The 57,671-nt window shown below is 39.8% G+C and carries 35 protein-coding genes (1 of these 35 running past the window's edge); 21 read left to right on the top strand and 14 right to left on the bottom strand.

Annotated elements, in window-relative coordinates:
• Positions 1–304 precede the first annotated feature (304 nt).
• The 6 genes from HMPREF9455_RS21340 (at position 305) to HMPREF9455_RS21945 (ending at position 3,712) form a co-directional block, all read left to right on the top strand.
• Positions 305–469, top strand: coding sequence for a hypothetical protein (locus HMPREF9455_RS21340; RefSeq protein WP_157256594.1), 165 nt, complete (start codon positions 305–307; stop codon positions 467–469).
• A 205-nt stretch (positions 470–674) separates the two neighbouring features.
• A complete protein-coding gene (locus tag HMPREF9455_RS08210) occupies positions 675–1,031 on the top strand; it encodes a MobC family plasmid mobilization relaxosome protein (protein ID WP_006799182.1) in 357 nt (118 codons plus the stop codon).
• Positions 1,021–2,304: a relaxase/mobilization nuclease domain-containing protein gene (locus HMPREF9455_RS20685; RefSeq protein ID WP_006799183.1), complete on the top strand. Its 1,284-nt coding sequence runs from the start codon at positions 1,021–1,023 to the stop codon at positions 2,302–2,304. Before HMPREF9455_RS08210 ends, HMPREF9455_RS20685 begins: the two co-directional genes overlap by 11 nt.
• Positions 2,305–2,722: 418 nt before the next feature.
• Positions 2,723–3,001, top strand: a complete 279-nt coding sequence (locus HMPREF9455_RS21345; protein WP_148401859.1) for a hypothetical protein — start codon at positions 2,723–2,725, stop codon at positions 2,999–3,001.
• A 108-nt stretch (positions 3,002–3,109) separates the two neighbouring features.
• Positions 3,110–3,316, top strand: a complete 207-nt coding sequence (locus HMPREF9455_RS08220; protein WP_006799185.1) for a hypothetical protein — start codon at positions 3,110–3,112, stop codon at positions 3,314–3,316.
• A 117-nt stretch (positions 3,317–3,433) separates the two neighbouring features.
• Positions 3,434–3,712 (top strand): transposase, encoded by a 279-nt coding sequence (locus tag HMPREF9455_RS21945; protein WP_052303070.1) that lies wholly within the window; start codon positions 3,434–3,436, stop codon positions 3,710–3,712.
• A gap of 104 nt (positions 3,713–3,816) precedes the next feature.
• Here the strand turns inward: HMPREF9455_RS21945 and HMPREF9455_RS08230 are convergent, their stop codons facing one another.
• The 13 genes from HMPREF9455_RS08230 to HMPREF9455_RS08290 form a co-directional block, all read right to left on the bottom strand.
• Entirely contained in the window at positions 3,817–5,166 is a 1,350-nt protein-coding gene (locus tag HMPREF9455_RS08230; protein ID WP_006799186.1) for a family 43 glycosylhydrolase, read from the bottom strand.
• Between the two features lie 80 nt (positions 5,167–5,246).
• Positions 5,247–6,830, bottom strand: a complete 1,584-nt coding sequence (locus HMPREF9455_RS08235) for a glycoside hydrolase family 43 protein (RefSeq protein ID WP_006799187.1) — start codon at positions 6,828–6,830, stop codon at positions 5,247–5,249.
• Between the two features lie 71 nt (positions 6,831–6,901).
• A complete protein-coding gene (locus HMPREF9455_RS08240) occupies positions 6,902–8,287 on the bottom strand; it encodes a glycoside hydrolase family 43 protein (protein ID WP_006799188.1) in 1,386 nt (461 codons plus the stop codon).
• A gap of 18 nt (positions 8,288–8,305) precedes the next feature.
• On the bottom strand, positions 8,306–11,449 hold the full coding sequence (locus HMPREF9455_RS08245) for a glycoside hydrolase family 2 TIM barrel-domain containing protein (RefSeq protein WP_006799189.1): 3,144 nt from the start codon (positions 11,447–11,449) through the stop codon (positions 8,306–8,308).
• Between the two features lie 80 nt (positions 11,450–11,529).
• The gene (locus HMPREF9455_RS08250; protein WP_006799190.1) at positions 11,530–13,458 is read right to left on the bottom strand and encodes a glycoside hydrolase family 97 protein; all 1,929 of its coding nucleotides are present in this window, start codon (positions 13,456–13,458) and stop codon (positions 11,530–11,532) included.
• Between the two features lie 166 nt (positions 13,459–13,624).
• On the bottom strand, positions 13,625–14,902 hold the full coding sequence (locus HMPREF9455_RS08255; protein ID WP_006799191.1) for a family 8 glycosyl hydrolase: 1,278 nt from the start codon (positions 14,900–14,902) through the stop codon (positions 13,625–13,627).
• A gap of 139 nt (positions 14,903–15,041) precedes the next feature.
• Positions 15,042–15,959 carry an alpha/beta hydrolase gene (locus HMPREF9455_RS08260; RefSeq protein ID WP_006799192.1) on the bottom strand — a complete coding sequence of 306 codons (918 nt, stop codon included), beginning with the start codon at positions 15,957–15,959 and terminating at the stop codon, positions 15,042–15,044.
• Positions 15,960–16,056: 97 nt separating this feature from the next.
• Positions 16,057–17,163: an alpha/beta hydrolase-fold protein gene (locus HMPREF9455_RS08265; RefSeq protein WP_006799193.1), complete on the bottom strand. Its 1,107-nt coding sequence runs from the start codon at positions 17,161–17,163 to the stop codon at positions 16,057–16,059.
• A gap of 76 nt (positions 17,164–17,239) precedes the next feature.
• A complete protein-coding gene (locus HMPREF9455_RS08270) occupies positions 17,240–19,213 on the bottom strand; it encodes an alpha/beta hydrolase-fold protein (RefSeq protein WP_006799194.1) in 1,974 nt (657 codons plus the stop codon).
• 145 nt (positions 19,214–19,358) lie between these two features.
• The gene (locus HMPREF9455_RS08275) at positions 19,359–21,026 is read right to left on the bottom strand and encodes a glycoside hydrolase family 43 protein (RefSeq protein ID WP_221408043.1); all 1,668 of its coding nucleotides are present in this window, start codon (positions 21,024–21,026) and stop codon (positions 19,359–19,361) included.
• A 390-nt stretch (positions 21,027–21,416) separates the two neighbouring features.
• On the bottom strand, positions 21,417–22,388 hold the full coding sequence (locus HMPREF9455_RS08280; protein WP_006799196.1) for a glycoside hydrolase family 43 protein: 972 nt from the start codon (positions 22,386–22,388) through the stop codon (positions 21,417–21,419).
• A gap of 53 nt (positions 22,389–22,441) precedes the next feature.
• Positions 22,442–23,605 (bottom strand): endo-1,4-beta-xylanase, encoded by a 1,164-nt coding sequence (locus HMPREF9455_RS08285; RefSeq protein ID WP_006799197.1) that lies wholly within the window; start codon positions 23,603–23,605, stop codon positions 22,442–22,444.
• A 24-nt stretch (positions 23,606–23,629) separates the two neighbouring features.
• Positions 23,630–25,042, bottom strand: coding sequence for an MFS transporter (locus tag HMPREF9455_RS08290; RefSeq protein ID WP_006799198.1), 1,413 nt, complete (start codon positions 25,040–25,042; stop codon positions 23,630–23,632).
• Positions 25,043–25,482: 440 nt separating this feature from the next.
• Between HMPREF9455_RS08290 and HMPREF9455_RS08295 the strand changes: the two genes are divergently transcribed.
• The 14 genes from HMPREF9455_RS08295 to HMPREF9455_RS08360 all read left to right on the top strand — a co-directional run bounded on the left by HMPREF9455_RS08295 (position 25,483) and on the right by HMPREF9455_RS08360 (position 56,701).
• Positions 25,483–29,289, top strand: a complete 3,807-nt coding sequence (locus HMPREF9455_RS08295; RefSeq protein ID WP_006799199.1) for a hybrid sensor histidine kinase/response regulator transcription factor — start codon at positions 25,483–25,485, stop codon at positions 29,287–29,289.
• Between the two features lie 554 nt (positions 29,290–29,843).
• Entirely contained in the window at positions 29,844–32,297 is a 2,454-nt protein-coding gene (locus HMPREF9455_RS08300; protein ID WP_006799200.1) for a glycoside hydrolase family 31 protein, read from the top strand.
• A gap of 3 nt (positions 32,298–32,300) precedes the next feature.
• Positions 32,301–33,671 carry a glycoside hydrolase family 43 protein gene (locus HMPREF9455_RS08305; RefSeq protein ID WP_006799201.1) on the top strand — a complete coding sequence of 457 codons (1,371 nt, stop codon included), beginning with the start codon at positions 32,301–32,303 and terminating at the stop codon, positions 33,669–33,671.
• A gap of 15 nt (positions 33,672–33,686) precedes the next feature.
• Positions 33,687–36,272: a xylan 1,4-beta-xylosidase gene (gene xyl3A, locus HMPREF9455_RS08310; RefSeq protein ID WP_006799202.1), complete on the top strand. Its 2,586-nt coding sequence runs from the start codon at positions 33,687–33,689 to the stop codon at positions 36,270–36,272.
• Positions 36,273–36,302: 30 nt separating this feature from the next.
• Positions 36,303–38,246 carry a glycoside hydrolase family 97 protein gene (locus HMPREF9455_RS08315; RefSeq protein WP_006799203.1) on the top strand — a complete coding sequence of 648 codons (1,944 nt, stop codon included), beginning with the start codon at positions 36,303–36,305 and terminating at the stop codon, positions 38,244–38,246.
• Between the two features lie 13 nt (positions 38,247–38,259).
• Positions 38,260–39,594 carry a glycoside hydrolase family 43 protein gene (locus tag HMPREF9455_RS08320; protein ID WP_006799204.1) on the top strand — a complete coding sequence of 445 codons (1,335 nt, stop codon included), beginning with the start codon at positions 38,260–38,262 and terminating at the stop codon, positions 39,592–39,594.
• Positions 39,595–39,819: 225 nt separating this feature from the next.
• Positions 39,820–40,680: a sialate O-acetylesterase gene (locus HMPREF9455_RS08325; protein WP_006799205.1), complete on the top strand. Its 861-nt coding sequence runs from the start codon at positions 39,820–39,822 to the stop codon at positions 40,678–40,680.
• 14 nt (positions 40,681–40,694) lie between these two features.
• Positions 40,695–43,121: a glycoside hydrolase family 95 protein gene (locus HMPREF9455_RS08330; protein ID WP_006799206.1), complete on the top strand. Its 2,427-nt coding sequence runs from the start codon at positions 40,695–40,697 to the stop codon at positions 43,119–43,121.
• A 649-nt stretch (positions 43,122–43,770) separates the two neighbouring features.
• Positions 43,771–46,944 (top strand): SusC/RagA family TonB-linked outer membrane protein, encoded by a 3,174-nt coding sequence (locus tag HMPREF9455_RS08335; RefSeq protein WP_148401860.1) that lies wholly within the window; start codon positions 43,771–43,773, stop codon positions 46,942–46,944.
• Positions 46,945–46,954: 10 nt separating this feature from the next.
• The gene (locus tag HMPREF9455_RS08340) at positions 46,955–48,811 is read left to right on the top strand and encodes a RagB/SusD family nutrient uptake outer membrane protein (RefSeq protein ID WP_006799209.1); all 1,857 of its coding nucleotides are present in this window, start codon (positions 46,955–46,957) and stop codon (positions 48,809–48,811) included.
• Between the two features lie 29 nt (positions 48,812–48,840).
• Positions 48,841–51,678 (top strand): SusC/RagA family TonB-linked outer membrane protein, encoded by a 2,838-nt coding sequence (locus HMPREF9455_RS08345; RefSeq protein WP_006799210.1) that lies wholly within the window; start codon positions 48,841–48,843, stop codon positions 51,676–51,678.
• A gap of 16 nt (positions 51,679–51,694) precedes the next feature.
• Entirely contained in the window at positions 51,695–53,464 is a 1,770-nt protein-coding gene (locus tag HMPREF9455_RS08350) for a RagB/SusD family nutrient uptake outer membrane protein (RefSeq protein WP_006799211.1), read from the top strand.
• Positions 53,465–53,494: 30 nt separating this feature from the next.
• Positions 53,495–54,508, top strand: coding sequence for a DUF5627 domain-containing protein (locus tag HMPREF9455_RS08355; protein ID WP_006799212.1), 1,014 nt, complete (start codon positions 53,495–53,497; stop codon positions 54,506–54,508).
• Between the two features lie 21 nt (positions 54,509–54,529).
• Positions 54,530–56,701 carry an endo-1,4-beta-xylanase gene (locus HMPREF9455_RS08360; RefSeq protein WP_006799213.1) on the top strand — a complete coding sequence of 724 codons (2,172 nt, stop codon included), beginning with the start codon at positions 54,530–54,532 and terminating at the stop codon, positions 56,699–56,701.
• Positions 56,702–57,522: 821 nt separating this feature from the next.
• Here HMPREF9455_RS08360 and HMPREF9455_RS21950 read toward each other — a convergent pair.
• Positions 57,523–57,648, bottom strand: coding sequence for a transposase (locus HMPREF9455_RS21950; protein ID WP_157256595.1), 126 nt, complete (start codon positions 57,646–57,648; stop codon positions 57,523–57,525).
• Positions 57,649–57,664: 16 nt separating this feature from the next.
• Here HMPREF9455_RS21950 and HMPREF9455_RS08365 point away from each other — a divergent pair, with 16 nt between their 5' ends.
• Positions 57,665–57,671: the 5' end (the start) of a hypothetical protein gene (locus HMPREF9455_RS08365; protein ID WP_006799214.1), read on the top strand. 185 nt of this gene lie beyond the right edge of the window; 7 of the gene's 192 nt are visible here — the first part of the coding sequence; its start codon is at positions 57,665–57,667; the stop codon falls past the right edge of the window.

Below are 57,671 nucleotides of genomic sequence, written 5' to 3' on the forward strand. Positions count from 1 at the left end.
GTAGATAAACTACGTCAAGTAGATTGTGGCAGTTGCACCTATTCGCTAAAAGGGGTAATGCGATTAAAATGTGAGATCAATATTATTTGCTCCACATTGGATACGCTAATAGAAGGATGTTGATATAGGATAAAGGTTTTTTTAGCCATATAGACAGTGTCAGCAATGAAGAAAGGGAGGCTAAAGATACCTCCCCTAATTTCTGCATTACTGCATACTGTCAGAGAATCTATTGCTGTCAGGTTGCTCCTCAGCGGAGCCTGAGTCCTCTTCAATTCCCTAACCCTAAAGTAAATAAATTATAATGATGTTGAAACTTTTTGCTAAATTATTTGGATTACAACATAGAAGCAAGGTAATCGCACGGGTTACCCGAAAATTGCTTCGCACATTTTCGGACAACCTTCGTGCATACCTTGCCCTTGCAGGGGGCTGTGACCACGCGGAAGATAAATCCGGAGTACCTTGAATTTATCTTCCGCTTCAAAACCCGCTCCCGCCGGTCGCGGATTTTGAGGTCACTTGGCAGCCTGCGGATTTCGCTCCCGTCGGTCGCAAAAAGTCCGGGCTGCTGGCGGAGACTTCACTTCATCTCCCGATGGTCGCTTCCGTTACGTCCCGCTCAGATGTTAAAAGGCATCTGAGAGTTTTCCATAATCTCAAAAGAAACAGCGATGGAAAATAAAGATAAACAGAAAGACAAAGCTCTTCGTGGACGGCCAAAGAAAAAAAAGGATAAACTGAATTATTCAATTAATCTCAAATTGACCGAAGAGGATTTTAATTCGGTGAAGGATAAAGCAGGGAAATTGGGAATGAAGGCCACCAAATATGCACGGGAGATGGTATTAAAGGGAAGTGTTAAACTCCCCTTTTCATTGGAAGATTTAGACCTGATGCGTAAACTGGCGGGGATGGCTAATAACTTGAACCAAATAGCCAGGCAAGCCAATAAATCAGGCCTTTCCAATACCGCTATGGAGGTAATAAGTATAACTACCAGAATCAAAAAGCTACTGGATGATCGCTAAAAATATAAAAGGGAAGTCATTTAAGGGATGTGTTCAATATGTGATGAATGAAACGGCTGAACTGCTCGAAGCGGAAGGCGTATTTGCTGATAATTCAAAAGATATGATCCGCAGCTTTGCCATGCAACGATCCGGCAGGAAGGAAATAAAACAGCCTGTCGGGCATATACCTATATCGTTTGCTCCCGAAGACAAAGAGCGGATGACAAATAACTTTATGGTACAGTTAGCGAAAGAATATATGTTTGATATGGGGATTAAAAATACGCAGTATATTATTGTCAGGCATCATAATACCGAGAATGAGCATTTGCATATTGTCTATAACCGCATTAACAATGACTTAAAACTGATCTCTGTTAACAATGATTATAAACGAAATGTGAAGACCTGTAAGAAGCTAAAGGACAAATACAGCTTGACTTATGGTAAGGGAAAAGACAGGGTCAAACGCGAGAAACTGAACAATCCCGATAAGGTGAAGTTTTATATATATGATGCAATAAAGTCTGTTTTAGCCGATTGTAGAACTCCTGCTAATCTGAGATTTGCTCTCAAAGAATTCGGGATTGAACTTGATTATAAGCATAAACGGACAACCAATGAGATCGAGGGTGTATCGTTCCGGTATAACAATATCGCATTCAAAGGTTCACAAATTGACCGGAAATTTAGCTTCGGGAATCTTAAAAAGGTATTTGAGGAGAATATTCAATTACTACAGGTACAAGAGAAAGAGGAACAAAACTACGTTTCAAAAGAAAAGAAACAAGCAATAATAGAGCCGCAGATACAGCAAGAACAGCCACCCAAAATACAATCCCAAACTGAAAATAAACCGAAAGGACACACTATTGAGGGAATAGAATTAACACCACAGCAGTGGCAAACCTTGGAAGAGGGAGGCTTTATATATATGGAAGGTCTTAAAAAGAAGGATGGTAGTGGAAATTTCTCTTCCTATGTATTCCTCAATGATGGAAAGGACAAAGCTTTTTCCTGCAAGAAAAATCCTTATACTTTTGTCAAATATGATAAATACGAAATGCGTATTCGCGATAAAATGATGATAGAAGCAGGCTATATAACAAAAGCTAAAGTCAAGTGGTGGGGAGCCCATGATTTTGGATATCTGTATCTCTGGAAAGAGAATGAATCCGATATAGAATATAAGGAATCGTGGAATGACCCGAGGGTGCCGAAAGAGCAAAAGATCGGACAGAAGCCACCCCAACCTGTTATTCAAAAGAAGAACAAGGGGCAAAAAAGGTAAGAGGTAAAATAGAAAGAGCCGGATTATAATTTACAATTCAGTCGAAAGACAAAGACTTCAATCGAGAAAAATGTAAAGACAGAATTAACAATAAATTCATTAACTAAAAAATCCTATAAAACATAACATCCATAAAAGTAAAATTCAGAACTTCCAAAATCAAAGGGCAGACTACCCTACTTATTTTTCAAAAGAGTGGTTCGGAATTCACTCTCCTCTTACCTGTATTAATTCAAGATGTATATTAGACTACGCTTAAAAAGGGATGATATTATCTCTCTTCCGAGAGCTTCGTTCTCGTCCATCATGATTTGGATTCAATTAAGTAAATTAAAATATTTATTTGAACATTACTATACAGCTCGATACTATTTCGTGCATTTATTTCATAATCAAGTATGTATATGTTTGTGTGCGAGTGATAAAATTAACAGAACAAGAAAAGGAAAACTTGGAACATTTATACAAAACCAGTGATAATTCAGTAGTTCGTCGCCGTTGTTTAAGTTTATTGTTATCCAATGATAATCATTCAATGAAAACAATATGTTCAATAACTAAAGTGGGACGTACAAGTCTTTACTATTTCTTTAATTCATGGGAACAATCTCCAGAAGAAGAAAAGTTCAATACTTTATCAATAGCCAAAGGTAGAGGCGCCAAGGTTAAGCTTTTCGGTGTCAAAGACCAATTGTAAGAAATGCTGGTAGAACATAATAGAAATCTTAACCCCATTCTTCATCTGCTGGAAAACCAGTATCAAATCCAAGTCTGTAAACTAACCTACAGAACTTTTTAAAAGACAATGGGCTATAGCTGGAAACGGACGCGTCAATCGTTAAAAATGCTTCGAGACCAGTCTTTGTTCGATAAACAAAAACAAGAAATAGACCAACTCATGACTTTAGATAAAGCAGGATATATTGATTTGTATTTCGGGGATGAATCTCATTTTGGATTAACCCCCAATGTGTCCCGTATGCATGGCAACATAAAGATAGCCCGATATTGATTCCGTCAAAGAAGTCTCAAAAGCTGAGTGTTTTTGGATTGATGAATCTAAAATGTCAACTTTTTTCCAAAATGGTGACAGGAGGATTCAATTCCTCGGATGTGATTGCTTGTATAGATGAATTCGCCTAAACGATACAAAAGAAAACTATTCTTATCTCCAATACACAGAAGCAAGCTTTTCAAAAACAAAATAAAAGAATGGGTAAAAGATGATTTATACATCTGTTTTCTGCCGCCATACTCGCCGGAGCTAAACAAAATTGAGATACTCTGGAGGTTTATCAAATATAGGTGGTTACCTTTTGAGACTTTCGTTAATTTTAAAAATCTCAAAGAGCGCTTGAAATTCGTCCTAGAAAATATAGGAACAAAATGTTCTGTTAATTTTTATTGAATACTTAATAACCCGCTTATTTTTTATTTATTCAAATTTTAATTCCTTTTTTAGCTTTGTCAATATTTTTATTATGGGTTAGTTCCTCCAATATTTCATACAAATCAATCTGCAGATAGCCAATCAATCTCTATCTTATTAGAACTTTTTGTTACTATATATAAGTTGTGTATCCCCCGATTGAATCTTTCAACCGGTACCTTGGTTATTTTCCAATCTTTGCTTGCCGGGACTTTTATCTCGGCAAGAAGTGTACCTCGGATTCCATTTAGGCGAATCTCTATAATGCCACCCTTTTCTGATAAGGTTTTTGCACTCACTGTTTTCAGGTCTTTGTCTGCGAAATCAACACTGTTGTACTGGATCCATGCATCAGTGGAGTTAAATACAGTTTTCCATCCATTGAACTTGTTGAGTGTATCCAGAAATTGAATTTCAACGCCTTTTTCGCTTATCTGACTATAACGATCGATTTGTATCTTGCGGGTTGCATCGGTTAAGCCTACTCCGCGTAAAGTGGGAATTACTTTACGAATAGTACCGTCGGGGTTGAAGAACAAACTATCGATACGGGCCGAACGGTTTTTATCAAACCCGGGAGATAAATCATTATGATGGTAAAAGAGATACCACTGATCCTTGAAATTCAGGAGTGAATGATGGTTTGTCCAGCATCCTGTAGACGATTCATCCATAATTACACCCGTCATTTTGAATGGCCCGAGAGGTTTGTCACTCATTGCATATTCGAGCCTTTCAGTCTTCTTTTCGACATGTGGAAATGTCAGGTAGTATATTCCGTTATTCTCAAAAACAAAAGGCCCTTCCTTTAGTCCTTTTTCGGGTAAATCTTTCAAAACAACGGGCTCCGATTCGAGCTCCGTCATATTTTCTTTCAGTTTGGCTCCGTAAATATTTCCTTGCGACCAATAGAGATACGCCTGGCCATCTTTGTCTATGAATATACAAGGATCAATTCCACTGACATTTTCAATGGGTTCAGGTAGCGGCATATATGGCCCTTCCGGTCTATCGGCAATGGCCACACCTATACCAAACCCTTTTCTCCCATTCAAATCAGTCTGTTTTATATTGGCCGGAAAATAGAAATAATATTTTCCGTTCCGCTCTATACAATCGGGTGCCCACATACTGTAAGACATAGAATCGACCCAGGGTACTTTATTCTGAGTAACGATGATTCCATAGTCTACCCAGTCTGTTAAATTATCCGATGAAAATACATGGTAGTCCTCCATGCAAAACCAGTCTTTCCGGAGATTTTTACCGTCAGGAGCCTGAATGTCATGTGATGGAAAGAGGTACACCTTTTCGTTGAACACCCTGGCTGTAGGATCTGCCGTAAACTGATTAAGGATAATCGGGTTCTGAGCAAATGACAATTTAGATAAAATCACCAGCAATAAAATGGCGAATGTTTTATATTTTTTCATTTGGGAACTATAATTTTTAATGAGTAATAGGCCGTATTAATTCAAAATACGCGAAGTATTACATATCAATTCATACATCTTTACTTACTTTCAGATATCTTATCACTGATATGGAAGTAATCAAAATCAGCATATCCGCCAGCTATTTTCGACGAATAATTGTATAATCCGAAACGGTAGCCCATAAAATGTTCCATTAACGTATATTCCATTTTAAGCGGTTGTCCAATGTTATTCCACGTTTTTCCATCGAGGCTGTAAAAGAAATATGCTATGTCAATTTTATCCCTGAAATCACATTCTATTTTTAGATAAATATTGTTCTGAAAGACAGGGATGCTCTGTAACTCGGTAGGTTTATCCGTTTTGTTACTAACCATATAAATATATTTGTCATTACCTTCTTTCTTTACTCCTACCAAGCCAAACTTTCTTTGCAATGCACACAATCCCGCAAAATCTCCGTCCTTTAAATGCGACACATCCAGCAATGTCGTACCTGAACATACAGGGCCAAAAGTGCGTTGGGTAAGAGTATTGCGTGAATGGAGGAATAGCGAGTCGATACGGTTGGTTTTGAGACGTAAATATCCCGGACGCTCTGTTACTGACCATAAGTTATTATCAGGATTGTGATTCCACTGCCATACTAAAGGTAAAGCAATCTCACCCTTTTTACGGGTAAACTCGTCGTTGTTGACTATACCCGGAATCAAACTTTTATTGGCAGGCAAGTCAAGTGTTTCCGGGACTTTGCCATTGATGCCGAGTATAGGCCAGCCATCTTCCCATCTGACAGGAACCAGGTACGGGATACGTCCGACTGAGCCATAATCGCGGAAAAGGTATGAATACCATGTGCCATCCGGCATATCTATAAGCCCGCCTTGAGCCACTCCCAGATCTTTCAGTCCTACACGGCCTTCATAAGGACCGTCAATCTTATCGGCGCGATGGATTACGACTGTCCGCATAGCACCTTCTCCTCTAGGCCAGGTAATGTTGAAAAGATAATATTTACCATTCACTTTGAAGAGTTGCGACCCTTCTGCACCTAATCCCGGTTGCCCAGAAGGAGCCGTGGCATTTTCTATCAGAGTATGGTCGGTTCCTTCTTTGATGCCTGTAAGCTCATCATTCAACTCTACGATATTAAGTTTGTGATTTCCGTAGATCAGGTAATTTCGTCCATCATCATCAAAGAATAAATTGCAATCGTGGTAAGACGGGCTGAAAGATACCGCTTTCCAAGGGCCTTTTTCTATATCTTTTGTAGTATAGATATATGTTTTATTTGTTGTTTGGGCAAAGGTTGTGACATAGAACAGGCCTTTATGATACCTGATAGTACTGGCCCATGAACCTCTGCCATAAGTACTTTTGCCATTCGTGAGATTCAATGCGGCCACATCGGCGAGGGTATCGTATGCATAGCTTACTATTTTCCAATTGACCAGATCATTCGACTTCATAATGGGCACACCCGGATTCATGTGCATAGTTGTGCTCGACATATAATACGAATCGCCTACACGAACCATTGACATATCGGGTACATCGGCGAATATGATAGGATTATGACCTTTTTGATTTTGTGCTGTGGCTTCAACTAATAATATTGAAGTGGTCAGTACCATAAAATAGGAGAAAAACTTCTTAATCATTTCTATTTGTTTATTTTATTGTTGATAAGCGTAGAGTATTGGTAAATATTATCGTGCACTACGAATTGACATTAATTTTCATCAAAAACCCAATAATCAAAATTAAACAATTCGCGTCCGGCAGTAATATTCTGGCCATTAAAGCAAAAAAAGACATCGTGTTTCCCTGTTACTTCCTGTTTTAGTTCCACTGTAAAAGTTTTAAATATCTCCCATCCACCCGTGCGTGGCAACTGAACGGACGAAATAATCGGCCCGGAAACACTATCGAGGCGAACTTCCAAAATGCCGCCGTCGACTCCGGCAGCCAAAGAGGCTGAAAAAGACTTGGGCGATTTAATTCCGAAGTTCACCTCTCTAACCTTTATATAACCGTTCATACGAGTAGAGGTAACATATACGCCAACATCGGCATGTTGAGCTATAGAGCATTTTTGCGACCAAGCCATCGTTTCAGCTTCAACACGTTTGTATGGATTTATTTCACCTACCGGTTCAGGCCCTTCTTTAGTAGCTGTTACAGCAGGAATAGTTCCGTCGACATTGTAAGTGAATTGTTCTATACATGAAGCTCTGCCATAGCTGCCTCCGTTGGGTAACAAACCACTGTGATAGAAAAGATATGAATTGCCTTTGTAGTCAATAATACCACCATGATTGGTAAAACTGTTCAGTTTCTGGTCTTCCATAATTTTCCCTTGATATTTCCAGGGGCCTATAGGACTTGCGCTTGTAGAGTAAGAAAGTGTTTCACCACCCTTTCCCATTCCTGCAAACATCATGTAGTATAAATTGTTCCGTTTATATAACCAGGGACCTTCTACAAACATGTCTTTGTTGGGTGTTTCAGCGTTTTTATTACCTCTTATGCCTCCAAAGGATTCCACGGTAATTGGAACGGTAACTATATCACCCGAATATGAAATCATATCCTCATTCAACTTTACATAATAAAGACTACCGTTTCCCCAGTAGAGATAAGCCTGACCATCATCATCTATATATACTGTCGGGTCGATATTCGACCAACTACCGTTCATAATTAATGGTTTACCAATGGCATCCTTGAAAGGCCCGGTGGGAGAATCGGCTACCGCGACGCCTATTGCCATATCGTTCTGGGTACTTTGAGCACAGATATACCAATAAAATTTGCCATTGCGCTCGATACACTGGGCAGCCCAGGCACGATCACGTGCCCATTCAAAAGATTCGAGCGAAATAGGGCTCCCATGATCTGTCCAGTTAACCATGTCGGTAGAAGACATTACACGCCATTTGGTCATATAGTAGAAATCAGTTCCGGGAATATCGTCGCCTGTGTACATATACACCGTTCCGTTGTAAACCATTGGAGCCGGATCAGGTGAGAAATGCGTTTGAATCACAGGATTGTCGGCTAAACTTATTGAAAATGAAGCTATCAGTATGCTATATATTAAAAATAATCTTTTCATATATGTATTATATTTAAATTAAAATAATTTGATTGTATAGCTAAAAGACGTATTATCAGCATATACCTTAAACTTTTCAAGCGGTTGAGGACCACAGCTATTCGATCCCACACCCAATGTTTTAGTAGAAATAGTCAGCACTGTTGCTGTGCTGGCAGGTAAATCAATTTTATATTCAACCGGATACATTTGCTCATCGGTATGAGGAATTGCCGACACCTGCATCAGATTTTTATCCGATTGAACCAGCAATGAAGGCATATCCTTGCCTTTTAATTCTGCCCACCGTACTTCTTCATGGTTACCTCGTTCCATTGGCTTTTCATATTCATATTGTTCGTTTACACCGATTTCGTATAATCCTATATCAGCAGCGCTTTTGCGGTCCGAGTAGTTCTCGAACGGGCCACATCCGAAAAAGGCCATACGGTCCAGCTTTTTATCAAGTAACATACGCACTCCTATTCGGGCCAGATTGATACGAAAACCCACAAATTGAATGTGGTTATCCACCTTTACAGAGCCATCTCCCCGAACTAAATAAGTGGCGGAATGAAAAACTCCAAAACCATCTTTTCCATCGGCCTTGGTTATTGCAGTTACCTTCACCGAAGTATTATCTATAATTTCTGTTTTGAAATCGACCAAAATATATTTAAGTGTGGTAACCCCAAATTTTTCCCATTGCCTATATGCCCAATCATCATCGTTGCGATGCGAAGCGCGCCACAAGTGCAGTTTAGGTCCACCATCGGCCGTCAAAAGTTCAGTGCCATTTTTGGTCAACCGGGAAATAAAACCCGTTTTCTTGTCAAAGCTTACGGAAAAATCTTTACCCGAAATAATAGCAGATTGCGTATTTTGAACGAGTTTCACCGGTTGGGCCACTTGAGCTTCAATCTCCGGAGGAGTATTGACCGGGAGTTTAAACTGCGCAGAAGCCACCTCAAAGCCTTTATCCGCCCAGAATGTTTTTTCCTTTTGTTTATATGAAATACGCAGGAAATATTCGGCTCCGGCTTTTGGTTGTTCTATTTTATACGGGATATTTGCTGTAAAGAGTCCTTTACCCCAAGTAGGGCGTATTCTTATTTTTCCGGTATCAATCTCTTTCCCGTTTTCGCTCAAAGTCCATGACACATCAAAACCATCCAAAGAAATAAACTGGTATTTATTTTTGATATGAATGCTTCCGGTCACAGCGTCAACTAATTCTGTGTCAATCCATTGAAAAGCCTTTTTCATTTCCGGGAAATGAGGTTTCATCTTGTTTCCCTCTGTTGCCCTATCGTACGAAACTACTCCTTTGTGTATAAAGTAATGATCGTTAGGAGCTTCGCCAAAACCACCGCCATAAGCTAAGATGGGACGATCAGGATTACGTTTGTTCCATAATGCCTGATCCTGAAATTCCCAAATGGCGCCGCCTAGTATTTCAGGATAAGCATCAAATACTTTGGAGTATTCGTCAAGTGACCCCATAGAGTTGAACATTGCATGTACGAACTCACAAACGTAAAGAGGTTTATTCATTCCCCAGTTTTTGACCATATCGGCGTAATCGGCCGCAGTACCGTACATACGTCCTTCCAGGTCGGCAGGATTATTTCTGCCGGTTCCAAAGCGTTCGTAATGGACAAAACGTGTGGAATCAATGGTTTTCACTGCATTCATAGCAGTTTTCAGGTTGGATCCTATTCCGCCGCCTTCGTTACCAAGAGACCATATAATCACCGAAGGATGATTCTTGAAGTTTTCAGTATTTGCCACATTACGGTCGACAATAGCTGCTTTTATGGTGGGTTCTTCATCAAATCGTGTGTCATAACCGTGATATTCCATATTGGCTTCTGCTACCAACCAGATTCCCCATTCATCACACAATTCGTACCAACGGGGATCATTGGAATAATGGCTGGTGCGCACATGATTACAATTACCTTGTTTAATTGCCTTTAAATCGAGAATCATTTGTTCCTCGGTAATAGCATGCCCTACATCCGACCAATGTTCATGGCGGTTTACGCCTTTCAACTTGATTGGTACACCATTAACCGTAAAAACACGCCCTTTGATTTCTATCTTTCGGAATCCGATTTTTTGAGACAAAATCTCCCCTTCCGAATTTGTCAGTACCACCGTGTATAAATCAGGAGTTTCGGCAGTCCATTTCGCAGGATCCGATATTTGCATTTTTACAGTCATTGCTACCTCCTGATTAGCTTTCAACGATGTGCCTACAGTGCTGTTTTTAGCTATCTCCTTGCCTTCTTTGTCGTAGAGCGTGGCTGTGAATATCTGAGGCTTCGCAGTTTTATCATTATAATTTTTGATTTTAGCTGTCACACTTAAAGTAGCATCTTTGTAGTTTGTATCCAAATCCGTTTTCACAAAGAAATCGCGGATATGTACCTGTGGAGAGCTCCAAAGTATAACATCACGGAATATACCGTGTAAACGCCACATGTCCTGATCTTCCAGCCATGTACCTGAACTGTATTGATAAACTTCTACAGCTATCATGTTTTTGCCCGGTTTTACATACTTTGTAAGGTCAAACTCGGCTGCATTGCGGCTGTTTACGCTGAAACCTACTTTTTCACCGTTGACCCAGATAAAAAATGCACAATCCACACCATTAAAAGTGATGAATATCCGTTGTCCCCTCCATTCTTCCGGCACCACGAAGTCACGGCGATAACTACCCACCGGGTTGCGTTCTTTGTAAGCCGTGTACCATTCCTCGGGCTGACTCATTACCCGTGGAAAATCTTTTTTTATAGTGTAGCCCAAATTCCTATAAAAAGGTGTACCATAGCCATGCACTTCCCAATTTGAAGGAACCGGGATTTCTTTCCAATCCGAAACATCAAAGTCGGATTTGTAAAAATTCACCGGGCGTTTATCGGGCGCCGGCACCCAGTTAAACTTCCAGTTGCCATTAAGACTTTTACATAATGACGACGCATGGCGTTTGGCCGTCAAAGCCTCCTGCAAGGTGGCGTAAGGCATCAAAGTGGCATGGTAAGGTTCTTTATTGATACCAAGGCACTCCGGATCTTCTATTTCTGGAGGGATTAGCGCTCCGTTTGAAGACTGAGCACTAATCCGAGCAACAAAAAGAGACAATAAAAACAATGATAATAAAATACTCTTTTTCATAAACAGAAAATTATTTGTTATATTTTTTATAGTTGCTTATATATCAGTGGATAAATGTCTGTAAATTAAATTGGCCAGCCTTAATTTACCGGACTCAGGCAAGCTGCAAAACCACCTCTCCTGAGCAGTTTTACATCTACTGATGATGTTTTATTCACAACTAAATATTGGGTATAAAACTCCTTGTCGTGCTTACCGTCCGTTATCAAAATGAGTTTATATTTTACTCCTTCCGGTAAAAAATCGAACGACAATTTCCTTGTTTTTTCCTGCATATTGTCAGCATTTATTCCGCCTATATACCATTTATTACCCTTCTGTCGGGCAATTATGATGTCCTTACCCGGATAGCCCTCAAGCAATTTAGTATTATCCCATGAATTCGGAACATTTTTCAAAAATACCCTGACTGCATCGGGTAATGAGTAATATCCTTCGGGCCTGTCGGCAAAATGCTGGATGCCGGACTCAAACAATACACTTAAAGCAAGTTCATGTCCGTATGTTGTGATATGTGGAAATTGCGAATTGGTAAAGGTTACGGGTGTATAATCCATAGCACCGACTACATTGCGTGTAAATGGAAGAACTGCATTATGCTCCGGTGCGGTAGAGGTGAATTCAGGGCCATTGTTGTACCATTCGGCTCCGCGAACACCTTCGTACGTCATCAGGTTGGGGTAAGTACGCGCCCAACCACGGGGCACCAAGCAACCATGAAAATAAACCAACATTTCAAATTTGGCTGCATCGTCCAGAATATCCAAGTAATACTTGATCATATCCTGTTTTTCGCTTTCGAAGAAGTCGATTTTTACACCCACTACTCCTAGTTTTTTCAGTTTTGTAAATTCTTCAACCCTATTTTCGTGTGTAAGCATTCTGTTTTTAGGAGTTGATTCAACCCATGTGTGATCACCTCCGGAATTATACCATATCAGAGGTTTAATCCCTTTTGAATGAATGTATGTAAGTGCGTCTTCCAGCTTTCCTCCATCTCCCATGGAATCCCATTCCCAATCAAGCAAGGTATAAGGCCAACCCATTTCGGCAGCCAAATCGGCAAATGCACAAACAGTTTTGTAGCTGCGTGTCCCATGGTTGTCCGACCAATAATTCCAAGATGCTACCCCCGGTTTAATCCAATCGGTTCGAGATATTACTGATGGGGGACAAACATCATCAACTAAAGTCGATTCTACAATGTCCGCAAGGCTTCCGGCTATAATTACACGCCACGGTGATTCCCATGGTAAAGAGATAGTCGGTAGAGATTCGCCTTTCCCGCGTCCGTTCCATTGATCGGGGAATGTGAGTTTATATGTTGTTTTATCAGAGATATTGGAGAGTTTTGTTCCGCAATAATTCCTATCCAGATCGGCTTCATGTATTAAATACCAATAATCTTTTTCAGGAGTATTGAAGAGTGCCGGATAAGCCCAATCCTGCTGCACTTCTCCATCCTTCATAACAGTATATAGACCCTCGTTTGCAGGATTAAATTTTTGCAGCCATCGTTTGGTGCTATCTGGAATTGAATAAGCAGTGAGTTCATCTTTCATTACAAATGACCCTGACTTTTCTGGAAGCTCATAACGAAAAGCCACACCATCGTTGTAAGCTCTCAAAATGAGGTTCATTCTTGCTTTAGTAGGATTTTCAAAGGTAACTACCACTTCGTTGGCGGAATTAGAACATTGAGACCGTTTTCCATGTATGGCTGTATATTCTTCATTAATTAGCAATGTTTTTCCCGCTTTCAAAAATTTCAGTTCTTTTGAAAAATTCTGATCACTGCGATCGAGACCCAAAGTAATTTGAGGTATTATTTCTGATGTTTTACCTTTATCGGATATCTTCACTTTCAAAAACCATTCACCCTTCTCCGAGCCTTGGGTATTAAAAAGTTCGACAATTATTTTCCGGTTCGGTGAGACAACTGTTGTTTTCTGGGCTGAAAGCGACAATACTATTGATAATAATAGCAAGACAATAAATGTTTTATTCATAGTTACGGTCTATTTTACAGTTGAATATAATTTGCTGATCTTCCAGCAATATTTGTAGAGAGAATATCTCCCGAAACAATAGTTGGGGTTATAGTAAACTTCCAATAATATAGCTTTAAAGTCCGGCAAAGAAACTCAATAGGGTTTATACGGATACAAACTCTTCTTATTTCTGGTTTGCGGGAGTTATTATCTGATACTTTCCACTCAAATGCATCAGGCTGAATAGATATAGTAATCCATCATAATACGGATCAAAATAACCGTCATCATAAGGCTCTAATTTAGCATTCCATAATTTATGGATATAATCAAAATCCTTGTAGATGAGATTCGTTGAGGCAACACTTGCCACCAACCCGATAGAATGTCTCAAACGCTGGTAATCATGGCCAGCTTTCAAAATAAAATCGGGTTTGGAACCGTCCAGATTAAATTGGTCTTCAAATGTGTCTATTCCCTTCGACTTAAAGAATGTTTGTATTCGTTTAGCATAATCTTCCTGCCATTGCTTATCTTTTTCAAACCAGTTGTAATCCATAGCTATGTTCATAGGCACGCGCCACGAATCGTAACGAAATGCAGCAGGCATCCAGCGGGTAGAGTGAGGAGCACCGCTGAATTCAGTGTAGTCGGCATTCAGGCCTGTATCGGGATGGCAGGCCCGACGGAAGAATACCCGTGAGGTGTCGGCACAATCACGATAAAACTGCTCATGCCCGTCTTTGCCATACATTGCCCACACTTCCATAAATGCGGGCAAATGGTATGACGGGTCAGTCCAATTGTAAGCGTCTCCTTCCGGAACGAAAATAATCTGCTTATGTTCGACATTAAACAAATTGTAGATATTTCCTGTACCATCTTTAGACCACATGGCATCTAAGATTCTACGTGCTTCAGCATAGTAATTAATGTCTTTGTTGTCACCCCAGCGATTGGATGCGAACAACAGACTCGTAATATAGTACAATTCGCCGTCAGAAGCCGAGCCCGGTGAATTTTGCTTCATTTTTGCAGGATCGAAACTCCATGCAAAATATCCTTCGCGTGGTCCGCTCTGGTGCTGAAGGTATTTCTTCGACCACCGCCATATGCGGTCAAATACATCCTTCTTATCGAGTTGTACAGCTACCATCATACCATATGAAAGCCCTTCGGTACGGACATCATGGTTTTTCAAATCAGAAACATAGGCCATCGAATCACCTACTTCGAAGTAAATCCGGTTTTCACCTTCGAAAAGATCTTTATAGGCTTTTTCCACTTTCATATCTACCTCTGACTGAGAATATCCTGCCTCCTGAAAAACGTTACGGTATTTCCCGGCGGGAAATAATGCTTCAGACGTATCTGTTTTTTTGTTTTTTTTCTCGTTCTGGGCTTCTAATCCCGTGGTTATTATATATAAGATCAGAATTAAAAAAAAGGTTTTCTGTATCATGTCTATATTTTTTCAGATTATAATTTTGTATTAACGGCTTTTGGAAATTCAGTTTAAATCTTTCTTCAGGTCAAATCCTGGTTATCCTCCGATAGATATCCTTTACATACGATGACTCTTATATTCTCATGTTGTAAATTTATTTTAAGTATTTTCTTTCCTTACAGCTGACAAAAAAATCAGTCATTAATTTCAAATTTTCGGGTACATGCACTCCCGGGCCGTGCTGACCGCCGGATACCAGATAAAAACGGCTCGGTACTCCGGCCTTCTGGAGTGCTTCGAATAGTAGTTCGCTCTGACAATGAGGTACTACCCGGTCTTTGTCACCATGGAAAATCAAAAAAGGTGGGTCAGAGGAATCAATATATGTGGTAGGACTTGCCAACAAGCATTTATCCTTGTTTTCCTGTATCGGGCCTCCGATATAAGCCGATGCGGGCGAGTTAGGGGCATTATGGATAAAATCAGTGCCTCCACAAGAATCCATTACCAGCATATTGGTAGGACCAAACCAATCGACTACAGCATCGACACAACTGCTAAATTGGGTGTACGGGCCGATATTGCCTTCCATGTCAACAGTTGCATTGCCGAGAGTACATTGCTTCGCAAAGCGCGACGTGCCGGCAATTGCCGCCATATTACCCCCTGACGAGCTACCCGAAATTCCCACAAAGGTGGTGTCAAGCCTATATACAGAAGCATTAGCACGTATGAAACGGATGGCTGCTTTTATGTCGTTTACTGGAGCCGGGAATTTGGCATCAAGGCTCGAACGGTGATTTGGTGTAACAACAGCAAAGCCGGCATCAAGTAATGCTTTGCCAATAGTATTCATATCCGCTCCCTTCCCATTATTGGAAAACCATGCGCTCCCGTAAATATAAATTACGACTGGATAGTTGTTCCTTTCTACCTTTGGCAGATAAATATCCAGGCGGTGGTAAATGGCTGAGTCCCCTGCGTAACTCACATCTTTCCAGCTTTGTGAATATTCCTGTCCGAAACAGTTTAAGGATAGAAAAAAAAGGACTATTAATATATAATTTTTCATCCAATTGAATTTTTCAAAGAATTATTATAATAAGATCACTCGACTTTATTTTCAGATTCAAAGCTTTCTATATATTCAGTTTGATTTCTTCTACTCACTATCTAAACAATAGAGGTGCAAGTTCGCGCAGGCTTCTGCGCCATGTCAGAAACTCATGAGCCGTATTATTGGAAACAAAAGAAACTGCATTGATACCGGCAGACCTTAGTTCTTCTGCGGCTTGCGTCACTTTATCCGGATTCTCACGGCTTCCGCAACTCATAAAGACAAGTTTCAGCGCCGATTTGTCTTTGATGTCGGATGGGGCATAAGTACCGCCACTGAGAAGGCCGTAATGCGAAAAAATATCCGGACGGGCCAGTGTGATCATCCTTGTTTCCATTCCACCCATCGAAAGACCGGCCATTGCCCGGTTAGGCTGATTCGCTAAAGTTCTGAAATTAGCATCGATATAAGGGATAAGCTCATCGATCAAAACAGTTTGGAAGTGCTCGATTTTGAAATCTCCAATTCGCCCAAATTTGGTATCGTTAGTCATGCCATAGGTCATTACGATAATAAAAGGTTTTGCTTTTCCTTCAGCTATCAGGTTATCCATGATAAGATGGGCGAAACCCTGATTCGTCCATGCCGTTTCATCCTCGCCCCAGCCATGCTGAAGATATAGAACCGGATAACTCATATTTGGATCTTCTCCGTATTTGGGAGGAGTATATACAAAAGCCCGACGCAAGGTATTGGTGCTTTTTGACGGGAAATACACCTGGCTCACAAGCCCATGAGATACATCTTTTAGTTTATAAAAATCTTTGTCGGAAGCAGGTATTTCGATTCCGCTTTCCCAACGGTTCGATCCAAAAAAATTACATGCGCCGGGGTCATTGAACATACCTCCGTCCACTGTCAGATGATAATAGTGAAAACCTTCATCCATTGGCCCTTCTGTGGTTCCCATCCATGTTCCGTCTTCTGCTTTTTTCAGAACAGTACCCCCTCGTCCGCCTAAGCCGAGGCTAACGGATACATTTTGGGCATCAGGTGCTACGATTTTGAAGCGGGCATAACCTTGCGAGTTTACTTGAGGGTACAACTGCCCCGGTTGATTGAGTACTGAGGGCATGAAATCTTCTTTAATGTTTTGTGCTGAAACAGAACCTATGACAAACAACGTTGTCAACAAAACGGTTGTGATCTTTTTATTCATGGTTATTTGATGATTTTAATAAGCGGTTATTTTTAAGTTCCTATTTCCGGATCTTTTAATCGAATTTACATTTTAATTATTTGAAGATCAATCCAGCAAACTGATACAATGATCGTCGCCATGTAAGCCATTCGTGAGAAGTGCCGGGAGATTCATAGTATACATGTTTTATTCCCGTTTTTTCCATCTCTTTGTGGAAACTATTGACCGTTTGATACATATTAGTCGGTTCGTCTGTCCCGATGCTTAAATAAACCACTTTCATCTTTTGATTGAAAGCATTCACATCAGCCCATACGCCATCATACATTTTAGAAAATTCTACAGAGTCTTGTTGTATTAATCCTCCACCACTGAACCCGCCAACATAAGCAAATTTGTCAATGTTAGACATTGCTATCTGGAACGATTGGAAGCCTCCCATCGAAAGTCCGGCCATAGCGCGATGATCGCGGTCTGAAATAGTTCGGAATTCTTTATCGATCATTGGGATAATTTCTTGAATGAAGACATTCTCCAGCGTTTTATTCTGAAACAAACCTCTTAGACCCTGTCCGGATTGTCTCTTGTTGTTATCCGGATCAATCGCATAGCCATTGTCCATCACTACAATCATTGGCTTAGCTTGTCCTTCGGCAATCAGATTATCCAAGATCGCATCCATCTTTCCCTGATTCCACCAGCCTGTTTCGTCTTCACCTCCTCCATGTTGCAGGTACATCACAGGATAACGTTCCGAGATGTTGGTGTCGTATCCGGCAGGAGTGTAAACGAAAGCCCGGCGCCATGCTTTGGTTATATTAGAATAATAACGTACCTGACGTATTTGTCCATGAGGTATGTCTTTGATATTATAATAATCTACTTCTTTTTCAGGAATTTCGATGCCGCTTGCCATACGGCTCATGCCATAGAAAGTCTGGCTTCCGGGATCACAGACCGCTACTCCGTTTATCAGAATAGAATAATAGTGGAACCCTTCTGCGATAGGATCGGTAGTGATTGCCCATGATCCTTCTTCTTCCTTTACCATGTCGTATTTCCTACCGAGATCAACCTGTACTTTTTGCGCATCAGGAGCCTTAATACGGAAAAGGATTTTATTATCAGGTAAGATCTGAGGATATTGTGCTCCCGGAACATTTGTGGAAGCCGGGACAGCCACCGGATGTTCATTCGGAATATTACTATACAAATCTATTAATTCAGTTGTTACAGGTTTAAATAGTAATTGGGAAAACATGTACAAATTTTGTTTCCATATCTTGAAATCATGATAACCATCAGGGATTACCTGATAAATGTGAGGGATTTGATTGTGAGCCAGATATTCATGAGTACGTTTGCTAATATTAAGTAAACCATCTTTGTCTCCACACGAAATCCAAAGTAATTTCAGACTAGTCTTTGCTTTCTCTGGATCGGGTAAGAGCATCTGGGGTTCCTTAGTATTGGGTGCGGATGAGAAACCTCCAACCCAAGCAAATTTATCCAAATTGCCTAATCCAAAATTCAAAGTCTGTCCGCCTCCCATCGAAAGTCCCGCCAAGGCACGATTTTCTCTGTTTTTCAGTACCGAAAATTTCTTTTCTACATAAGGTATTAAGTCTCCGAGTAAATCTTTCTCGAAGGTGGCAAAAGCCTGTACCTTTGAAGCTTCCATAATATTGCCTATGGCTCGGTCATCCTTCATTGCCCGCCCATTAGGTAAAATTACGATCATGGGTGCTATTTTTTTATCAGCGTACAGATTGTCAAGTATCACTTGGGGATTACCTTGGTTAAGCCATTCCTTTTCGTCACCGCCGATACCATGCAACAAATAGAGCGTTGGGTATTTTTTGTTTCGCGAATATCCCGGAGGAGTATAAATCAAAGCTCTGCGATCAGTACCGACGGTGGCTGAAGGATATGTTATCGTATCTATCTTCCCGTGAGCTATCCCTGTACGGGGTATATTGTAACCTTCAGGGGTACTCAGAAAATTCTGGCTGTTCGTAGAAATACTGAATCCCCAAATTAATAAACATAGTAACAATATATTTTTCATTAGAGTTTATATTTAGTACGAACCAGCATTTGAAGCTATTCGCAAGGTATTTACTTAAAGTATTATTTGTTAGTGTAATAAGAGGCTTAGTTTTACAAACTTAATAATATAAATATTTCCAGATCACACATTACATAAAACAGTTTTACAACCTGATATCATTACCGGAAGTTGCATATAGTCCTATTAAAGCCCCGGTAAAGCCTCCGGCAACATTCGTAGAAAGAATATCGCCGGATACAGTTCCTCCCAGATTATTAAAGTTGGTGTTATCCATCGAATAATTAAATCTATATTCGTCTTCCTGAGCTGATACTTGCAGGCTGACAGGCTTGCGTATATCTATTTTTTCGCTGGCTATGATTGTAGATTTACCTTTTTGTGTTTTTTCCAAGACCAAATAATAGTCATTTCCCTTTTTTGTGAGGCCATATACATAATTAAATGATTCGCTTTGGTAACACGTAATACCTGCTAAATCGTTTTCTGATTTAGGAAGATAATCCAAGGTGACTGTAGCTGTGAAATTTTTATGTTGTTGCCTGTAAAATAAGGTGGATATTGGTTTTACTTCTTTAATATTTACCGAAAAAGGATTTATTTGTAGCCCTTTCTTTGTTATTTTAGTAAAGTCTTCCCGCCAGCTTCTTACGCCGATCCATCTATCGTCTAATTTTTCTGATGAAAAATTATCGGTGAAAGTGAAATTTCCATTCGGGAAAAAACCATTCTTTCCGGTTTGATTACTTACTCCTTGCGGCATTTTCAATTTAGGCTCCATTGGTATAAGCCCATTTTCAAAAACAGGGAATGTACCACTCCAATCTACAGGCAATATAAATGTCTCACGGCCTGTATTTACCCTATTCTTTTCATTTGGACGAATAGCTAGAAACAGCCCATAATATTTACCGTCCGGGCCTTCTACTAAATCGGCATGACCTGCCCAATCTACTTTATCTGCCCTATTCTGTGGAAAATATCTTTGGGTCAATATAGGATTGCTCGGAGCTGGAATGTATGGTCCTTTAGGTGAGTCGCTTATGAAAATAACTTCGCTGTGCCAGCCTCCTGTTCCTCCTTCCGCACACATCAGATAATATTTACCATCTTTCTTATAAATATGAGGAGCTTCTATCCATATCGGTTTTTTTGTGATATCGACTCCGCCATTGACTACTATTTGATCGCTACCTTGAATTATTTGATCATTTTCCAGGTCATACTCCCAAATTTTGATTACACGATGTCCATTATATAATTCTTCACCTCTATTCGGTGCATCGTTATGCACAACATAGGCCTTACCGTTATCATCAAAAAATAGAGATGGGTCTATGCCATCGAATTTTAGTTTGATAGGATCTCCCCACCCTTTATGAGGATCTTTCGTCTTTACTACTATATTTCCAAATCCTCCGGCAAATTGGGTAGTAATCATATAAAAGGTATCATTATACTTATTATATTTGATAGCAGGCGCATATATACCCATGCTTATACCTGCTGTCTCTACCTTCAATTGGGAAGTCCGGTTGAGAACATGTCCTATCTGAGTCCAATTAACCAAATCCTTGGAATGGAAAATCGGAACTCCCGGTACCATGGCGAAAGATGAGCAAACTAAATAATAATCATCTCCTTTACGTGTAATACTAGGGTCAGGATAACAACCTTGAAGGATAGGATTATAAAATTCATCCGGTTTCAACAGATTTTCATTATAGACTTTATCATCTCCTTGATATACAAAATTTGTAAATACAGGAGGGGGTGTTGATGTAACTTCACCTCTTTCACCGACAGCGTGCATGGCTGGTATACATGTAAGTAAGAAAAAGGCAGTTAACACTATTGACTTGTACTTTCTTAATAAAATTGATTTTGACTTGATCTTTTTCATTATATATTAATTTAAATCTTATTGACATTATATTTTAAAACTATTTGGATATAACTCCCTATGGACTAGCTTTTCCAATGGTTTATTAATTCTTCCTTTCTGATGTTTATAACCGGACTTTTATATGATGATGTTGATTTCTATTTTCTACTTCAGTGAAATATAACCGTAAGCAACCCAAATGTTGTAGTATATCATACTATATTTAGAATAGTATTGATATTAAATACAAGGGCGAATTTTAATTCGCCCTTGAAAAAAAGAGGCTATAAACCTAAAAACCTTAAACCTAAAAATAACCTATCCCTTTTCCAGTCCTTCAATAGTTTTAATCGTCCCGTCGGGATTATACTCCAGTTCTACGACTTTCATACTGCGGAGCCATGTCCTGCCGCCCGACGGCGCTGAATCGTGATGAAAAAGATACCACTTACCCTTATATTCCACAATACTATGATGGGTTGTCCACCCGATCACGGGAGTAAGGATTACCCCTTTGTAAGTGAACGGCCCGTAAGGATTATCACCTATGGCATAGCAAAGGAGATGAGTGTCACCTGTGGAATATGAGAAATAATACTTCCCATTGTACTTATGCATCCATGATGCCTCGAAGAAGCGGCGGTCTGTGTCTCCTTGTGTTATTGGCTGCCCGTTTTCGTCCAGAATAACCACATCGCGTGGTTCTTCCGCAAACTCCAGCATATCATCTCTCAATCGTGCCACTTTTGCGCAAAGAGCAGGTTCATTATCAGCCGGGAAAGCAGCGGATTCCAATGCCTTATTGTTACGGTATCGTTGAAGCTGCCCTCCCCAGATGCCGCCGAAGTAGATGTAATATTCCCCGTTCTCTTCAAATACGCACGGGTCGATACTGTAACTTCCTTTGATCGGGTTTTCCTGAGGAATGAACGGCCCGTAAGGTTTGTCACTGATGGCTACTCCCAGACGGAAAATATCATTCTGGTCTTTCAGTGAAAAGTACAGATAGTATTTACTGTCTTTAAATGCGACATCGCTGTCCCACAACTGTCGTCCCGACCACGGTATATTTTCTACGGCCAGTACCACGCCATGATCTGTTATAGGCCCGTCCACATCATCGAGAGAGAATACATGGTAATCTTTCATATTGAAGTGGTCACCGTTGTCATTTTCGGGAATACCACTTTCCCAGTCATGGGATGGGTATATATAGATTTTACCTTCAAATACGTGTGCAGATGGGTCTGCCATATAGTCCTGAGGAAATAAGTATCGAGTTCGTTTCATTTGATTCGGATGTATTTAAAATAAACTTTCTTTAATAAATAAGATAATGATGCTTATTTCTTATTTTGTGCTTTGTTGTCAGAAAGACCGGCCATCTTGATGATTTCCTGAACTATTGGCTTTGCTTTATATTGTCTGTCAAACAGTAAAGGGTAGTCGGTACGGCCTCTCATAGGAAAATTGTTTTTCCATGAATCCTTGTCGGTTACACCCCACAAGGTGACACGGCTAACTTTCTCCTTATTATCTAAAAACAGTTTGAAGAAATTTCCCATACGCTCTGTCCATGCGACTACAACCGAATCAGGAAGGTTAGTTGTATAAGGGTTCATTTCCTTATTATATGCTTCTATCTCAGAGATATTTGCTCCCGTATTGCGACGGGGTGATGGCAGGGAGCTAAGATCGAGTTCGGTAACCATAACTTTAACACCGGCAGATGTATAAGCATCTATAGCCGCCTGATATTCTTCCAGGCTGGGTCCATCCATACTAATATGACCTTGCATACCTATTGCATCTATTCGTATGCCTTTTTCTTTAAATGATCTTACCAATCTGGCAATCGCTTCCCGTTTACCTTCATACCATTCGTTATAGTCGTTATAATATAGTTCCGCATCAGGATCAGCATCATGGGCATACTGGAAAACCAAAGGAATAAACTCTTCTCCCAGTATTTTATAAAATTTGCTTTCACGATATGATCCATCTTCCATGATCGCTTCATTGACAACGTCCCAACCTTTTATCTGCCCTTTGTAACGGGATACAACTGTTGTAATATGATTTTTCATTCGTTGCTTAAGAACTTCAGCCGACACGTCTTTTCCCTTATCGTCAGTAAAAAACCATGCCGGTGCCTGTGAATGCCATATCAGACAATGCCCGGTAATAAAAAGATTGTTCTGTTTTCCAAATTCTACAAATTTATCAGCATCCTCAAAGTAAAACTCACCTTCCTTTGGTTGTAGGTACATACTTTTCATGCAGTTTTCTGCTACGATCGCATCGAATTCGGTTTTTACGATATTTATTGCTGCAGTGTCTTTACCCTGGATTTGATCTAGATTAAGTGCAGTGCCGATATAGAACTTTCCATGCAGAGCCTCTTTTAGTGAGGGTTCATTTTTAACTTCTCCATTATTTTTTGCATTACAAGCAAAGATTGGAAGTAGCAATAAAGAAATAAGACAGTAATAAATGTTTCGTTTCATATTAAAATATTTTTAAGGTTATTATTATTTCGAATGTCTTTCTTCAATCTCCATATTTATTCTATCTATTACATTATCTTCTAATTCATATTTGGAGATAATGAACATTGCCAGAAAAAGCAGGATGCATGGAATAACTGCAACAAGCCATAAAATACCTTGTTCGGCAAAGGCTGATTGTGTTACCTGATTGTTTTTGTCGAATCCGACAAATGCGAGCACAAGACCGGGCACAACACCTCCTAAAGCCATACCTGCTTTATAGAAGATACCCGTCAAAGCATTGACTATACCCGAAATCCTTTTCCCTGTAGTGTGTTCTCCAAACGAGATCACTTCCGGAACGAGTGCCCACATATAACCGGTGGCAACGATTATACCTGTCGATTTGATAAATTGGGCGATAAAAACCAACCAGATTTGTATCTTAAGGGCAGGTATTACTGAAATGATATACAATAAAGCCATACCGATAATGGCAACTGAGAGGAAAACATAAAACATTCGCTTTTTTCCAATCGCACGCTTTATTGCAGGTACCATCGGCATAAAGATAAATGCAGGTATGGAACCCAGAGCCATAAAGTATGGAAGCATATCGGGAGCCTGGACGTTATAGATCATATAGTAAGAGCCGGCCGAATTGCCGATTGCCATCATGGCAAATGCTGTGATGAAGAAAAAAGCAAGTATTCTGAGAGGGCGGTTACGTTTAAATTCAGTCCAAAGATCGGAAACTTTTACATCTGAGGTTTCATTCTCTGCCATTACTACCCGTTCTTTAGTCTGATAAAAACAAAAAATCAGCAAGGCCAAACCAGTTAAAGCATAAATTGTCATTGTAATAAACCATGCATTGCCTGATTCCGGAGAATTTATTTTTCCGTCAGGAGAGAAAATCTTTACAAGAATAGGAATGCCATAGCCTACAGCCAGTCCACCCAGATTGGCCATAAACATACGTACCGAAGTAAGTTTGGTAATTTCATCGGTATCGCGAGTCAGGGACGCATTCAATGCCCCATAAGGGACATTTATGAGAGTATAAAGCATCGACAGTCCAACATAAGTGATGTAGGCATAAAGTAATGAACCGGAAAAACCGTTCCAGAAGCAAAGTATGGCAAACCCTGTAAGGGGAATACCACCAAGCACCAGATAAGACCGATATTTGCCTGGTTTCGGATTATGTTTATCTACAAATGCGCCGACTATTGGGTCCCAGACTACATCGACAATCCGGACGATAAGGAACATAACACCAGCTGCTGCGGCAGAAATGCCAAAAACATTCGTATAAAAAATGAGAAGGTACATAGATACCGTCTGATAGATGAGGTTCTGCGCTAAATCGCCTGAGCCAAAACCAATGCGCTGTATTGCGGAAAGTTTATAAAATCCTTTTGATTCTGATGTACTCTGTGTTGTTGATTCCATTATATCGTGTGATTATACATAACGTCACAAAAATAATTGCGTATGTTATTTTTTGTCATTCAATTTTAGACAATTAAAATCTAATTCTAGACAAATTCATCATTTGGCATAACCTATTATCAACTGCTGGAATGGACGGGAAAAAGGAGAGCATAAAAAGGGAGAACTACACGGATATTACTTCTATATGCGATGGGCTGAATGATCATCGCATTCATTTATCTAAATTTATTGATTATCTACCTCAATAATAGTGTTAAATAAACACTTAATTTGATTTTTTTTATAAATTTGCATTTATAACCTATTTCTGATCACTCATGAAATGCAGAAGAATTAATTATTCAACTAATATCCTGAAGATATTAGTCCTGACGTTAATAATATTACCAATCAGTGAGATATTTTCATCAAATGTGAAATTCTACTCCGTTAATACGATGTATGGGACATTGGAGAGAGAAGTATATTCAATATGCAAAGATGATAATGGCTTTATTTGGGCAGCCTCTAAAACAGGTATATTGAGAGTTTCCGAAAATGATTCCAGATTATACAATCTTCCTGTTACAATAAAAGATTTTTATTTCATCCGGCTTATTTATAAAAACTCGAAGCTAATAGCTTTTACGAGTAATGGCCAAATTTTCATTTACAATGAACTATATGATCGCTTTGATTTATTTTTAGATATCAAGCAAGCCTTAAATGATGCTAACGCAAACATATTAGGACTTGTTGTTGATAAAAATGGAACTCTTTGGATAGGGACCACAAAAGGCTTATACAAATATTCCAATCAAGAATTAACACTTGCTTTCGACAGCAAAGCAGAAGTACAACAGGTCGATTTATACAAAGATCATAATCTAATACTTGCTACAATAAATGGTATAGGGATATTCAATACGCAGAGCCAAAAACTTGAATATATCTATAAGTACTCAGCCGTTAATGAAATTCAAGTATCAAGTTTCTTCTATGATACTGAATTTAACCAAATCTGGATAGGGACTATTTCTAATGGACTCTTACTCTATTCTATCGAAGGAAAGAAGTTGACAGAAATTATAAAGGATGAGCTACCCAAACAACCGATACTTGCAATAAGAAAGAAGCAAGAATCTTCAGTACTTATAGGTATAGATGGGCAAGGTATTTGTGAGGTTTCAAGGGATGGTACAAAAATCTTGAATATATACAAGGAGGATGTGAATGATCCGTTTTCACTTCAAGGGGATGGCGTTTATGATATTTTTTGTGATAAAGACGAAAGGGTGTGGATTGCAACGTTTACAGGTGGGCTTTCTTTTTTTAACCAGAAATTATCCGATATAAATATAATAAATCATCAAATCAACAATCCTAATTCTTTGGTAAATAATAATGTTAATAAAGTCTTGGAAGACAAAAAGGGGGATATTTGGTTTGCGACGAACAATGGTTTAAGTCGTTGGAATGTAAAGTCAAATCATTGGTGCCGGTATATTCACGATAAAAAGAATGCGGCCAAGGTTTTTTTGGCTTTATGTGAAGATGATGAAGGGAATATATGGGCAGGGACTTATTCCTCGGGTGTCTATGTAATAAATGGAAATACAGGGAAAGAAATAAACCATTATTTTCACGATAGGGACAAAACAGGCTTCTCTGGTCAGTTTATATCCGATATATTCAAAGATATGGATGGGAATATATGGATGGGAGGGACTCGTAATATAATTTGCCATCAAAAAAAGGAGAATAAGTTTCGAGTTTATGAATCACAACCTATTAATTCTTTTTCAGAACTTTCTTCAGATATAATATTGCTTGCTTGCACATATGGCTTGGTTTCATTGCAAAAAGATACAGGCAAATTCGAAGTCTTGATTAATAATTATCATCTGCAAGATATCATAGTTCTTGAAGATAATATTTGGATTACAACGTCAGGTGAAGGGCTGCTTTGCTATGATTATAAAAACAAGACGATTGAAAAATATTCAACTGAATCAGGTATTTTGTCTAATTATATAAATAGTATTACATATGTCAATGGTTATTTATGGCTTGGTACAGAGGCCGGGTTATGTCAATTTGATATAAATAAAAAGAAGGCATTTACTTCTCCCTCTTTATTGTCTCTTTCGAGAGTGTCATTTAATACAAATGCTCATTTTTCAATGAAGAATGGAAATATTATATGGGGTACCAATAAAGGCGGTGTCATTACTAATCCATATATTCTTTATAAAAATGAAATTGAAGGTAAGATCTTTTTTCAAAACATAAGCATCTCGGGCCGTTCTATCCGAGAATATGAGAACTTACTGAAAAAGATTCCTGTAAATGAACAGGCTAGTCTTGATTTGAATCATAAACAAAATAACTTCATTCTGGAGCTACTGCCTCTTGGCATGTATACTAAAGACATTAAGTTTTCTTGGAAGATGGAAGGTTTAGACTTAAAATGGAGTCATCCTTCTAATTTAAGACTAGTTACATATAATAGCCTCCCTAGCGGGAATTACAAATTAAGTATAAGAATGTATGACAGTTCTCTATCAAAAATTATTGATGAACGTTCTCTTGATATTGAAGTTTTTCCTCCGTTTTGGGAAACATGGTGGTTTCGTCTTATCATCATAATGGTTATATCCGGTGTTATTGTTTATCTAATTAAGTCATATTCGAGCCATCTAAAACAAAAACACATTAAAGATAAAATACAGTTCTTTACCAATATGGCGCATGATATACGTACATCTTTGACTCTGATCAGCGCTCCAATCGAACAGTTGAATAATGCCCGGGAATTGCCGGCAAATCTAAGATATTACTCTAATTTAGCCAGTGAACAATCTAATAGATTATCTTCTGTGGCCACCCAGCTACTCGATTTTGAAAAAGTAGATTTGGGGAAAGGACAGATATTTCTGGTTATGACAGATATCGTTAATCTATTATCCAGGCGAATCCTGATTTTTGAAGAAGCAAGTAAGAAAAAAAATATTAAACTTAATTTTTCTTTCAATCAATCGACATATTTTACAGCGATTGATGAATTGAAGATTGAAAAAGTAGTGGATAATTTAATTTCAAATGCAATAAAGTATTCGCATCTGAATGGCAGAATAGATATTATGCTTGATTGTAACAAATGCTCCTGGTCTTTGGAAGTTAAAGATTACGGCTTAGGTATCAGTTCCAAAGCTCAGAAACTTTTATTCAGAGAATTCTACAGGGGGGATAATGTTGTAAACTCCAGGATGGTCGGATCGGGTATCGGATTATTATTGGTTAAAAGCTATGTTGATCTACATAAAGGTCAGATCATTCTAAATAGTAAAGAAAATATAGGCTCCTCTTTTACAATAACTATTCCTTACAGAAGAGTTGAAATTGAAAAAACAGTTTCTAACCATTTCATGCAGGAAGACAGATCGGAAAGTATTCTGCAACCTAAAATAGAAACAGAGCAATCCGTTTCAGAAGAAAAGGGATATGAGAGATCTAAGAAAATGCAAATATTAGTTGTTGAAGACAATAATGAATTGCAGGACTTTTTGAAGAACTCTTTGCAAGAGTTATATAATATATCTGTGGCTAATGATGGAGAAGTAGCTTGGAATCTGATCAATAGAAAAATGCCGGATTTAATTATTTCAGATATTATGATGCCCAATATGGATGGGTTTGGATTGTGTCAACTAATTAAATCAACTTTCCAAACTTCCCATATTCCGGTAATACTACTGACTGCATTATCTGATAAAACAAAACAATTAGAGGGGCTCGGTCTGGGTGCGGATGATTACATAACAAAGCCTTTTGATATAACGGTTCTTACAAAACGGATAGAGTCTATTTTGAAAAATAGGGAAATTGTTAGGGAGAGAACCTTAAAAATGATAAATGCGACAGGGGATAAGGAAAACGTTTTTGCAAACGAACTGAATGACCGCTTTATTAAAAAAGCTCTTGACATTGTGCGAAAAAATATTGATAATAGTGAATTTGGTAAAGACGAATTTGCCTCAGCAATGAATGTCAGCCCTTCTTTGTTATATCAAAAAATGAAAAATCTTACAGGTCAATCCCCTATAGAATTTATTAAGGCAATACGTTTCAATTATGCATCGGAGCTACTTCAATCAGGGAATTATAGTATAACCGAAGTCAGTGAGATGTGTGGTTTTTCGAGTGCCAATTATTTCAGTACTGCTTTCAGGAAATATTTTGGTAAAGCTCCAACAGAATATTAAATCAGATCGACCAGGGAAGAAGTTTTTATATTACTATTAATTATATAGTCTGAAGATCTTCTGTTTTGAAAACAATGTAAGGTGTCATCCATTTCTTATTCCCTGATCGTTCATATAGATTCGATGAAGGAATCCCTTCTGATAAGAGCCTATTCGATATATTCAAACCTAAAATATACTATAGCTCATAGCCAATTATAAGATCATAACATGCACCGATACAGGTAATCGCCATGTCGAGTGAAGACATTAAGTGCAAAACAAACATTCCGATGGTAATATTGGATAATGTACCAGAAGATAACTTCTATTCCTCCAAAGCTAATAGATGAACTAAAAGATGTTTTATATCATTCCCCCAATCTTGAGATGACAGCAGTAACAAAATAGAGAGATTGGGTTTTTTTGTTTAAAATAGGGGATATATATTATAATCTGTCTAAAATATAAGGTTTATTGTTTAAAAACGAAGAAGCTAAAGTGTATATATCAGTAATTTTGTATTACCAACCACTAAAATTAACATATTTAATTAACCTCAAAATATCTTAATTATGAAAAGCCGCTTAACAGTAAAGTTTCTATTGTTGTTCTTTTTGCTGATAGAAAGCTTATCAATAATAGGGCAAAACTTTCAGAAGACAGCTAACGGCATCAAAACCGGTACTGATTCTATAGATATAGAATTACAATTCTACAATCCGTCAACCATTAGAGTAATCAAATCTACCAACGGTTGGAAATATACAAAAGAAAGCCTTTCTGTTGTAGCGACACCACAAAACACAGTCTTTACTGCAACACAAAAGGGTGATTTTGTAACACTAAAAAGCAGCAAATTACTTGTTAATGTAAATCTGAAAACAGGATTAATTACCTTTCACAATATCAATAATAAAGTCTTATTAAAAGAGAAGAGCGCTCCTGTATTCTCCGAATTTAATGATGCAGGTACTAAGACATTCAAAGTATACCAGCCATACCTCCTCGATAAAGATGAATCTATATATGGTTTGGGACAATTGCAAAATGGAAAAATGGTACAACGTAACCAAACCAAATACTTGATCCAAGGCAATGTTGAGAATGTTGTTTCATTTTTCCAATCAGATAAAGGTTATGGCGTATTTTGGGATAATTATTCTCCAACTACTTTCAAAGACGATCAGGCTGAAACCTCATTTACATCCGAAGTCGGTGATTGTGTCGATTATTATTTCATGCAAGGGAGCAATTCTGATGGGGTTATAGCTCAAATGAGAAACCTTACAGGGCAAGTACCTATGTTTCCCTTATGGACTTATGGTTATTGGCAAAGTAAAGAACGCTATAAAAGTCAAGAGGAAATTACAGGTGTAGTAAGGAAATACAGAGAAATAGGTGTTCCTATCGACGGAATTATTCAGGATTGGCAATACTGGGGACATAATTACTTGTGGAATGCAATGGATTTTAAAAATCCCGATTTTAATAATCCTCAAAAGATGGTTGACGATATACATTCCATGAATGCCCATATGATTATTTCTATCTGGTCGTCATTTGGTCCGGCAACAAAGCCTTATAGGGAGCTGGATAAGAACGGAATGTTATTCAATTTTTCCACATGGCCTCAGTCTGGTATAGATTCTTGGCCACCGGATAGAGACTACCCCTCAGGCGTACGCGTATACGATGCATATAACCCCAAAGCCCGCGACATTTACTGGAAATATCTAAGTGAAGGCATATTAAAATACGGAATGGACGGGTGGTGGATGGATTCTACCGAGCCTGATCATTTAGATTGGAAGCCGGAGGATATGAATACGAAAACATACTTAGGCTCTTTCCGAAAGGTAAGGAATGCTTTTCCTTTAATGACAGTAGGCGGGGTGTACGAACATCAGCGTGCCGAAAATTCGGATAAACGTGTATTTATTCTAACCCGTTCCGGATTTGCCGGGCAGCAACGTTACGGAGCAAATGTCTGGTCGGGTGATGTCGGCTCTTCGTGGGAATCGTTGCGTAATCAGATACCTGCCGGACTCAACTTCTCCATTTGTGGTTTACCCCATTGGAACAGTGATATAGGAGGCTTTTTTGCAGGACAATATAATAAGAACTGGAATGATGGTAGCGCGACTAAGAATCCTCTCTACCAAGAACTTTATGTGCGTTGGCTGCAATTTGGAGCTTTTAATCCAATGATGCGTTCACACGGGACAGATACGCCCAGAGAGATATATCATTTTGGCAAAAAAGGAGAACCGATATATGATGCTATCGAAAAAACAATCAATTTACGATATTCTTTATTACCTTATATTTATTCAACATCATGGGAAGTTACCAGTAAACAGTCGAGCTTCATGCGCGCCTTGGTTATGGATTTCCCAAAAGATAAAAAAGCCTTGAACTTGAATGATGAATTCATGTTTGGTAAAGCGTTTTTAGTAGCTCCTATCGTCAATGCCCAATATACTCCCGAAAAAGTGGTAAAAGTAAATGAAGAAGATGGATGGAATCGTACAGAATCAAAAAGTGCTAGTGGAAATCTGAATGTAAATTTTAATGAGAAAAAGGCTACAGATGTATATCTACCGGAAGGTACTGTCTGGTATGATTTCTGGACAAATCGAAAATACAATGGTGGACAGCAGATAACTTTAGAAACTACAATTGACATGATACCATTGTTTGTCAAAGCGGGTAGTATAATCCCGATTGGGCCAAAGGTGCAATATGCTACCGAAAAAAAATGGGATAATCTGGAACTTAGGGTTTATACAGGAGCAAATGGTTCTTTCACACTATATGAGGATGAGTTTGACAACTACAATTATGAAAAGGGTGAATATACAGAAATACCTGTTACATGGAATAATTCTGCTCACAAATTAACCATTGGAGAAAGAAAAGGTTCGTATAAAGGTATGTTATCGAATAGAAAATTCACTGTAATACTTCAGGATGGAACGAAAAAAGAAGTAGAATATAATGGAAACAAATTAGAGCTAAAATTATAATATATGGGATATAAATTTAATTACTATTTACTGACAGTAACATTCTCTTTCATATTTGTAGTGATGGTAAGGGCCCAGAATCCCATCATCCAAACATCTTATACTCCCGATCCGGCCCCCATGGTGTACAATGATACATTATTTCTCTATACGGGCTGTGATGCGGATACTGCCTGTTATTTCGATATGAATGAATGGCAGGTATTTTCTACGGTCGATATGGTAAACTGGACTGATCATGGAGTACAGCTTTCCTATAAAGATTTCAAATGGACAAAGCCAAAATCTGCTTGGGCAGCCCAGTGTATAGAGAGAAACGGGAAGTTTTACTGGTATGTATGCTGCGAATACCCGGGAAACTGGCATGTGATAGGTGTGGCTGTATCCGATCGTCCTACCGGACCATTCAAAGATGCGATTAGCAAGCCATTAGTATATACGGGTAAAATGGGAGATATTGATCCTACAGTATATATTGACGATGACGGACAAGCTTATCTCTATTGGGGTAATGGTAAAGTCTGCTATGTGAAACTCAATGAGGATATGATATCTTATGATAAAGAAATGGGGATTGTGGAACTGGATATGAATAAAGAACAATTTGAATATTTGGAACGCAATGATCCCAACCGCGCAAATACGTTGTTTGAAGAAGGGCCATGGCTTTATAAACGGAACGGATTGTATTATATGATATATGCGGCTGGTGGTATCCCCGAATATATAGCATATTCTACAGCTTCGTCTTTTAACGGACCTTGGACTTATAGGGGTGTAATAATGAATAAGGGCTACGAAGATATGGCATTTACCAACCATCCCGGTATTGTGGACTATAAGGGGAAATCTTATTTTTTTTACCATAATCAAGGAATATCCAAACATGGGTTCAGACGTTCTACATGTATCGAAGAGTTTAATTTTAATGCCGATGGTACTTTCCCAAACATAAAGCCTACAAAAGAAGGTGTTTCTCTTATTGCAACACTGAATCCTTATAGACGGACAGAAGCCGAAACTATGGCTTGGGGACAGGGGGTGAAGACAAAGAAAGATAGTAAAGGAGGTGTTTATCTGACTTCAATCCATAATAATGATTATATAAAAGTGAGAAACGTCGATTTTGCTAAAGGAGCTAAATCTATTGAAGTTGTTGCGACCCCGATTGCAGGAGGAGAGATCGAAATTCGCTTGGATGAAGCTGATGGAGCATTGATAGGAATATGCAAAATCGATAAAACAGGGAATTCAGATACTTGGGGCAGCTTTTCCGCTAAGGTGAAAAAAACAGGCGGAATCCACGACTTGTTTTTTGTATTTAAGGGAGCTGATGGAGAACTATTCAATCTTGATTATTGGATATTTAAATAATAATTACTTAATATTATGAGGATTATAATACTTATATCAGCGTTATGCTGCTATATCGCATTATTCGCGCAGATAATGCCTTATAAAGATGCAAATTTAACTCCGGAAGAAAGAGCTCAAGATCTTTTATCACGTCTGACATTAAAAGAAAAAGTAGGATTGATGGGTGATAATTCAATCGAAGTCACTCGCTTAGGAGTAAAGAAATTTGCATGGTGGAGCGAAGCCTTACATGGAGTAGCTAATCAGGGAGGAGTAACAGTATTTCCCGAGCCTATCGGAATGGCTGCATCTTTCAACGATGAGTTGTTATACCATGTTTTCGATGCCATATCCGATGAAGCGCGTGCCAGATTTCATTTTCGAGAGAAGAAAGGAGATGAACGCAGGCAAGATAACGGGTTGTCGGTATGGACACCAAATGTAAATATTTTTCGCGATCCACGTTGGGGGCGTGGTCAGGAAACATATGGTGAAGACCCTTACCTTACTTCACGAATGGGTATATCGGTTGTAAACGGCTTACAGGGACCTAAAGATGCAAAATATAAGAAACTTTTAGCATGTGCCAAACATTACGCAGTTCATTCAGGACCTGAATGGAACAGACATGTGCTAAACCTGAATAATCTGGACAATCGGCATCTGTGGGAAACATATATGCCTGCATTTCAGGTCTTAGTCCAAAAAGCAGATGTGAGTCAGGTAATGTGTGCCTATCATCGTCAGGATGATGATCCTTGTTGTGGCAACAACCATTTATTAAAACGTATTCTTCGCGATGAGTGGGGCTTTAAGCGTATGGTCGTCTCTGACTGCGGTGCAATTGCAGATTTCTATACTTCTCATAAAGTATCATCCGATGCACTACATTCAGCGGTTAAGGGTGTATTGGCGGGTACCGATGTAGAGTGTGGTTTTGGATATACTTATCATGAACTGGTCGACGCTGTCTCACGGGGCTTGATATATGAAGCTGATATTGATAAAAGTGTTTTGCGATTATTGACCGAACGTTTCAGATTAGGAGATTTTGATGATAATTCAATCGTACCTTGGGCAAATATTCCCGATACAATAATTAATTGTAAGAAACATCAGGCCTTAGCGTTGGAAATGGCTCGCCAGTCGATGACTTTGTTACAAAACAAAAATAATATCCTACCTCTTTCCAGCAAAAAGAAAATAGCTGTTATCGGCCCTAATGCAGATGATGCAAAATTGATGTGGGGCAACTACAATGGTATTCCCGTAAAAACGGTAACTATATTAGAAGGTATTAAGTCTATTGCAGGTAAAGATATTTTTTATGAAAAGGGTTGTGATATAGTAGATGATATGATTCTTGAGTCTTATATAACAAGATCTACAGCTGATGGAAAAACGGGGATTAAAGCAACATACTGGAATAATAAACAACGAACCGGAGATACGATAAATACTATACAGTACGATAAACCTATAAGGTTATCTACAACAGGCCAGCATCCCTTTGCCGATAAAGTCAATTTACAAAATTTCTCAGCTGTTTATGAAACATCATTTATTGCACCGGAAACTGAGGAAATTGTATTCAAAATGCAATCAGTAGGAGATTGCCAGCTCTTTATTAATAATGAACTTGTCTCTGAATATAGCTCATGGCGGTTTGTCGCCAGGCGCACTCCTTATAAAGTGGAAAAAGGAAAACAGTATGATATAAAAATAAATTTCACACAGAACTACGATTTTACAAATGCGAATTTGAATTTCGACATGGGGAAAGAATCTCCTGTCGACTATAAAGGTCTTGTCGACAGATTAAAAGATATAGATGTCGTCGTATTTGCAGGAGGAATATCGGGTGAACTCGAAGGAGAAGAGATGCCTATCGAAATGCCTGGATTTAAAGGGGGCGATCGCACAGATATTGAATTACCAGCTTCACAAAGAAATTGCATAAAGGCATTGAAGAAGGCTGGAAAAAGAGTAATCATGGTTAACTGCTCGGGTTCTGCTATAGGTTTAATGCCTGAAAGTGAAAGTTGTGAAGCTATATTGCAGGCTTGGTATGGCGGTCAGTCAGGGGGGCAGGCTATAGCCGAAGTCCTTTTTGGAAAATATAATCCTTCAGGTAAATTGCCTATTACATTTTATAAAAATATCGATCAGCTACCCGATTTTGAAGAATATGATATGAAGGGGCGCACTTATCGATATCTGGAAGATAAACCTCTTTTCCCATTTGGTTATGGACTGAGTTATACAACCTTTGATATAGGTAGGGCTACCGCAAGTAGTATATCAGCCAAAGCAGGAGAAAAAATAAAGTTGGTTATCCCCGTCAAAAATACGGGAAAACGCACAGGCTCTGAAACAGTTCAGGTATATGTGAAAAAAGTAGATAGTGGCGGTCCGATAAAAACACTTCGGTCATTCAAGCGAATAGAACTACCTCCTAATGTATCACAAGATCTTACATTTGAGTTAGAACCTTCATTTTTTGAATGGTATGATCCTGCAACTTTAAGGATGAATGTATTACCGGGTGATTATGAAATTCTTTATGGGACTAGTTCTGATAACAAAGACCTACAAACCCTAAACATAACATTAATCTGACATTTTTAAATAATAACCGACAAAAACGCTATGAAAACTTTTTTACCGTTAGTCTTACTTTTTTGTTTTTTAATAACATCTTCATTTGTTCGTTCACAAGAAGCTGTAATTACAAGTCCTGACAAATATCTAAATCTGAAAATATTTATCGAGAATGGAAAACTATTGTATACTGTAAATTATAAGGATGCGGTGATTCTTGAAAAATCACCCTTAGGATTGGAAACAAACGAAGGTGATTTTAGTACCGGTCTATCGTTTGTTGGAAAATCGGAAAATAAAATAAGTAAAACATATACACAAGATAAAATTAAACGTTCAGAGGTAAACTATGAAGCGAACACGCTGAAATATACCTTTCAGAATGGAAAAGAACAAAAGATGTCTGTTCTTTTCCAAATAAGTAATAATGATATTGCTTTCCGGTACGAACTTCCTACATGGGGAGAACGTAGGGCATGTGTAGTAGTGGCAGAGACCACAGGTTTTCGTTTTCCATCATACACGACAGCATTCCTGTCTTATATGATGGGCCCAATGGGAGCTTTTGCCCGGACTTCTCCTAGTTACGAATCCGGTTATCAGGCTGACGTTCCTATCGGAGATACCAAGTCTAATACAGGTTATGTATTTCCGGGACTTTTCAAGGTAGGAGAGAATGGTTGGGCTTTACTTTCCGAAACGGGAGTAAGCAGCTTATATTGCGCCTCACATTTAAGTGCTTATAAAGAGGGCCTGTATACTGTCGAATATCCAAATCAGAAAGAAAACAATGGGTTTGGGAGTGTTGGTGCCCAGTTAAGCTTGCCTGGCACTACACCTTGGCGTACAATTACCATAGGCGAAAATCTGAGACCAATTGTAGAAACTACCATCCCTTTTGATGTAGTAGAACCGTTATATGAACCAACAAAGAACTATAAACATGGTAGAGGAACATGGAGTTGGATCGTATGGCAGGATAATAGTATGAATTGGGATGATCAGGTGAAATATATTGACCTGGCATCCGAAATGGGATATGAATATATCTTAATAGATGCATTATGGGATACTAATATCGGCTATGACAAGATGTTGAAACTGATTGAATATGCCAATTCTAAAAATGTAGATGTTTTCCTATGGTATAATTCTAACGGTGGTTTTAATGATGCTCCACAAGGACCAAGAAATAAAATGAGTACATCAGTGGAGCGTAAGAAGGAGATGAAATGGCTAAAAGATGCAGGTGTTAAAGGCTTGAAAGTCGATTTTTTCGGTGGAGATAAACAAGAAACAATGCGCTTGTATGAAGATATACTCTCCGATGCCAACGATTACGGACTGATGATTATTTTTCATGGCTGTACCCTTCCTCGTGGCTGGGAGCGCATGTATCCGAATTATGTTGGAAGCGAAGCGGTGCTGGCTTCCGAAATGTTGATTTTTTCAGAAGGCGTGAGAAATGATGAAGCCTTTTACGCATCCCTTCATCCTTTTATCCGCAATACTGTCGGTTCTATGGAGTTTGGCGGTGTTTTATTAAATAAATACCTTAACAAAGGAAATAAAGAAGGACAAAAGCGCCTGACTACAGATGCTTTTCAATTAGCGACTGCTGTACTTTTTCAAAATCCGGTACAGATGTTTGCTCTTACGCCCAATAACCTTTTCGATACGAAAGATTTTGTTCTTGATTTTATGAAAAAAGTTCCTACTACATGGGATGAAACATTGTATATTGATGGATATCCCGGAAAATATACTGTGATAGCTCGGCGACACGGCGACCAATGGTATATTGCAGGTGTAAATGCAGAGAAAGAACCTTTAAATCTGAAATTAGAGTTACCCATGTATGCAGAGATGAAAGCGCGGCTCATTAGTAACGATAAGAAACAAGAAATTATACAGAAAGAAGTGAATATAAATAAAACCGGAATTCTGGAAGTAACCCTTCAGCCACGAGGCGGATTTGTATTATCAAAGTAAAAAATAAATATATATGAAAACTCATTTAATATTTCTTCCACTACTCGTTCAAATATTATTGAACCTGCCTATTGTCAGCTCTGCTCAGAACCCTCTTATTCAAACTAAATATACGGCCGATCCGGCTCCAATGGTTTACAATGATACTGTATTTCTTTATACCACTCATGATGAAGATGATGCTCAAGGGTTTAAGATGTTGGACTGGTTGCTGTATTCTTCTACCGATATGGTAAACTGGACTGACCATGGAATAGTTGCAACCTTAAAAGACTTTAAGTGGGCAACACGCGATAATGGAGCCTGGGCACAACAATGTATTGAGCGAAACGGAAAGTTCTATATGTATTGCCCCCTGCACGGTCAGGGAATTGGTGTACTTGTAGCCGATACCCCTTATGGTCCATTTAAAGACCCTATAAACAAACCACTTGTATGGCAAAAAGAGCATTGGGACGATATTGACCCTACTGTGTTCATTGACGACGACGGTCAGGCTTATATGTATTGGGGTAATCCAAATGTTTACTATGTAAAACTCAATGAGGATATGATATCATATTCAGGCGACATCGTGAAGTTGGAAAATAAACCGGAACATTATCAGGAGGGGCCTTGGGTATATAAAAGAAATGGGCATTATTATATGGCATTTGCCTCTACTTGCTGTCCTGAGGGGATCGGTTATGCTATGAGCGATTCGCCAACGGGTCCGTGGATAACTAAAGGACATATCATGAAGCCAACTCACCGTAGCCGGGGAAATCATCCGGGCATTATCGACTATAGGGGTAATTCTTATGTTTTCGGATTAAGTTATGAATTAATGCATCTGGAAACCTTTAAACATCACGAGCGGAGATCGTCTATGGCTGCAAAAATGCACTATAATACAGATGGTACTATCCAAGAGGTACCTTATTGGGCGGAGACAATTTTGGAGCAAATCGAACCATTCAACCCTTACCGCCGCGTAGAGGCTGAAACTATGGCGTGGGGTTACGGTCTAAAAACGGAAAAAATGCCTGATGGCAGGATTTGTTTGACAAATATTGATAATAATGAGTCTTTATGCCTCCGTGGGGTTGATTTCAAAAAGGGCGCCCGGGAATTTTCTGTTATGGCAGCATGTAATGTCGATGGGGGGTATATTGAGCTTCGCCTGGGTAGTACTACAGGGAAACTTATAGGGACATTACCTGTAACACGTTCGGGAGCTATGGATAGATATAAGCTTATGTCATGCCTGATTAAAGGAACCGAAGGTGTGCATGATCTGTATCTCTGTTTTAAAAGTAATTCTCAAAAAGACAATCTTTTCTTTTTAGATTATTGGGAGTTTAAATAATTATAATACAGAGAAAAAATACCTTTTTATTTTTTGTTGATCTTTTTCTGTTTTTAGTAAATAATCTAAAAGAACAGAAAAGCTAGGATTGTATTCAGTTACGAAACAAATCCAATTTATTAAGGAGCTGAAAGACCCTTTCGCGAAGTCGTTCAAATTTTAAATGAAGGATTAGATAAGTATGTATTTACTCTTGTTTTAAAACATTAATAGTCAGATAATAATATGAAAAAGAATCAGATTAGTATTGCTTACAGACTAATTTTTACCATTGTATTTTCATTATGGGGTATTTGTGCTGAATGTTCCGAGAAAAATCCAAAGGAAGAACTCCATATTTTCTTATGCCTGGGACAATCAAATATGGAAGGAAATGCAAAGATCGAAGCACAAGATTTAATTGATATTAACGAGCGATTTATGGTTTTACAATCCGTCGATTGCGATTCGGCACGAATAAAATGTAAATGGCGTACAGCAGTGCCACCACTCACCCGTTGCCGAACAGGGTTGTCTCCGGCAGATTATTTTGGGAGAACAATGGTGGCTAACTTACCGGAGAATATTAAAATAGGGATAATAAATGTTTCAGTTGGAGGATGCCGGATAGAATTGTTCGATAAGGATAATTATGAATCATATGTAGAAACTTCTCCTGATTGGTTAAAAAATATGGTGAAAGAGTATGACGGTAATCCTTATCGGCGATTAGTCGAACTGGCGAATCAGGCTCAACAAAATGGAGGAATTATAAAAGGTATCCTGTTACATCAGGGAGAGTCGAACTCAGGTGATCAGGATTGGCCTCAAAAAGTAAAGGGCGTGTATGATAATCTCTTAAGAGATATAAACCTTGAAGCTAACTCGATACCTCTACTTGTCGGCGAACTGGTTAATGCAGACCAAAATGGAGCTTGCTCAGGAATGAATGAGATTATAAGAATGTTACCGGATGTTATTCCTAATGCTTACATCATACCTTCCGATGGATGTGAAGGGGTTGCAGATCGTTTGCATTTTAGTGCAAAAGGGTATCGGGAGTTAGGCAGACGTTATGCGAAACAAATGTTGACCTTGTATAAATAAAAAGTAACGTAAAGATGATAAAACACAGATTGTATATTTTTATAATGTGTTGTATATTAATATACGACTTATCGGCACAGGATCTCAAACTATGGTACAACACACCTGCCAAAATCTGGGAAGAAGCATTGCCTTTGGGTAATTCAAGGCTTGGAGTTATGGTATATGGCATTCCTGAAAAGGAAGAGTTACAGTTGAATGAAGAAACAATCTGGGGCGGAGGTCCATACCGAAACGATAATCCAAAGGCTTTAGGTGCATTGCCTGAAGCTCGCGAACTGATATTTAAGGGGAAGAGCCGGGAGGCAGACCAACTGATAAACCGGACATTCTTTACCAAAACACATGGAATGCCTTTCCAAACAGCAGGTAGTGTTATACTTAATTTCCCCGGACATCAGAACTATCAGGATTACAGTCGGGAGCTTGATCTGGACAAGGCTTTGGCCATTACACGCTATACTGTTAACGGAGTAAAGTATACTCGTGAAGTTTTTTCTTCATTTGCCGATGACGTTATCATCATGCGAATTACAGCTGGGAGGAAAGGAACTCTTAATTTTGAGACGGAATATACTAACAATTCCCAACATACTATCTCAAAAAAAGATAATATATTGATACTGGAAGGTAAAGGTTCAGATCATGAAGGCATAGAAGGAAAGATCCGTTATCAAATACATACATTGATAAGAAATCATGATGGGAAGATCGAGGTTACAGGCAGCAAAATATCAATATCTGGTGCCACAGTAGCCACTATCTATATCTCGATAGGCACTAATTTTCTCAATTATAAATCTGTCGAAGGTGACCCGGCAAAAAAGGCTTCCGATGCTCTGGCTAAAGCGTTAAAAACAGATTATAGGTCAGCCCTGAAAAATCACTCGGATATTTACGGTAAGCAATTCAAGCGTTTCAAACTCGATTTGGGAAACGTACCCGAAGCAATGAAATTAACGACTACTCAGCGAATTATTGATTTTCAGAAAAATCATGATCCGGCGCTGGTTACACTATTGACACAGTTTGGGCGCTACCTGTTGATCTGTTCTTCACAACTGGGTGGACAACCAGCTAATCTGCAAGGTATATGGTGTAACAGTATGCATCCGGCCTGGGATAGTAAATACACCATCAATATTAATGCAGAAATGAATTACTGGCCGGCTGAAGTTACAAATCTTAGCGAAACGCATTTGCCGATGATACAGATGGTAAAAGACCTGTCGGAAAGTGGACAACAAACCGCAAAAACTATGTATGGAGCGAGAGGATGGGTTGCGCATCACAACACGGATATCTGGCGTGTTACCAGTCCTGTCGATTTTGCGGCAGCAGGTATGTGGCCCACAGGAGGAGCATGGTTGGTTCAACATCTTTGGGAACATTATCTTTTTACCGGCGACAAGAAATATTTGGCCGATGTCTATCCTGCGATGAAAGGTGCGGCCGATTATTTTCTATCGTCTTTGGTAGAACATCCCCAATATGGATGGATGGTAGTTTGCCCTTCAGTCTCTCCCGAGCATGGGCCAATGTCTGCAGGGTGTACAATGGACAATCAACTTGTTTTCGATGTGTTGACCAGGACTGCGCAGGCAAACAATATTCTGGGTGAAAATGAAGAGTATAGGAATCAGCTGTTGGCTATGGTAAGTAAACTGCCTCCTATGCATATCGGGAAATACTCCCAATTACAGGAATGGCTGGAAGATAAAGATGACCCCCAAAACGAGCATCGTCATGTTTCGCATCTGTATGGCTTGTATCCGGGTAATCAGATATCACCATATACGAACCCTGAGTTATTCGAAGCCGCTCGAAACTCTTTAATATACAGGGGCGATATGGCTACAGGATGGTCTATCGGATGGAAAGTGAATCTTTGGGCGCGATTGCTTCATGGCAACCATGCATATAAGATAGTGAGTAATATGTTAACATTGGCTGGAAAAGGGAACGAAGACGGACGGACATATCCGAATATGTTTACCGCGCATCCGCCCTTCCAGATCGATGGAAATTTCGGATTAACTGCAGGCATCGCTGAAATGCTCGTTCAAAGCCACGATGGTGCAGTTCACTTATTACCGGCTCTTCCGGATGTATGGAAAAATGGATCAGTTTCAGGGATTATGGCACGTGGCGGATTCGAGATATCGATGAAATGGAAGGACGGTGAGGTTTCGGAAATTTCAATATTGTCGAAACTTGGCGGCAACTTGCGTATTCGCACTCATGTGCCTCTTACGGGGAAAGAATTAAAAAAAGCAGAAGGTAATAACCCCAATTTGCTTCTGGTTTCGGCTGATATTGCAAGACCGATCATATCCCGGGAGGCTTCATTGAAAGGGATTTCATTAAAAGAGATATTTGAATATGATGTTCCTACTCTGGCTGGGAAGAAGTATGTTTTTTTACGAAAGCAGTCTACATAAGTTCCACAATCTTTTAATTGCAATATTTACAGAATGCGAATTTGCTTATCTGGTAAGAGAAAATAATGTAGGATTTCCATAAAGATAAAGGGGCTATTTTCTTTGAGCTTGCAAAACAAAAGGGCAAAGATGAGGCTTTGAGTCTATTTATAGATTATTTAGACTTCCGGAACTAGTCGCTTTCTTCATTTTCTATTATGGTTTTATTAATAATTAAATAGTTCCTTTTGCTTTTTCATATTCCAAACCATGAATTTCCTCTAACAGTAAAATTTTCTCTAAGACAAAAAATGTGTAATACTGTCTCAGAACTCAATTTGCTATTCGCTAGTACCGGCAAACCGGTAGCTATAGTCTCTTTTGTACTGTATGGTAGATAATCACTGTGTTACCTAAATATATTTTCCATAAAGCTAAGATAATCATAATCATCGAGAGAAAGCTTTTGTGTACATGTAACGGCAGTTAAAGAATATGAAACATTTACGATAAATAATCAATAAAGAAATACTCAAAATTATCTAAAATCAAATATCAAATATCTAAAAACAAATGTCATTCGGCAATAACACTCTTTAACTTTATCGCAAGTTAACACTTAAAAAAAATAAAAGTAAAACGAATTTGTATAACTATTAAATCAAATCGTATGAGAATGAAAAGCAAATCAAAAAAGAAAAGAAAAATTAGGTCGGCATGTATATGGCTTCTGCTCGTTTTCTTCGGTAGTTTGTCGGTATTTGCGCAGAATAACCGGACTGTACGGGGAACAGTACTGGACGACCATAACGAACCGATTATTGGGGCTGTCGTTGTGCTGAAAGGTAAAGCCACTGTTGGCACTGCTACCGATGTAGATGGCAAATTTACTATGAGCATTCCGGAAGGAAGCCAGACTCTTGTCGTTTCTTATATGGGGATGATAACGCAAGATGTGAGCATTGCTGCAGGGAAAGACAATATCACAATTGTCATGAAAGAAAATGAAGTTAGTTTGTCAGAAGTAATCGTTGTCGGCTTCGGACAACAGAAAAAAGCGAGTGTTGTAGGTGCTATCACTCAAACTACGGGCAAGGTACTCGAACGCGCGGGAGGTGTATCCAGTATCGGAGCAGCATTAACAGGTAATTTGCCGGGTGTTGTGACCATGTCCAGTACCGGTATGCCGGGCGAAGAAGATCCCCGCATCATCATCCGTGGACGCAGTTCGTGGAACAATGCCGACCCACTTGTCCTTGTTGACGGTATCGAACGCCCGATGACAAGCGTGGACATTAATTCGGTGGAAACAATTTCGGTATTGAAAGATGCCTCTGCAACAGCTGTCTACGGTGTTCGCGGGGCAAATGGAGTTATATTGATTACCACTAAGCGCGGAAAGGAAGGACGCCCTGTAATTAACATTAATGTAAGCACAACAGTAAAAGTACCGTCAAGCTTACCTAAAACAATGGATTCTTACGATGCTTTAAGTGTGCGCAACCGAGTAATAGAGAGTGAATTAGGTCTTAAGCCGGAAGCGTGGGCTTACATGACCCCACAATCAGTCATCGAAAAATACCGTCATCCGGCAAATCTGGCAGAATACGAAAGATATCCGAATGTAGATTGGGAAAAAGAGTTGCTCAAAGATTTTGGAATGTCTTACAATGCGAATGTCAGTATTTCGGGTGGAAATAGCTTTGTAAAGTATTTCACAAACGTGGACTATGTGAACGAAGGCGACCTTTTCCGCAGATACGACACAGACTTTAGCTACCATGACAAACTCGGATACGGGTTTGATCGTCTCAATGTCCGTAGCAACTTGGATTTCTCACTTACAAAGTCCACTACTTTACGTGTTAATCTGTCAGGCTCACATGGAAAACGGACAACCCCTGCAGATAAACGTTATGAATATACGATGTGGGCAGGTTTGTATGGTATAGCGCCGGACTGCTTTCTGCCACGTTATAGCGATGGTTCGTGGGGATATTATTATCCGAGTCCCACACAGGCTGCTCAAAACTCAGTAGAATCAATCGCGACAACCGGTATCGAATACATTACTACCGACCGCCTTACTACGGACTTTGTTCTTGAACAGGACCTGGGTATGTTACTGAAAGGATTAAAAGTGCAAGGACAGATTTCGTTTGACAATAGCTATCAGGAAACCGAAAGAGGTATTAACAATCTATACCAGAACACCAACCTGCATAAATGGATTGATCCCGAAACCGGAAAATCTTATACAGACCAGACTATCGATGTAAACAACAAATTCGATACACAGAACACTTTCAACTGGACGGCAAGAGCTGGTCAGGTCAATAACCAGAGTTTATATCGCCGATTGTACTATTCCGGACGGATCTCATACAACAATTCGTTTGGAAAACATAATATAGGTATAATGGGGGACTTCAGTCGCGAGGAAAATGCAATAGGGAGCATGATACCTTCCTATCGCGAAAACTGGGTATACCGTACCACTTATGATTTTGCCGGAAGATATTTTGCCGAATATAACGGAGCATACAACGGTTCCGAAAAGTTTGCTCCCAATAATCGCTTCGCTTTATTTCAATCCGGAGCACTCGGATGGATGATTTCTGAAGAGCCAATAATAAAGTCGCTTGGCCTGAAATGGTTGGATATGATGAAGGTAAGGGGTTCTTACGGGCAAATTGGCGATGATCAGGTCAACGGTCGATGGCTATATATGACTACATGGGAATATCTCTCAGATAGAGGTTTTTTTCAGGGCTTGACTGGCAATAACCCGCCCCAAAGCCCATATAAATGGTATCGGGAAGCAGCTGTAGGTAATCCCAATGTGCATTGGGAAACGGTTACGAAAATGAATCTTGGTCTTGAACTGGCCGTATTTAACGGATTGCTTACAGGAACTTTTGAATATTTTAAAGATAAGCGTTCCGATGTTCTGATTGCCGGAAATTCGCGTGCCGTTCCATCTTATTTCGGAACTACTGCGCCAACGGCTAACCTTGGAAAAGTTAATACGCAGGGATATGAAATTGAATTACGCCTAAATAAGCAACTTAACAGAGACCTACGGTTGTGGGGAAATATGGTTTATACACATGCCGAAGACAAAGTTATTGAAAAAGATGATGCCATATTGAAACCAGAGTATCAGAAAGCGGCGGGCAAAGCCAATGACCAGCCTTATGCTTATGTAAGTCATGGTTATTATAATAATTACGACGAACTTTACGGTAGTACTGCACACGATGCTCTTGACGATGCCCGTATGCCAGGCAACTACATCATCCTCGACTACGATGCCGACGGTATCATCTCTACTTTCGATAATGTTCCTTATGGCTTTTCGGGAACTCCCCAGAATACTATCAATGCAACATTGGGAGTAGATTATAAAGGGTGGAGCGCATTCGTTCAATTTTATGGAGTAACAAATGTAACCCGTCAGGTAGTATTTAGCAGCCTTGGCGGAACGCGCAACACCGTGTTCGATGAAGGTTCCTATTGGTCGAAAACTGATCCGAATGCAGATGTCCCACTACCGCGTTGGAGTACGGTAGCAAGTACTTATACGCCTGGTACACGTTACATGTATGATGGTTCTTACATACGCTTGAAAAACGCCGAAATAGGATATACGTTTTCTAGCGAAAAGTGGGTAAAGTCCTTAGGCCTTAGTAGCTTAAAATTTTATCTGAACGGAAACAATATTTGGTTGTGGACAAGAATGCCTGACGACCGGGAATCGAACTTTGCCGGTACGGGATGGGCTTCACAAGGGGCATATCCGACTGTAAAACGTTTTAATATAGGTATTAAAGTAATATTATAAAATTCATCCCATGATAAAAACAAGAATAAAATATTATCTATTTTGCGGAATACTTTCTGTGTTGTTTGGGATTACTTCCTGCACAGACTATTTAAACCGCGACCCGGAATCAGTTATATCCGACGAAACAGCATTCCGTAATTTTAATAATTTTCAAGGGTTTACGGAAGAAATGTACGCACTGATTCCAGATGTGGCTAAACACAACTGGGTAAGTTCCTTCAACTGGGGCGAAGACGAAATTATCACTATCGGAAGTGGCGAAAACCTCATGGGCTTCCACATCGATCGAGGCAACTACCGTGCTTATATCAACAAAGGTGATTGTTTTCTCGACAGAGCCTGGAGCAGTACAGGTGACAGGTTTGCTAAATCTCTATGGGGAGGTTCCTGGGCCGGTATCCGCAAGGCTAATATGGGACTGGAAGCTTTGGAAAAGGGAATGATGGTAGATGGCTCCCAAGCTGAAAAAGACATCATTGCCGGACAACTCTATTTCTTCCGGGCATGGTTTCACTTCCAACTGATACAATATTGGGGTGGACTTCCATATATTGACTATGTATTACCTAGTGACGAAAAACTAACATTGCCGCGCATGACATATAAAGAATGTGCGGAAAAAATTGCTGCCGATTTCCGTAAAGCTGCCGATTTATTACCTATAAACTGGGACGACACTGAAATCGGACGTCGCACATCGGGACAAAATGCCTTGCGTGTGAATAAAATATGGGCACTGGGATTCCTTGGCAAAAACCTGTTGTGGGCAGGCAGTCCATTGATGGCTAACGGAGTTAATGGGCCCAGAACATACGATGCCGATTTATGCAAGAGGGCAGCTGACGCTTTTGGTGAATTGCTTAATCTTGTCGAATCTGGACAGACTCAGTATTCATTAGTTAGCTTCGAAAATTACAGTTCGTTATTTTATACCAATCACCAAAGCTGGTTGATGCCCGGCGGAACGGAAGCCATCATGCGAAGTCCGACTTATGGACCAGACTCATATTGGCGGCAGGCAAACTCATATCAGGTACAGGCCATGGCAAACGGAGATAACATTGTATTATGTCCAACGGCAAACTATGTCAATTACTATGGAATGGCAAACGGATTACCGCTGAATGACCCTGAATCAGGTTTCGATCCCACACATCCGTGGAAAAACCGCGATCCGCGTTTTTACAACGACATTCTCTACGATGGACGGAAAGTAACCCAGTCGGCAAACGAATATCAGTATGCAAATCTTTATACAGGAGGGAACTACAGTAACGACGATCGTAATAAAAGCCGTACCGGTTATCTCAACTACAAATTTATTCCTATTGGAGCTAATACATACGACAATGACTATGGTTACAGTACTGCGCTCCATATCCACCTGAGTTGGTTGCGCCTTGCCGACGTCTATCTGATGTATGCCGAATCGGCAGCTCAAGGTTATGGGGCAGCTACCGGTAAATCAGGTAAATTCTCCAAGACGGCGGCAGATGCTATAAACACCGTTCGTGACCGTGCCGGTATAGGACATCTAAATACTAAATACACATCGTCACTTGAAGGATTTATGGGCGAATTGAGACGTGAACGCGCTGTAGAACTATCGTTTGAAGCGCACCGCTTCAATGACTTGCGTCGTTGGCTGCTTCTCACCGAATATCCTTACAATACAAAGACCCGTCAGAGATTTGACCGTGCAACGCAGCTTGACCCTGCTGTGGACCCGAAAGAAAACGGAGTGAAAAATTTCAAAGAAGAAGTTCTTGTAACCCGCAACCTTTCGTCCAAGCACTACTGGCTTCCTCTCAAAACTGACGATGTCAGCTTGTATCCTGAATTTGGGCAAAACCCGGGCTGGTAATTGATTGATAACATTTAAAAGAATTAGTAATGAAACAAATACAAAAAATAGTCGTATTTTGCGCAATACTAGCCTTTTGTTGCGGCAACGCCGCCGCTCAGAATACGGATGAAACAGGCTTCGATACGGGAATCGATACGTTGGGCGTCGATAACGATAAAGCCATAGAAGTCGCTTTTCGTAAGATAAACAAGGAAGACTTCATAGGAGGCGTTTCACATATTGATATGACAGAACTGATGTCAAAATCATACAGTCTAAGTAGCTTGGGCTACCTGGATGTAGTTGGAGGTATAGGCAACGGTATCTGGGGTATGGGAGAATATCTTGTACTGGTTGACGGATTTCCTCGCGATGCCAATAATGTGCTTCCAACCGAAATTGAGCAAATAACTGTCCTGAAAGGTGCTGCGGCAGTTGTTCTTTATGGTAGCCGTGCATCGAAAGGTGTAATAATGATAACCACGAAACGCGGTAAAATAGGAAAACGTACAATATCGGTACGGGCTAATCTTGGGGTGAATACTCCAAAGGCATATCCTAAATATTTAGGTTCGGCCGAATACATGTCGTTATACAATGAAGCTCGCGAAAACGACGGACTTACGGCTCTTTATTCCGGAGAAGACATTTATAATTACAGTTCGGGTATCAATCCGTACCGTTATCCAAATGTCGATTTTTACTCTTCCGATTATCTTAAACAGGCATACACCCGTTCTGAAGCAATGGCGGAAATAACAGGGGGTGGCAGCCGTTCGCGATTTTATACAACGGTGGGTTACTATAATGAAGGTTCGTTATTGAATGTAGGGAATGCTAAGGACAACAGTACAAGCCGCCTCTTTGCGCGTGGTAATATTGATCTGAGTCTACATGAATTGATTTCGGCCAAAGTGGATGCGAATGCGACATTCTATGATTTAAAAACTGCAAACGGAGATTATTGGAATGGTGCGGCTACGTTACGTCCCAATCGAGTAAGTCCTTTAATTCCAATTAGCTATATTGAAGGAAGCGATGAACACTCGTTGGCGTTATTAAATGCAAGTAATTATATTATCGACGGGAAATATTTTCTGGGTGGTACACAACTGGATCCAACAAACCCTATAGCAGCTGCTTATGCAGGAGGTGAAAATAAGTTTGTAAGTCGTCAATTCCAGTTCAATGCAGGTATAGATTTCAACCTTCGTGATGTTTTAGACGGTCTTTTCTTTCGTACAAAATATGGAATTGACTATGCTTCAACTTACAACCAGGCATATTCAAACAGTTATGCAACTTACTCTCCGGCTTGGACAAACTACAACGGGAAAGATGTGATTGCAAGTCTCACAAAGTACGGAGAAGACCGGAAAACCGGAAATCAGAATATTGACAATACGTCATACCGGAGTACGCAGTTCTTTTCAGGGCAATTCGATTATACAAAAGTCTACAACAATGCTCATAACTTCTATGCTATGTTGGTAGCTAATGGCTGGCAACGTCAATTAAGCGAACAATATCATAGCATGACAAACATTAATCTGGGACTTCAACTTTCGTATAACTTTCTTCAAAAATATTATGCCGATTTCAGTGCTGCTGTGCCTTATTCGGCAAAACTACCTAAAGGCAATCGCGCCGGATTTTCTCCAACCGTTACTTTAGGATGGCGCCTTACTAAAGAGCCTATATTCAAAAATGTCTCTGCTTTTGACGATTTGATGCTGTCAGTTTCAGGGGGTATTATCAGTCAGGATCTGGATATCACAACAAGTGATAACGAAATGGGCTATTATCTCTATGAGAGTATCTTGCAGAGAGGAGGTTGGTGGTCGTGGGGCGATCTTGGAGGAGAAGCTGCTACTGAATATAATCGTGGTAATAATCCCAACCTTACATTTGTTAAACGCAAAGAAGTGAATATAGGGCTTCGCGGTTCTCTGCTGAACAAGCTGATTACATTTGATTTTAACTGGTTTTCAAACAAGATGGATGGCGGCATAACCCGCGCTACATCTCTGTATCCTATCTACTTTACTCAGGTAGGTTACCCTACCTCTTCCATCATCCCTTATGTAAATTATAATATAGACGATCGTTCGGGTGTAGATTTCAGTATAAACCTGAATAAAAAAGCTGGAGAATTTGATCTTACATTCGGTGTAAGTGGACTGTATAATACTATTACAGCCTCACGGCGCGACGAAACTTATGAATTCGGCTACCAAACGCGTGTGGGTAGGGCGCTCAATGGTCTTTGGGGCTTGGAAAGTCTTGGGTTCTTCAAGGATGATGCTGAAGCGGCAGCAGCGAACCAGACTTTCGGACAGGTGAAAGCGGGCGATATAAAGTATAAGGATCAAAATGGCGACGGACGTATCGACAGCAACGACGAAGTATTCCTCGGACGCTGGGACAATCCACTGACTTTGGGTATCAATTTGACGGCGAAATTCCGAAGCTTTACCCTGTTTGTGATGGGAAATGGCAATTATGGAGGTAAAGGATTCAAAAACAGTAGCTACTACTGGGTAAGAAGTAATAATAAGTATTCTGAGGTTGTACGTAATCGCTGGACGGAAGAAACGAAGAATACAGCAACCTATCCGCGTCTTACCACGACTAACGGAGACAATAACTTTCGTAATTCCGACTTCTGGCTCTACAAGACCGATGCTTTCCGGTTATCGCACGTGCAACTGACCTACGACGTACCTGAAAATATCTTTAAAGATAAATTTGTCAAAGGCCTCAGTATATACTTTGGAGGTTATAACCTTCTAACAATTTCAAAAGAAAGGAAACACCTGGAGATGAATGTAGGTAGTGCTCCTCAGACTCGCTCCTACAATCTTGGTCTGAAAGCAACATTCTAACTAAAAAAATAATCGTATGAAAAATATATTCAAATTATTAGTTATAATTCCCTTTCTCATAAGCTGCGATAACTTGTTCGAACCAGCTCCCGAGAATTTCAGGAATGTAGAATCGTTATATAACGAGCCGAGTTTTGCGCAAGGTTTGTTGGGACATGCCTATATAAGCAATCCACTGGGCTCATGGTCGTTCAATGATGTTGCTACCGATGATGCCGTATCAAACGATCCCGGCAATAATTACCGACGTATGGCTACCGGTCAGTGGAGATCGAACAATAATCCGATGGACAGATGGCAATACCTCCGTGCATCGATACAGTACATCAACCAGTTCATCGAACTCGTCGATAATGTGAATTGGGCAAGTGATCCATTAGTAGCTGAGATGTTCAGAGACCGCATGAAAGGTGACGCCTATGGTATGCGCGCACTTTACATGTATCACCTGTTGCTGAATCACGCTGGATGGGGTGAAGACGGACAATGCCTGGGCATTCCCATACTCACTCATTCCGAAACGGTCTCTTCCGAATTCAACTTGCCACGTAATACATTCCAGCAATGTATAGACCAGATCTATGCAGATGTGGATTTGGCAACCAGTCTTCTTCCATCAAGCTATGGAGACATATCAAGTGAAAGCCAAGTGCCGGAGAAATATAAGACAAAAGGTGTAACAGCAGCTCAATATACGCGTGTATTCGGCAACTTGTCGCGCAACCGTATGAGTGGAGCTATAGCCGAAGCCGTTCGCGCACAGGCTACTTTACTTGCTGCCAGTCCGGCGTATAGCACGGGTTCTACATACACTTGGGAAGATGCAGCTCAACAGATGGCTATCGTACTTAACCGATTGGGATCAAACCCTGCAAATCAGATAGACCCCAAAGGTTTGACATGGTATTCTAACGCTTCAGATATTACCAATACCAATTCGGGTATAAATGTAAAGGAAATACTTTGGAGGGGTGGACGCGAAGAAAATCGTTCACTAGAAGAAGACCATTTCCCGCCCTCTATTTTTGGCCGTGGACGCCTCAACCCGACACAGAATTTGGTAGACGCTTTTCCGATGGCTAACGGTTATCCCATTACTCACACTTCTGCCGGATACAATGCCAATAATCCATATGCTAACCGCGACCCGCGTTTGAGCTTGTACATTATTTATAATGGTAGCAAAGCCGGAAACCAAAACTCGGTCATCACGACAGCTGCCGATGGTACAAACAACGATGCTCTTGGACATGCCGAAACTTCTACGCGTACAGGTTATTATCTAAAAAAACTGCTTCGTCAGGATGTAAATGCCAATCCGAGTTCTCCGGTAAATCAGTTCCACTACAAACCTTTTATCCGATTCACCGAGATATTACTGGGCTATGCCGAAGCTGCAAACGAAGCTTGGGGTCCTACGGGAGCAGGAGGCAACGGTTACACGGCTTACGATGTTATCAAGGCTATCCGTGCCAGAGCAGGTGTAGGGAAGGATAATAACGATGCTTATCTCGAATCTGTAAAAGGAAATAAAGATGCTATGCGTGAGCTTATACATAATGAGCGTCGTCTCGAACTCTGTTTCGAAGGGCATCGTTTCTGGGATCTCCGCCGCTGGAAAGCGCCAATCACTGAGGCTGCAAAAGGTATAAATATCACAGCTGGGGTACATGAAGTTATACCTTCAGTGGAAAATCGTTCATACACCGACTACATGTATTATGGTCCTATCCCTTATGATGAAACGCTTAAATTCAGTGCACTCATTCAGAACAAGGGATGGTAGTCTTATGTCAAACAAATAATATGAAGAAAAATGAAAAGATATCTATTAATATTGATAATTATAAGCGGAATATTCACATCCTGTAAGAATGGTGACTGGGAATTTCCAGACTACGAGTATACCGCTGCTTATTTTGCTTACCAGACACCTGTCCGCACGATAGTAATCGGCGAGGATGTATATGACACTACCCTCGATAACGAGCATAAGTGCCAGATAATGGCAACAATGGGAGGAGTTTATGAAAACAAAAAAGATGTAGAGATTGGTTTCCGCATCGACAATGCATTATGCAATGGCTTGACTTTCGACGGCGGAGCCGAAGTAAAGGCTATGCCTTCCAATTATTACACCCTTTCTTCTACCGAAAAAATCGTAATCAAAAAAGGGAATATTTTGGGAGGAGTAGTTGTTCAGCTGACTGATGCTTTCTTCGCAGACCCCCTCGCTGTTAAAAACACTTATGTGATTCCATTGGTAATGACCGATGTGAAGAATGTTGACAAAATCCTTACCGGAACCCCGTTGGCGAATACTCCAAATCGAGTGAGAGCCGAAGACTGGGACGTTCTTCCGAAAGATTATATCCTGTATGCAATCAAGTACATTAATAAATATCACGCCAACTACCTGCGTCGTGGCAAGGATGTGATAACCGGAGATAAGAATGAGACCGTAATCCGTCGCAAAGAATATGTCGAAAAAGACGAAGTGGTCGGTACTCATACACGCTCTCTCAATATGGTTGAACTGCCGCTCAGAATCACAGATGCTACAGGCGAACTACTTGACTGTACATTGTTACTTTCCTTTGATGACTCTGGTAAATGTGCTGTTTCGTCAGGCAGTCAGGGTGTTACGATGAGCGGAAGCGGACAATATGTTGTCAAAGGAGAAAAGGGAAGCTGGGGCAATAAAGATCGTGATGCTATCTATCTCAACTACAATATTAATTTTGGGAAAATGCAAGTTTCTACTGTTGATACTCTCGTTATTCGCGATCGAGGAGTGAAACCGGAAACTTTCAAACCGGTTCTGAAGTAAAAACTCTTAAACTATGTACGTATGAAATACATTAATAAAATATCATTAATTTTAATATTGACGGCCGTTTTGGTTTCCTGTGTCGATGATACACCGTTAATGTTCGATGTTAGAGAACCTTCATCGATAGCGGAGTTGAAATACCTGAATGATTACGACGTCTTAAAGTCCTACATTGACCGTACGGCAAATCCCAATTTCAAGTTGGGACTCGGGGTTTCAGTATCGGAATATAACGCAAAAGGCGTTGTTTACAGGCTTGCAAACAGTAATTTCGACGAAATTGTAGCCGGATGGGAAATGAAACATGGAGCAGTAGTTCAAGACGACGGCAGGCTCAATCTCGCCAATGTAACTACATTTCTGGAGACAGCCCAGAAGGCCGGCGTATCGGTTTTCGGCCATACTCTCTGCTGGCACGCCAATCAGAATGCCAAATACTTAAACAACCTGATTGCCGACAAGTTTATCCCAAGTACGGGTGAACCCTCATGGGACAGCTTTTTCAGTGCCAACTTTGAAACCGATGATGCTTCCAACTATTCAAGCAATCTTACAAATATAATAAGCTTTACTGCTATAGGCGAAGGATTTGAAAGTAAAGGCAGGGCCTTAAAAATCGTCAACGAGAAAGTACGGGAAAATGACTGGAATTGTCAGCTTTTTGTAACCTTCCAAAAGCCGGTGGCGGCAGGCGAAAAATACCGGCTGACGATGAATGTGCGGGCAGAAGCGAATGCAACATTCGGTACCCAGGCACATACTGCACCGGGCGCCTACAAGCATTGGGATTTCTTCGGCTCCATTACGGCTACTCCCGAATGGACAACCTTTACAAAGGAAATTACGATTTCGGACGACCAGGCTACTGCTAATACCATTGCGTTTAATCTTGGTTTGACGGCGACTACGTATTATTTCGACAATATCACCGTTGAAAAGTATAACGACGGTTCCAGTGGCGGACCTTCATATGTACCAGTATCAGTAGCCGATTTTGAAACCGGTGATAATTCTAACTATTCGGGTAACAGTAATGCCGTTCAGTCTTTTATAAATCCGGGATTTGACGGAAAAGGAAGAGCTTTGAAAATCGCCAATGCGGAAGCTCGCACCAATGACTGGGATTGTCAGTTTTTTATGACATTTCCGACGGCCACTGAAGCTGGGGAAAAATATCGTTTCACCATGAATGTCCGCACCGATGCTCCGGCTTCATTCTCAACGCAAGCACATATCGTTCCTCAGTCCTACAAGCATTGGGATTTTGTCGGTACCATTAACTCTACTACCGAATGGACCACTTATACAAAGGAAATTACCATCGATGAGAATACGGCCGGAGTGACAGCTATCGCGTTTAATTTGGGGAAAACCGCTACCAATTACTATTTCGATAACATGAGGTTTGAGAAATATACGGAAGGTGGTATCTGGATCATAAAAACACCGGAAGAGAAAAAGGAAATTCTCACGAATGCTTTAGAAACATGGATTGCGGGTATAATGGGCGTTTCTCAATCAGTTGAAGCCTGGGATATAGTGAACGAGCCGATGTCAGACTGGCCTGATCCTTCCCAACTGAAAACCGGTGTCGGTAAAACCGATATGAGCGCTGATGAGTTCTACTGGCAAGATTACCTGGGTAAAGATTATGCAGTAACTGCTATTCGGATAGCGCGTAGTCAGGAAGGTCACGCTGACGATAAACTCTTTATCAACGATTACGGTCTTGAAAATAGTCTGGATAAATGTCGGGGACTGATTGAATATGTGAAGTATGTTGAAAGTAAAGGTGTGAAAGTGGATGGTATCGGCACACAGATGCATGTTAGCTTAAATGGAGTGAACAAGGAAACCATTGCTGAACATTTCCGGCTATTGGCCGCTACCGGCAAGCTGATAAAAATATCTGAGCTGGATATGGGGATAAATGTTGACGGTAAGGGTATTAAAACCGAAGATGCTACAGACGAGCAGCTTCGTGAGCAAGCCGAACTTTATAAATACATTGTGAAAACTTACTTTGAGATTATTCCGGAAGCTCAGCGTTATGGCATTACGCAATGGGCCGCCACGGATAGTCCGGCAAGTTCGAGCTGGAGAGGCGGAGAGCCGATAGGTCTTTGGGATTTGAACTATAATCGCAAACATGCTTATGCCGGATTTGCAGATGGGTTATCCGGTAAATAATTTTAATACTTATTATATATAATATATTCGAGTTTATTACAATAGAATATTTTAATTTAATTGGTATTGTTGGGGTAAGGATTACCCGCCTGATATTGGCTATTAGGTAGGTAGACTTTACCCCAACAAACATCATATTCAATAATTAATTGAATATAAATTTTAAACTAAGGGTCAATTTCTAAGAATTACTTTGGAAATATAAAAATAGACATTGTTAATATTTCTATCGGTGGTTGTAAAATAAAGCTATTCAATAAAAAGTAATAGTTTGATAAAGCACGTTTTACCGACGACCGACAAGGTCGTTCATCGTTGCTTTCCCCAAAATAGACAGAGTCGTTGGTTACATGCTCCAAGTAGCAATAGCTGCAGATCCTCCGTTTTTGTATCGGTTAACTGATTCTTTCATAATTAAGCCAAGTTTCGGGGTTATTCCCTTGTAATCTGCAAGTACCTAACAGGAAATAATGTCTGCATAGTAAGCAATTTGATGACTACCACAGAACATATAGTCTTTGCGTCCAATAGCCAACCCTCTTAGGCCATTTTCTGCTCCAATGTTGGATATCTAATACTGGTCATAAATGACATTGGGTATAATCACTTTTATTAATTTAAAACAAAAGAAAATGAAAGAAAAATTCAATGTACCACATATTGTATTGCGGACCCAAAGTCCTATTGAGCTCAAAAGCCTGTTGAAACTATGAACCGATATGAAAATCATTGTCTGGTTGTCTTGGATCCTGATTTTCAATATATTCTTTGATGATTTCATCTATTATCGTGCCGATAGCAGCTACAAAATAGTCACGTGGTCATAAATGTTGACCCCAATATTGCTTACGCAGAAGGGCGAACTCGCTAAACAATTTATGTGAACTTGCCCCTTTTAGTTTTTGGACTAGACGACTTACCGCTAAGCTAGGTGAACAGGATACCAATATAACAGTACAGCTAATGAGAA

It is taken from the genome of Dysgonomonas gadei ATCC BAA-286 (genome assembly GCF_000213555.1).
GTDB classification, from domain to species: domain Bacteria; phylum Bacteroidota; class Bacteroidia; order Bacteroidales; family Dysgonomonadaceae; genus Dysgonomonas; species Dysgonomonas gadei.

Bases quoted from the DNA above. Each gene is read 5' to 3' on its own strand.
- HMPREF9455_RS08355 (WP_006799212.1), top strand. From the start codon at position 53,495: ATGAAAAGATATCTATTAATATTGATAATTATAAGCGGAATATTCACA.
- HMPREF9455_RS08295 (WP_006799199.1), top strand. From the start codon at position 25,483: ATGTATGGGACATTGGAGAGAGAAGTATATTCAATATGCAAAGATGAT.
- HMPREF9455_RS08315 (WP_006799203.1), top strand. From the start codon at position 36,303: ATGAAAACTTTTTTACCGTTAGTCTTACTTTTTTGTTTTTTAATAACA.
- HMPREF9455_RS08290 (WP_006799198.1), bottom strand. From the start codon at position 25,042: ATGGAATCAACAACACAGAGTACATCAGAATCAAAAGGATTTTATAAA.
- HMPREF9455_RS08350 (WP_006799211.1), top strand. From the start codon at position 51,695: ATGAAAAATATATTCAAATTATTAGTTATAATTCCCTTTCTCATAAGC.
- HMPREF9455_RS21945 (WP_052303070.1), top strand. From the start codon at position 3,434: ATGAATTCGCCTAAACGATACAAAAGAAAACTATTCTTATCTCCAATA.
- xyl3A (WP_006799202.1), top strand. From the start codon at position 33,687: ATGAGGATTATAATACTTATATCAGCGTTATGCTGCTATATCGCATTA.
- HMPREF9455_RS08270 (WP_006799194.1), bottom strand. From the start codon at position 19,213: ATGAAAAATATATTGTTACTATGTTTATTAATTTGGGGATTCAGTATT.
- HMPREF9455_RS08240 (WP_006799188.1), bottom strand. From the start codon at position 8,287: ATGAAAAGATTATTTTTAATATATAGCATACTGATAGCTTCATTTTCA.
- HMPREF9455_RS08325 (WP_006799205.1), top strand. From the start codon at position 39,820: ATGAAAAAGAATCAGATTAGTATTGCTTACAGACTAATTTTTACCATT.
- HMPREF9455_RS08220 (WP_006799185.1), top strand. From the start codon at position 3,110: ATGGGCTATAGCTGGAAACGGACGCGTCAATCGTTAAAAATGCTTCGA.
- HMPREF9455_RS08265 (WP_006799193.1), bottom strand. From the start codon at position 17,163: ATGAATAAAAAGATCACAACCGTTTTGTTGACAACGTTGTTTGTCATA.
- HMPREF9455_RS08260 (WP_006799192.1), bottom strand. From the start codon at position 15,959: ATGAAAAATTATATATTAATAGTCCTTTTTTTTCTATCCTTAAACTGT.
- HMPREF9455_RS08330 (WP_006799206.1), top strand. From the start codon at position 40,695: ATGATAAAACACAGATTGTATATTTTTATAATGTGTTGTATATTAATA.
- HMPREF9455_RS08210 (WP_006799182.1), top strand. From the start codon at position 675: ATGGAAAATAAAGATAAACAGAAAGACAAAGCTCTTCGTGGACGGCCA.
- HMPREF9455_RS08340 (WP_006799209.1), top strand. From the start codon at position 46,955: ATGATAAAAACAAGAATAAAATATTATCTATTTTGCGGAATACTTTCT.
- HMPREF9455_RS08320 (WP_006799204.1), top strand. From the start codon at position 38,260: ATGAAAACTCATTTAATATTTCTTCCACTACTCGTTCAAATATTATTG.
- HMPREF9455_RS08305 (WP_006799201.1), top strand. From the start codon at position 32,301: ATGGGATATAAATTTAATTACTATTTACTGACAGTAACATTCTCTTTC.
- HMPREF9455_RS08335 (WP_148401860.1), top strand. From the start codon at position 43,771: ATGAGAATGAAAAGCAAATCAAAAAAGAAAAGAAAAATTAGGTCGGCA.
- HMPREF9455_RS21340 (WP_157256594.1), top strand. From the start codon at position 305: ATGATGTTGAAACTTTTTGCTAAATTATTTGGATTACAACATAGAAGC.
- HMPREF9455_RS08250 (WP_006799190.1), bottom strand. From the start codon at position 13,458: ATGAATAAAACATTTATTGTCTTGCTATTATTATCAATAGTATTGTCG.
- HMPREF9455_RS20685 (WP_006799183.1), top strand. From the start codon at position 1,021: ATGATCGCTAAAAATATAAAAGGGAAGTCATTTAAGGGATGTGTTCAA.
- HMPREF9455_RS08280 (WP_006799196.1), bottom strand. From the start codon at position 22,388: ATGAAACGAACTCGATACTTATTTCCTCAGGACTATATGGCAGACCCA.
- HMPREF9455_RS08300 (WP_006799200.1), top strand. From the start codon at position 29,844: ATGAAAAGCCGCTTAACAGTAAAGTTTCTATTGTTGTTCTTTTTGCTG.
- HMPREF9455_RS08230 (WP_006799186.1), bottom strand. From the start codon at position 5,166: ATGAAAAAATATAAAACATTCGCCATTTTATTGCTGGTGATTTTATCT.
- HMPREF9455_RS08275 (WP_221408043.1), bottom strand. From the start codon at position 21,026: ATGCACGCTGTCGGTGAAAGAGGTGAAGTTACATCAACACCCCCTCCT.
- HMPREF9455_RS08255 (WP_006799191.1), bottom strand. From the start codon at position 14,902: ATGATACAGAAAACCTTTTTTTTAATTCTGATCTTATATATAATAACC.
- HMPREF9455_RS08235 (WP_006799187.1), bottom strand. From the start codon at position 6,830: ATGATTAAGAAGTTTTTCTCCTATTTTATGGTACTGACCACTTCAATA.
- HMPREF9455_RS08345 (WP_006799210.1), top strand. From the start codon at position 48,841: ATGAAACAAATACAAAAAATAGTCGTATTTTGCGCAATACTAGCCTTT.
- HMPREF9455_RS08245 (WP_006799189.1), bottom strand. From the start codon at position 11,449: ATGAAAAAGAGTATTTTATTATCATTGTTTTTATTGTCTCTTTTTGTT.
- HMPREF9455_RS08360 (WP_006799213.1), top strand. From the start codon at position 54,530: ATGAAATACATTAATAAAATATCATTAATTTTAATATTGACGGCCGTT.
- HMPREF9455_RS08285 (WP_006799197.1), bottom strand. From the start codon at position 23,605: ATGAAACGAAACATTTATTACTGTCTTATTTCTTTATTGCTACTTCCA.